This is a genomic window from Pseudomonas sp. GW456-L12, assembly GCF_059424045.1.
On record NZ_JBWKZA010000012.1, the window covers coordinates 1 to 57,086 of the forward strand.

At 63.5% G+C, this 57,086-nt stretch carries 48 protein-coding genes (1 of these 48 running past the window's edge); 20 read left to right on the top strand and 28 right to left on the bottom strand.

The annotated features are described in order from the left end of the window. Nucleotides 1-192: 192 nt before the first annotated feature. Both metK and AC07Y9_RS16640 read right to left on the bottom strand, forming a co-directional pair. Nucleotides 193-1,383, bottom strand: coding sequence for a methionine adenosyltransferase (gene metK, locus AC07Y9_RS16635; RefSeq protein ID WP_053262952.1), 1,191 nt, complete (start codon nt 1,381-1,383; stop codon nt 193-195). A 19-nt stretch (nt 1,384-1,402) separates the two neighbouring features. Next, entirely contained in the window at nt 1,403-2,398 is a 996-nt protein-coding gene (locus AC07Y9_RS16640) for an ArsR/SmtB family transcription factor (protein ID WP_102679123.1), read from the bottom strand. Nucleotides 2,399-2,670: 272 nt separating this feature from the next. Between AC07Y9_RS16640 and tkt the strand changes: the two genes are divergently transcribed. The 6 genes from tkt to fba all read left to right on the top strand — a co-directional run bounded on the left by tkt (nt 2,671) and on the right by fba (nt 9,037). Continuing rightward, the gene (tkt, locus tag AC07Y9_RS16645; protein WP_102679124.1) at nt 2,671-4,668 is read left to right on the top strand and encodes a transketolase; all 1,998 of its coding nucleotides are present in this window, start codon (nt 2,671-2,673) and stop codon (nt 4,666-4,668) included. 184 nt (nt 4,669-4,852) lie between these two features. Continuing rightward, a complete protein-coding gene (gene epd / locus AC07Y9_RS16650) occupies nt 4,853-5,908 on the top strand; it encodes an erythrose-4-phosphate dehydrogenase (RefSeq protein WP_009045982.1) in 1,056 nt (351 codons plus the stop codon). Between the two features lie 42 nt (nt 5,909-5,950). Further along, entirely contained in the window at nt 5,951-7,114 is a 1,164-nt protein-coding gene (locus AC07Y9_RS16655; protein WP_062824365.1) for a phosphoglycerate kinase, read from the top strand. A 31-nt stretch (nt 7,115-7,145) separates the two neighbouring features. Beyond that, the gene (locus AC07Y9_RS16660) at nt 7,146-7,364 is read left to right on the top strand and encodes a hypothetical protein (protein WP_009045980.1); all 219 of its coding nucleotides are present in this window, start codon (nt 7,146-7,148) and stop codon (nt 7,362-7,364) included. A gap of 60 nt (nt 7,365-7,424) precedes the next feature. Beyond that, nucleotides 7,425-7,754: an MliC family protein gene (locus tag AC07Y9_RS16665; RefSeq protein ID WP_007922315.1), complete on the top strand. Its 330-nt coding sequence runs from the start codon at nt 7,425-7,427 to the stop codon at nt 7,752-7,754. A 218-nt stretch (nt 7,755-7,972) separates the two neighbouring features. Further along, entirely contained in the window at nt 7,973-9,037 is a 1,065-nt protein-coding gene (gene fba / locus AC07Y9_RS16670; protein WP_003229012.1) for a class II fructose-bisphosphate aldolase, read from the top strand. Nucleotides 9,038-9,203: 166 nt separating this feature from the next. Here fba and AC07Y9_RS16675 read toward each other — a convergent pair whose 3' ends face one another. After that, entirely contained in the window at nt 9,204-9,875 is a 672-nt protein-coding gene (locus tag AC07Y9_RS16675) for a polysaccharide lyase family 7 protein (RefSeq protein ID WP_087089514.1), read from the bottom strand. Nucleotides 9,876-10,195: 320 nt separating this feature from the next. Between AC07Y9_RS16675 and AC07Y9_RS16680 the strand changes: the two genes are divergently transcribed. From AC07Y9_RS16680 to AC07Y9_RS16690, 3 genes are read left to right on the top strand one after another with little or no spacing between them, the layout of a single operon-like run. Further along, entirely contained in the window at nt 10,196-12,319 is a 2,124-nt protein-coding gene (locus AC07Y9_RS16680; protein ID WP_102679125.1) for a putative bifunctional diguanylate cyclase/phosphodiesterase, read from the top strand. 42 nt (nt 12,320-12,361) lie between these two features. Continuing rightward, entirely contained in the window at nt 12,362-12,874 is a 513-nt protein-coding gene (locus tag AC07Y9_RS16685; protein ID WP_007922309.1) for a M48 metallopeptidase family protein, read from the top strand. Between the two features lie 20 nt (nt 12,875-12,894). Beyond that, the gene (locus AC07Y9_RS16690; protein ID WP_007922307.1) at nt 12,895-13,191 is read left to right on the top strand and encodes a winged helix-turn-helix domain-containing protein; all 297 of its coding nucleotides are present in this window, start codon (nt 12,895-12,897) and stop codon (nt 13,189-13,191) included. Between the two features lie 96 nt (nt 13,192-13,287). On the opposite strand, the gene AC07Y9_RS16695 is transcribed toward AC07Y9_RS16690, so the two are convergent. Next, nucleotides 13,288-13,740 (bottom strand): GNAT family N-acetyltransferase, encoded by a 453-nt coding sequence (locus tag AC07Y9_RS16695; RefSeq protein WP_102679126.1) that lies wholly within the window; start codon nt 13,738-13,740, stop codon nt 13,288-13,290. A 275-nt stretch (nt 13,741-14,015) separates the two neighbouring features. Between AC07Y9_RS16695 and AC07Y9_RS16700 the strand changes: the two genes are divergently transcribed. Continuing rightward, a complete protein-coding gene (locus AC07Y9_RS16700) occupies nt 14,016-14,753 on the top strand; it encodes a substrate-binding periplasmic protein (protein ID WP_007922297.1) in 738 nt (245 codons plus the stop codon). A 111-nt stretch (nt 14,754-14,864) separates the two neighbouring features. Here the strand turns inward: AC07Y9_RS16700 and yccS are convergent, their stop codons facing one another. From yccS to betI, 9 genes are all read right to left on the bottom strand, one after another. Next, entirely contained in the window at nt 14,865-17,039 is a 2,175-nt protein-coding gene (gene yccS, locus AC07Y9_RS16705; protein ID WP_102679127.1) for a YccS family putative transporter, read from the bottom strand. A gap of 373 nt (nt 17,040-17,412) precedes the next feature. Then, nucleotides 17,413-18,591 carry a BaiN/RdsA family NAD(P)/FAD-dependent oxidoreductase gene (locus AC07Y9_RS16710; protein ID WP_087089506.1) on the bottom strand — a complete coding sequence of 393 codons (1,179 nt, stop codon included), beginning with the start codon at nt 18,589-18,591 and terminating at the stop codon, nt 17,413-17,415. Between the two features lie 157 nt (nt 18,592-18,748). Next, the gene (gene dbpA, locus AC07Y9_RS16715) at nt 18,749-20,086 is read right to left on the bottom strand and encodes an ATP-dependent RNA helicase DbpA (protein ID WP_238437657.1); all 1,338 of its coding nucleotides are present in this window, start codon (nt 20,084-20,086) and stop codon (nt 18,749-18,751) included. A gap of 213 nt (nt 20,087-20,299) precedes the next feature. Further along, a complete protein-coding gene (gene mdtD, locus AC07Y9_RS16720; RefSeq protein ID WP_371858187.1) occupies nt 20,300-21,820 on the bottom strand; it encodes a multidrug transporter subunit MdtD in 1,521 nt (506 codons plus the stop codon). 16 nt (nt 21,821-21,836) lie between these two features. Further along, the gene (locus AC07Y9_RS16725; protein WP_102679129.1) at nt 21,837-23,174 is read right to left on the bottom strand and encodes a TldD/PmbA family protein; all 1,338 of its coding nucleotides are present in this window, start codon (nt 23,172-23,174) and stop codon (nt 21,837-21,839) included. Further along, nucleotides 23,174-24,616, bottom strand: coding sequence for a TldD/PmbA family protein (locus tag AC07Y9_RS16730; RefSeq protein WP_102679130.1), 1,443 nt, complete (start codon nt 24,614-24,616; stop codon nt 23,174-23,176). The genes AC07Y9_RS16725 and AC07Y9_RS16730 overlap by 1 nt, the downstream gene beginning before the upstream one ends. A gap of 410 nt (nt 24,617-25,026) precedes the next feature. Then, nucleotides 25,027-26,730, bottom strand: a complete 1,704-nt coding sequence (betA, locus tag AC07Y9_RS16735) for a choline dehydrogenase (RefSeq protein WP_053262939.1) — start codon at nt 26,728-26,730, stop codon at nt 25,027-25,029. A gap of 154 nt (nt 26,731-26,884) precedes the next feature. After that, on the bottom strand, nt 26,885-28,357 hold the full coding sequence (gene betB / locus AC07Y9_RS16740) for a betaine-aldehyde dehydrogenase (RefSeq protein WP_007925976.1): 1,473 nt from the start codon (nt 28,355-28,357) through the stop codon (nt 26,885-26,887). A 113-nt stretch (nt 28,358-28,470) separates the two neighbouring features. Beyond that, nucleotides 28,471-29,064 (bottom strand): transcriptional regulator BetI, encoded by a 594-nt coding sequence (betI, locus tag AC07Y9_RS16745; protein ID WP_007925978.1) that lies wholly within the window; start codon nt 29,062-29,064, stop codon nt 28,471-28,473. A gap of 424 nt (nt 29,065-29,488) precedes the next feature. On the opposite strand from betI, the gene betT reads away from it, so the two are divergent. Continuing rightward, a complete protein-coding gene (gene betT / locus AC07Y9_RS16750) occupies nt 29,489-31,486 on the top strand; it encodes a choline BCCT transporter BetT (RefSeq protein ID WP_007925980.1) in 1,998 nt (665 codons plus the stop codon). 230 nt (nt 31,487-31,716) lie between these two features. On the opposite strand, the gene choV is transcribed toward betT, so the two are convergent. The 3 genes from choV to AC07Y9_RS16765 form a co-directional block, all read right to left on the bottom strand. Further along, on the bottom strand, nt 31,717-32,895 hold the full coding sequence (gene choV / locus AC07Y9_RS16755) for a choline ABC transporter ATP-binding protein (protein WP_102679131.1): 1,179 nt from the start codon (nt 32,893-32,895) through the stop codon (nt 31,717-31,719). After that, on the bottom strand, nt 32,892-33,737 hold the full coding sequence (choW, locus tag AC07Y9_RS16760; RefSeq protein ID WP_007925985.1) for a choline ABC transporter permease subunit: 846 nt from the start codon (nt 33,735-33,737) through the stop codon (nt 32,892-32,894). Before choW ends, choV begins: the two co-directional genes overlap by 4 nt. 66 nt (nt 33,738-33,803) lie before the next feature. Further along, on the bottom strand, nt 33,804-34,751 hold the full coding sequence (locus tag AC07Y9_RS16765; RefSeq protein WP_053262938.1) for a choline ABC transporter substrate-binding protein: 948 nt from the start codon (nt 34,749-34,751) through the stop codon (nt 33,804-33,806). Nucleotides 34,752-35,177: 426 nt separating this feature from the next. Here AC07Y9_RS16765 and AC07Y9_RS16770 point away from each other — a divergent pair, with 426 nt between their 5' ends. Both AC07Y9_RS16770 and gbdR read left to right on the top strand, forming a co-directional pair. Further along, nucleotides 35,178-36,554, top strand: a complete 1,377-nt coding sequence (locus tag AC07Y9_RS16770; RefSeq protein ID WP_102679132.1) for an L-serine ammonia-lyase — start codon at nt 35,178-35,180, stop codon at nt 36,552-36,554. Between the two features lie 546 nt (nt 36,555-37,100). Continuing rightward, nucleotides 37,101-38,195, top strand: a complete 1,095-nt coding sequence (gene gbdR / locus AC07Y9_RS16775; protein ID WP_007925992.1) for a choline metabolism transcriptional regulator GbdR — start codon at nt 37,101-37,103, stop codon at nt 38,193-38,195. Here gbdR and aac(6') read toward each other — a convergent pair whose 3' ends face one another. The 7 genes from aac(6') to AC07Y9_RS16810 all read right to left on the bottom strand — a co-directional run bounded on the left by aac(6') (nt 38,196) and on the right by AC07Y9_RS16810 (nt 44,169). Continuing rightward, nucleotides 38,196-38,642 (bottom strand): aminoglycoside 6'-N-acetyltransferase, encoded by a 447-nt coding sequence (gene aac(6') / locus AC07Y9_RS16780; protein ID WP_102679133.1) that lies wholly within the window; start codon nt 38,640-38,642, stop codon nt 38,196-38,198. A gap of 62 nt (nt 38,643-38,704) precedes the next feature. Next, nucleotides 38,705-38,965, bottom strand: a complete 261-nt coding sequence (locus AC07Y9_RS16785) for a hypothetical protein (RefSeq protein WP_007925996.1) — start codon at nt 38,963-38,965, stop codon at nt 38,705-38,707. A gap of 381 nt (nt 38,966-39,346) precedes the next feature. Then, entirely contained in the window at nt 39,347-40,510 is a 1,164-nt protein-coding gene (locus AC07Y9_RS16790) for a gamma-butyrobetaine dioxygenase (protein WP_102679134.1), read from the bottom strand. 23 nt (nt 40,511-40,533) lie between these two features. Continuing rightward, nucleotides 40,534-41,010: a thioesterase family protein gene (locus AC07Y9_RS16795; RefSeq protein WP_102679135.1), complete on the bottom strand. Its 477-nt coding sequence runs from the start codon at nt 41,008-41,010 to the stop codon at nt 40,534-40,536. Between the two features lie 147 nt (nt 41,011-41,157). After that, entirely contained in the window at nt 41,158-42,123 is a 966-nt protein-coding gene (locus AC07Y9_RS16800) for an L-carnitine dehydrogenase (RefSeq protein ID WP_102679136.1), read from the bottom strand. A gap of 140 nt (nt 42,124-42,263) precedes the next feature. Further along, nucleotides 42,264-43,151 carry a 3-dehydrocarnitine:acetyl-CoA trimethylamine transferase CdhC gene (gene cdhC, locus AC07Y9_RS16805; protein WP_102679137.1) on the bottom strand — a complete coding sequence of 296 codons (888 nt, stop codon included), beginning with the start codon at nt 43,149-43,151 and terminating at the stop codon, nt 42,264-42,266. 73 nt (nt 43,152-43,224) lie between these two features. After that, entirely contained in the window at nt 43,225-44,169 is a 945-nt protein-coding gene (locus AC07Y9_RS16810; RefSeq protein ID WP_102679138.1) for a choline ABC transporter substrate-binding protein, read from the bottom strand. A gap of 193 nt (nt 44,170-44,362) precedes the next feature. Between AC07Y9_RS16810 and AC07Y9_RS16815 the strand changes: the two genes are divergently transcribed. Next, nucleotides 44,363-45,310 carry a GlxA family transcriptional regulator gene (locus tag AC07Y9_RS16815; protein ID WP_102679139.1) on the top strand — a complete coding sequence of 316 codons (948 nt, stop codon included), beginning with the start codon at nt 44,363-44,365 and terminating at the stop codon, nt 45,308-45,310. A gap of 100 nt (nt 45,311-45,410) precedes the next feature. Here the strand turns inward: AC07Y9_RS16815 and AC07Y9_RS16820 are convergent, their stop codons facing one another. From AC07Y9_RS16820 to AC07Y9_RS16835, 4 genes are all read right to left on the bottom strand, one after another. Then, nucleotides 45,411-45,827, bottom strand: coding sequence for a DUF3010 family protein (locus tag AC07Y9_RS16820; RefSeq protein WP_102679140.1), 417 nt, complete (start codon nt 45,825-45,827; stop codon nt 45,411-45,413). Between the two features lie 33 nt (nt 45,828-45,860). Then, nucleotides 45,861-46,229 (bottom strand): helix-turn-helix domain-containing protein, encoded by a 369-nt coding sequence (locus AC07Y9_RS16825; RefSeq protein ID WP_087089476.1) that lies wholly within the window; start codon nt 46,227-46,229, stop codon nt 45,861-45,863. Beyond that, complete coding sequence (locus tag AC07Y9_RS16830; protein ID WP_053262929.1) at nt 46,168-46,422, bottom strand: type II toxin-antitoxin system RelE family toxin; 255 nt, start codon at nt 46,420-46,422, stop codon at nt 46,168-46,170. Before AC07Y9_RS16830 ends, AC07Y9_RS16825 begins: the two co-directional genes overlap by 62 nt. Nucleotides 46,423-46,610: 188 nt before the next feature. After that, complete coding sequence (locus AC07Y9_RS16835; RefSeq protein WP_102679141.1) at nt 46,611-47,012, bottom strand: lysozyme inhibitor LprI family protein; 402 nt, start codon at nt 47,010-47,012, stop codon at nt 46,611-46,613. A 227-nt stretch (nt 47,013-47,239) separates the two neighbouring features. Here AC07Y9_RS16835 and AC07Y9_RS16840 point away from each other — a divergent pair, with 227 nt between their 5' ends. The 6 genes from AC07Y9_RS16840 to etfB all read left to right on the top strand — a co-directional run bounded on the left by AC07Y9_RS16840 (nt 47,240) and on the right by etfB (nt 55,106). Next, nucleotides 47,240-48,217 carry a dipeptidase gene (locus AC07Y9_RS16840; RefSeq protein WP_007926352.1) on the top strand — a complete coding sequence of 326 codons (978 nt, stop codon included), beginning with the start codon at nt 47,240-47,242 and terminating at the stop codon, nt 48,215-48,217. Nucleotides 48,218-48,379: 162 nt separating this feature from the next. Continuing rightward, complete coding sequence (locus AC07Y9_RS16845) at nt 48,380-48,910, top strand: DUF5943 domain-containing protein (protein WP_007926354.1); 531 nt, start codon at nt 48,380-48,382, stop codon at nt 48,908-48,910. Between the two features lie 15 nt (nt 48,911-48,925). Then, nucleotides 48,926-50,986 carry a dimethylglycine demethylation protein DgcA gene (gene dgcA / locus AC07Y9_RS16850; protein ID WP_007926356.1) on the top strand — a complete coding sequence of 687 codons (2,061 nt, stop codon included), beginning with the start codon at nt 48,926-48,928 and terminating at the stop codon, nt 50,984-50,986. A 163-nt stretch (nt 50,987-51,149) separates the two neighbouring features. Next, on the top strand, nt 51,150-53,099 hold the full coding sequence (gene dgcB / locus AC07Y9_RS16855) for a dimethylglycine demethylation protein DgcB (RefSeq protein ID WP_102679142.1): 1,950 nt from the start codon (nt 51,150-51,152) through the stop codon (nt 53,097-53,099). After that, entirely contained in the window at nt 53,099-54,319 is a 1,221-nt protein-coding gene (etfA, locus tag AC07Y9_RS16860) for an electron transfer flavoprotein subunit alpha (RefSeq protein ID WP_102679143.1), read from the top strand. The genes dgcB and etfA overlap by 1 nt, the downstream gene beginning before the upstream one ends. Nucleotides 54,320-54,335: 16 nt before the next feature. Further along, nucleotides 54,336-55,106 (top strand): electron transfer flavoprotein subunit beta, encoded by a 771-nt coding sequence (gene etfB, locus AC07Y9_RS16865; protein WP_007926363.1) that lies wholly within the window; start codon nt 54,336-54,338, stop codon nt 55,104-55,106. An 887-nt stretch (nt 55,107-55,993) separates the two neighbouring features. Here etfB and gbca read toward each other — a convergent pair. Beyond that, nucleotides 55,994-57,086, bottom strand: the 3' portion of a protein-coding gene (gene gbca, locus AC07Y9_RS16870; protein ID WP_102679144.1) for a glycine betaine monooxygenase oxygenase subunit. 203 nt of this gene lie beyond the right edge of the window; only the last 1,093 of its 1,296 coding nucleotides appear in the window; its start codon lies off the right edge, out of view; it ends in the stop codon at nt 55,994-55,996.

Consider the following 57,086-nt stretch of genomic DNA (forward strand, 5'->3'; position numbering starts at 1 on the left):
GGGAGAAAGGGCGTATGGATTGCCGGGTATTTCGCGGGCTGGTTGGACGATGCGCCAGTTTTTTCGCGAGCCGCCTTATACCCCTAGAAATCAGGCTGACCCCGTAGGAGCGCCCTGCAAATCATGAAACCTTCAGCCACAAAAAAGCCCCGCAAGGCGAGCCGTGCGGGGCTTGGGTAAGCGCTGCCGGGATTACAGGTTGGCAGCGGCGCGCAGGGTTTCGGCGCGGTCGGTCTTTTCCCAGGTGAAGGTGGTGAAGGTGTCATCACCCACGGTCTTGGTTTGCGGGGTACGGCCGAAGTGGCCGTAGGCCGCGGTTTCGCGGTACATCGGGTGCAGCAGGTCGAGCATGGTGGTGATCGCGTACGGACGCAGGTCGAACACTTCGCGCACCAGCTTGATGATCTTGTCGTCGCTGATCTTGCCGGTGCCGAAGGTGTTCAGCGAGATCGAAGTCGGTTGCGCCACGCCGATGGCGTAGGACACCTGGATCTCGCAGCGCTCGGCCAGGCCGGCGGCGACGATGTTCTTGGCCACGTAACGACCGGCATAGGCGGCCGAACGGTCGACCTTCGATGGGTCCTTGCCGGAGAACGCGCCGCCGCCGTGACGGGCCATGCCGCCGTAGCTGTCGACGATGATCTTGCGACCGGTCAGGCCGCAGTCGCCGACCGGGCCGCCGATGATGAACTGGCCAGTCGGGTTGATGTGGAACTGGGTGTCCTTGGACAGCAGCTCGGCCGGCAGCACGTGCTTGACGATCAGTTCCATCACGCCTTCGCGCAGGTCTTTGTACGACACGTCAGGGTTGTGCTGGGTCGACAGGACCACGGCGTCGATGCCGACCACCTTGCCGCCTTCGTAGCGGCAGGTGACCTGGGACTTGGCATCCGGACGCAGCCACGGCAGCAGGCCGGACTTGCGGGCTTCGGCCTGGCGCTGCACCAGTTGGTGCGAGAAGGTGATCGGGGCCGGCATCAGCACATCGGTTTCGTTGCTGGCGTAGCCGAACATCAGGCCCTGGTCGCCGGCGCCCTGGTCTTCAGGCTTGGCGCGGTCGACACCCTGGTTGATGTCGGGGGACTGCTTGCCGATGATGTTCAGCACGCCGCAGGTCGCACCGTCGAAACCGACGTCGGAGCTGGTGTAGCCGATGTCGGTGATCACGTCACGAACGATCTGCTCCAGGTCAACCCAGGCCGAGGTGGTGACTTCGCCGGCGACGATGGCCACACCGGTCTTGACCAGGGTTTCCACCGCTACGCGGGCGTGCTTGTCCTGGGCAATGATGGCGTCCAGCACCGCATCGGAAATCTGGTCGGCGATTTTGTCCGGATGCCCTTCAGACACGGACTCGGAGGTGAAAAGGGAGTATTCGCTCATCTCGACGGTTTCCTAAAATTTACCGATGGTGAGTGTCGCCAGCCGGTCGCTGAAAGTGGCGGACCTGGATCTGGAAACCATTACGTAAACCTACATACAGACTTTCTCCGGGAACCAGTCCCGCAGCGGTGGCCCAGCGGGCCAGATCATCCTGGTCAAACCCCAGCCAGAGATCACCGCAGGCCTCCCTGGCCCAACTCTGGTTGTGGCTGCACAGCTCTGTCACTAACAGGCTGCCGCCCGGTTGCAGCAAGCCGGCCAGGCGTTTTAGCGCATCGGCTGGCGCGGCGAAATGGTGCAGGACCATGTTCAGCACCACGCAGTCGGCCGCCAGGCTCACGCCATTCAGTGCATCGGCCAATTGCAGGCTGACGTTAGCCAGCGTTTCGCGTTCACAGACCTGGCGTGCCAGTTCGAGCATGGCCGGGCTGTTGTCCAGCGCGGTCACCCGGGCGAAACGACGGGCCAGTTCCGGCAGGAAACTGCCATCCCCGGGGCCGACTTCGATCGCCGTGGCGGTGTCCGTGAAGTGCAGCTTGTCGAGCAGTGCCAGCACGCTTTCGCGGTACTGGGGCAGTCCTGCGATCAGGTCCTGCTGGGCGCGAAATTTCTCCGCGACCCGTGAGAAAAAGTCCTGGCTGGCGGCCGCCCGCTGGCGGTGCACCAGGCCGATACGCGATTGCACTTCGCCAGGCAGCGTCAGGTTGTCCACTTCATCCAGCAGGGCGGCGTGCAGCCTGCCGCCCAGCAGTTCGGTGTGGGGCAGGGCGCGCCGGTAGAAGATCGCGTTGCCTTCGCGGCGGGTTGCCACCAGGTCGGCCTGGGCCAGGACCTTCAGGTGGTGGCTCATTCCGGATTGGCCGATGGCGAAGATCTGTGCCAGTTCCAGTACGCCGAACGAGTCGTTGGCCAGCGCGCGCAATACATTCAACCGCAGCGGATCGCCGCCGGCCTTGCACAGGGCCGCCAGCTCGTCGCAGTCGTCATGCTTCATGGAAGGCGCGCGTAAATTCATAAGGCCAGCAGTCTAGTGACGCACCCCCAACCTCGCAAGACCAATATCAAAAAGTTTTGATATTGGTCGATAGGTGGCACTTAACGCAGGTCCCTGTGTTCTACAAACGAACCGCGGAATGGTTTCATCAGGCGATTGCCCCTTTATCGACCGGAAAAACGCGCCAGAGTCACTATCTGTCATTGCCCCCGGCCTACCGCTGAGGGAAAATGCACGCCTTTTTCCGATTCGTTTTATCCAACTCGACTTAGATAACCCCCAGGAGATCAGCGATGCCAAGCCGTCGTGAGCGTGCCAACGCCATTCGTGCCCTCAGCATGGATGCCGTGCAAAAAGCCAACAGCGGCCATCCCGGCGCCCCCATGGGGATGGCGGATATCGCCGAGGTACTTTGGCGTGACTACCTGAAGCACAACCCGAGCAATCCATCTTTCGCCGACCGTGACCGCTTCGTGCTGTCCAACGGCCACGGCTCGATGCTGATCTACTCGCTGCTGCACCTGACCGGCTACGACGTCACCATCGACGACCTGAAGAGCTTCCGCCAGCTGCACAGCCGCACTCCGGGCCACCCGGAATTCGGCTACACCCCGGGCGTCGAGACCACCACCGGCCCGCTGGGCCAAGGTCTGGCCAATGCCGTGGGCTTCGCCCTGGCGGAAAAGGTCCTGGCGGCGCAGTTCAACCGTCCCGGCCACAACGTCGTCGACCACCACACCTACGTGTTCCTGGGTGATGGCTGCATGATGGAAGGCATTTCCCATGAAGTCGCTTCCCTGGCCGGCACCCTGGGCCTGGGCAAGCTGATTGCCTTCTACGATGACAACGGCATCTCCATCGACGGCGAAGTCGAAGGCTGGTTCACCGACGACACGCCAAAGCGTTTCGAAGCCTACAACTGGCAGGTGATCCGCAACGTCGACGGTCACGACCCGGAAGAGATCAAGACCGCAATCGACACCGCGCGCAAAAGCGAGCAGCCAACCCTGATCTGCTGCAAGACCACCATCGGCTTCGGTTCGCCGAACAAGCAAGGCAAGGAAGACTGCCACGGTGCGCCACTGGGCGCCGAGGAAATCGCCCTGACCCGCGCCGCGCTGAAGTGGAACCACGGTCCGTTCGAAATCCCGGCCGACATCTATGCCGAATGGGATGCCAAGGAAGCCGGTCGCGCCGTCGAATCCGAGTGGGACCAGCGTTTCTCCGCCTACTCCGCCGAATTCCCTGAGCTGGCCAACGAACTGGTGCGTCGCCTGAGCGGCGACCTGCCGGCCGATTTCTCCGAGAAGGCCGATGCCTACATCGCCGAAGTCGCGGCCAAGGGCGAAACCATCGCCAGCCGTAAGGCCAGCCAGAACGCCCTGAACGCGTTTGGCCCGCTGCTGCCGGAATTCCTCGGCGGTTCGGCTGACCTGGCCGGTTCCAACCTGACCCTGTGGAAAGGCTGCAAGGGCGTCAGCGCCGAAGATGCCAGCGGCAACTACATGTACTACGGCGTTCGTGAGTTCGGCATGACCGCCATCATGAACGGCGTGGCCCTGCACGGCGGCCTGGTGCCTTACGGCGCGACCTTCCTGATGTTCATGGAATACGCGCGCAACGCGGTACGCATGTCGGCCCTGATGAAGCAGCGCGTGATCCATGTCTACACCCACGACTCCATCGGTCTGGGCGAAGACGGCCCGACGCACCAGCCGATCGAGCAGATCGCCAGCCTGCGCTGCACCCCGAACCTCGACACCTGGCGTCCAGCCGATGCCGTGGAATCGGCGGTGGCCTGGAAAAACGCGATCGAGCGCAAGGACGGTCCTTCGGCGCTGATCTTCTCCCGCCAGAACCTGCAGCATCAGACCCGCAATGCCGTGCAGATCGCTGAAATCAGCCGCGGCGGCTACGTGCTCAAGGACTGCGCAGGCGAGCCTGAGCTGATCCTGATCGCCACCGGTTCCGAAGTCGGCCTGGCGGTGCAGGCTTTCGACAAGCTGACCGAGCAGGGCCGCAAGGTGCGCGTGGTGTCCATGCCATGCACCAGCGTGTTCGATGCCCAGGACGCCGGCTACAAGCAGTCGGTCCTGCCGCTGCAGGTCAGCGCGCGTATCGCCATCGAGGCCGCTCACGCGGACTACTGGTACAAGTACGTCGGCCTGGAAGGTCGCGTCATCGGCATGACCACCTACGGCGAGTCGGCGCCTGCGCCGGCCTTGTTCGAAGAGTTCGGTTTCACCCTGGAAAACATCCTGGGTCAGGCCGAAGAGCTGCTGGAAGACTAAAAAAGCGCGAATGCGGCGGCCTCTGGTCGCCGCATCACTTTGTAGGAGCGAGCTTGCTCGCGATAGTCGTCAACGATAATGCTGGCTATCTGGATAACCGCGTCGTCCTGAAGCCCATCGCGAGCAAGCTCGCTCCTACAATGGTTTTGTATCGCTCATGAAGTTGTCGGCTAACGAGAACCCCATGCCTCAACCGCGTCCCTACAAAGTTGCACTCAACGGCTACGGCCGGATCGGTCGTTGTGTCTTGCGTGCCCTGTTCGAACGGGGGGCTGCGGCCGGGTTCGAGATTGTCGCGATCAACGATCTGGCCGACATGGCCAGCGTGGAATACCTGACGCGCTTCGACTCCACCCACGGCCGGTTTCCCGGCGAAGTGAAGGTCGACGGCGACTGTCTGCATATCAATGGCAACTGTGTGAAGGTCCTGCGCAGTGCCACCCCCGAAGGCATCGATTGGGCGTCCCTGGGCGTCGATCTGGTGCTCGAATGCTCCGGCGCCTATCACACCCGTGAAGACGGCCAGCGTTTCCTCGACGCCGGTGCGCCGCGGGTGCTGTTTTCCCAGCCGATGGCCAGCGAGGCGGATGTCGACGCCACCATCGTCTACGGCGTCAACCAGGACTGCCTGACCGGCGACGAGCTGCTGGTGTCCAACGCGTCCTGCACCACCAACTGCGGCGTGCCGCTGTTGCGCCTGCTGGACCAGGCCATTGGCCTGGAATACGTGTCGATCACCACCATCCACTCGGCGATGAACGACCAGCCGGTGATCGACGCCTATCACCATGAAGACCTGCGCCGCACCCGTTCGGCGTTCCAGTCGGTGATCCCGGTGTCCACTGGTCTGGCGCGCGGTATCGAACGGCTGCTGCCGGAACTTGCCGGGCGAATTCAGGCCAAAGCTGTGCGCGTGCCGACCGTCAACGTGTCCTGCCTCGACATCACGATGCAGACCGTGAGCGATACCGACACCGGCGAAGTCAACCGGATCCTGCGCGAGGCCGCCACCAGCGGTCCGCTCAAGGGCCTGTTGGCCTATACCGAGTTGCCGCACGCCAGTTGTGATTTCAACCATGATCCGCATTCGGCGATCGTCGATGCCAGCCAGACCCGTGTTTCCGGCCCGCGGCTGGTGAACATCCTGGCCTGGTTCGACAACGAATGGGGTTTTGCCAACCGAATGCTGGACGTTGCAGGACACTATCTGCAAACAGCCGCACCCAAAGCTGTCTCTTAACTTCCCGTTTCCAAAAAAACAGTAACCCAGGAATTGCGACCCATGACCGTGTTGAAGATGTCCGACCTCGATCTGCAAGGTAAGCGCGTACTGATCCGCGAAGACCTCAACGTCCCAGTCAAGGACGGTGTTGTCACCAGCGATGCGCGTATCCTGGCTTCGCTGCCGACCATCAAGCTGGCCCTGGAAAAAGGCGCGGCCGTGATGGTCTGCTCGCACCTCGGCCGTCCGACCGAAGGCGAGTTCTCCGCCGAGAACAGCCTCAAGCCAGTGGCCGACTACCTGAGCCGTGCCCTGGGTCGTGAAGTGCCGCTGGTGGCCGACTACCTGGGCGGCGTCGACGTCAAGGCCGGCGACATCGTGCTGTTCGAGAACGTGCGCTTCAACAAGGGCGAGAAAAAGAACGCCGACGAACTGGCCCGGCAATACGCCGCCCTGTGCGACGTGTTCGTGATGGACGCCTTCGGCACCGCGCACCGCGCCGAGGGTTCGACCCACGGCGTGGCCAAGTTCGCCAAGGTCGCCGCTGCCGGCCCGCTGCTGGCCGCCGAGCTGGACGCGCTGGGCAAGGCCCTGGGCGCCCCGGCCAAGCCGATGGCGGCCATCGTCGCCGGCTCCAAGGTGTCGACCAAGCTCGACGTGCTCAATAGCCTGAGCCAGATCTGCGACCAACTGATCGTCGGCGGCGGCATCGCCAACACCTTCCTCGCCGCTGCCGGTCACCCGGTCGGCAAGTCGCTGTACGAGCCGGACCTGCTGGATACCGCGCGCGCCATCGCCGCCAAGGTCAGCGTGCCGCTGCCGGTGGACGTGGTGGTGGCCAAGGAATTCGCCGAAAGCGCGACCGCTACCGTCAAGCTGATTGCCGAGGTGGCGGCCGACGACATGATCCTGGACATCGGCCCGCAAACCGCGGCGAACTTCGCCGAGCTGCTGAAGTCGTCGAAGACCATCCTGTGGAACGGTCCGGTCGGCGTGTTCGAGTTCGACCAGTTCGGTAACGGCACCAAGGTGCTGGCCCAGGCCATCGCGGAGAGCGCGGCGTTCTCCATCGCCGGCGGCGGCGACACCCTGGCGGCCATCGATAAATATGGCGTGGCCGAGCAAATCTCCTACATTTCTACCGGCGGTGGCGCTTTCCTCGAATTCGTCGAGGGCAAGGTGCTGCCGGCGGTCGAAGTCCTGGAAAGCCGGGCCAAAGCCTGAAGTCCCGATGGCCAGGCAAAGGAGTGTTCATATGGTCAAGACGTTACCGCTGTTGATCGTCGCGGGCTTGCTGGCCGGTTGCGGCAGCCAGCCTGCCCAGCCGGAGCCCGAGTCGGGAGAGCCTGAGAGAGGTTGCTATCAGGCCGACTGGCAGGCCGAGACCGCGCCTGTGATCAACAAGCGCATGGGACCCGATGGTCTGGACAAGTACGAGACTCCAGCCAAGGCCAAGGAACATGGTTGCCCTTGACGGGTCTGATTCGATAACGCGTTGTGCTGGCGGCCGTGGGCCGTCAGCCGAGGAACACCGATGAAAGGCTTTATCGCCGTGGCTGCGCTGGGATTGCTGGCAGGTTGCGCCAACTTCGACCTGTTCAAGCCGGCCGAGACGGACAACTGGACGACCTGGGTGTGCGACAGCCAGGCGCAAGTGGTCTGGCGCTACACCGACAGCAGCCGCAAGGAAGTCGATGTGCGGTTGGGCGGGGCCGATCAGGTCTATCGCCTGAAGCTGGAGCCGAGCGGTTCCGGTTCGCTGTACAGCAACGACATGCTGGCGTTTCACGAAAAAGGTGACGAAGGCCTGGTTTACTGGGTCGCCACCAACGATTTGATCGGCCGTGGCTGTAAAGCACCGTAGGCCTGTAGGAGCGAGCTTGCTCGCGATGATCGTCAACGATAACGCCATCCGTCTGGATGATCGCGTTGTCCCGAAGCCCATCGCGAGCAAGCTCGCTCCTACAGTAGTAATAATGCCGGCAGGCCGGGCTGACCCCCGATCTGCAATCACTTGAATAGCAGCCGCCGCTACGGCAGGCTTGCACGATTAACGACCCTCGACCGGGAGAGATACACACAATGGCACTCATCAGCATGCGCCAGATGCTGGACCACGCAGCCGAATTCGGCTACGGCGTTCCAGCCTTCAACGTCAACAACCTTGAACAGATGCGCGCCATCATGGAAGCAGCTGACAAGACTGACTCTCCGGTGATCGTCCAGGCTTCGGCCGGTGCCCGCAAATACGCCGGCGCGCCTTTCCTGCGTCACCTGATCCTGGCGGCGATCGAAGAATTCCCGCATATCCCGGTGTGCATGCACCAGGACCACGGTACCAGCCCTGACGTCTGCCAGCGTTCGATCCAGCTGGGCTTCTCCTCGGTCATGATGGACGGCTCCCTCGGCGAAGACGGCAAGACCCCGACCGACTACGAGTACAACGTTCGCGTGACCCAGCAGACCGTGGCCATGGCTCACGCCTGCGGCGTTTCGGTGGAAGGCGAGCTGGGCTGCCTGGGTTCCCTGGAAACCGGCATGGCCGGTGAAGAAGACGGCATCGGCGCCGAAGGCGTGCTGGACCACAGCCAGATGCTGACCGACCCGGAAGAAGCCGCGGACTTCGTCAAGAAGACCCAGGTCGACGCCCTGGCCATCGCCATCGGTACCAGCCACGGTGCCTACAAGTTCACCAAGCCGCCTACCGGCGACGTACTGGCCATCGACCGCATCAAAGAGATCCACAAGCGCATCCCCAACACCCACCTGGTGATGCACGGTTCGTCTTCGGTTCCGCAAGAGTGGCTGGCGATCATCAACCAGTACGGCGGCGACATCAAAGAAACCTACGGCGTGCCGGTTGAAGAAATCGTCGAAGGCATCAAGTACGGCGTGCGCAAGGTCAATATCGACACCGACCTGCGCCTGGCGTCCACCGGTGCGATGCGTCGCCTGATGGCCACCAACCCGAGCGAGTTCGACCCGCGCAAGTTCTTCGGCGCCACCGTGACCGCCATGCGCGACGTGTGCATTGCCCGTTACGAAGCCTTCGGCACCGCTGGCAACGCCTCGAAGATCAAGCCGATCTCCCTGGAAGCGATGTTCCAGCGTTACCTCAAAGGTGAGCTGAACGCCAAGGTCAACTAAGCCTTTGTGTTGAACGAAAAAGCCCGCAGCGATGCGGGCTTTTTTGTGCCTGTGGCAAACACCTCATCGTGCAGGAGCGAGGCTTGCCCGCGACGAGGGCCTGACATTCGCCATGGATGTCGCCAGGCAGACCGCTATCGCGGGCAAGCCTCGCTCCTACAGAAGATCAGGTTTCGTTGTGATCGATATCCAGCTTGTAGAAGGTCACCTTGCCGCCTTCGGTGGTGTAGCCGGTGTTGTCCTGCACGTACACCCCGGCCTTGAAGTACAGCGGCTTGTCGCGCCAGGTGCTGCTGAGCTGGGTGTCCCATTGATAGCCTGCGGCGCTGACGCCCAGGGCACCGCCCGGGCTCAGGTGGATCAGGTAGGAGAACTCGCGGTCCAGCGGCACGTTTTCGGCGACGATGATCACCCGGCTATCGGTATCGTCCGGATGCATGCGGACCTTGGCGACTATGTTGCCGCTCTGGGTGGTGGTCTTGTACTGGTACTCGACCTTCACCAGGGGCTTGGTGCTGTTGTAGGCGTGGATCTGGCCGATGACGATCTTGCCCGAGGATGGCACCTGGTTCACCGCCAGGGTGGCGTAGAGCAGGTTGTCGGCTTCCGGGTAGGTCCAGTTCTTCAGGGTGCCGTTGGAGTAGGTTTCACGCAGTTCGCTGCGTGGGTAGATGGCGTTGGCGGTGCGGGAGCCGGTGACGGGCGACCAGAAGAACAGGGTGCCGGTGTCGGAATGGAAATATTGATCCTTGAAGCCATCCACCAGTCGGGGGGTGTCGATAGTCGCCGGTGGACTGCCTTCGGGAATGCTCAGATTCCAGGTTGCGAGGTCGATCATAGTCAAAGCTTCCCGATTTGATGCCGGATAAAAAACCGACAAAGGCTTTAGCCTGCGCTTTTGAAGGCGATCTTTATAAGCGTAGAAGGGACTTTTGTTAATGCCCGTCCGGCGGATAATTGGCGTCAACCATCTGTCGAAAAAAACGCCTCCACCGGTTTCAGCAGCTATGGGGCTGACCGTTAGTCGGGTGCCTCGGGCTTTGGCTAAATGATGGCGCTGTGACAGCTTCTGCTTTATTGGATCCAGGTCTAGAGTGAAGTCTCAGTATTTGTCCGGTCTTGTTCGCAGGCCGACCCTACACAGACAAGAGAAGCAGCATGGAATGCGCGCAAACTCGGCCAGGTGAAGCCCGCTCGGTCTTACTGATTGTTGATGATTACCCCGAAAATCTGCTCAGCATGCGTGCACTCCTGCAGCGCCACGACTGGCAGGTCATGACCGCCGCCTCGGGTGTCGAGGCCCTGGGTCTGTTACTGGAACACGAGATCGATCTGGTGTTGCTGGATGTACAGATGCCGGAAATGGACGGTTTCGAAGTCGCCCGCCTGATGCGCGGCAGCCAGCGAACCCGGCTGACCCCGATCATTTTCCTCACCGCCAACGAGCAGTCCAAGGACGCGGTGATCAAGGGCTACGCCAGCGGCGCGGTGGATTATCTGTTCAAGCCGTTCGATCCGCAGATCCTCAAGCCCAAGGTGCAGGCGCTACTGGAGCAGCAGCGCAATCGCCGCGCGCTGCAGCGCCTGAGCCATGACCTGGAGAGTGCCAGGGCCTTCAATGCCTCGGTGCTGGACAACGCCGCGGAGGGGATTCTGGTGGTGGATGAGGGCGGGGTCATCCGCTTTGCCAATCCGGCGATTTCCCGCTTGCTCAACGCTCCGGTGAATGAGCTGGAGGGGGCGTGGCTGCTCGACTATCTGCAAAAGCCCCATGTGCCGCAGTGGGCCGAATCCGAGCTGTATGCCAGCTATCGCAAGGGCGAGACCTACCGCCTGCACGACGCCACGTTGCGTACGGCTCCGGGCCAGCAGGTGTCGGTGGCGTTGTCCTGCGCGCCACTGCCGAGCGAGCAGAAGGCGATGGTGGTGACCTTGCTCGACATGTCGGAAGTCCGTCATCTGCACCAGCAACTGGAATACCAGGCAGTGACCGACCCGCTGACCGGCCTGCTCAACCGTCGTGGCTTCTACCAGACCGTGGAAAGCCTGTTGTTGCGCAGCGAGCGCTCCGACAAGTCGCTGGTGCTGCTGTACCTGGACCTGGACGGTTTCAAGCGGGTCAACGATTCCCTGGGGCATGACGCCGGGGACCGGGTGCTGCGCTGGGTGTCCGAACAGATAAAGGCCTGCCTGCGTTCCTTCGACATCCTGGCGCGCATAGGCGGCGATGAGTTCACTGCTTTACTGGAGTTGGAGTTTCCGGAACAGGCGGCGAAGATTTCCGAGAAGCTCATCGAGCGCATATCGATCTGTCAGCAGTTCGACGGCCTGGAGGTCGCGCTGGGGGCCAGTATCGGTATCGCCACCTACCCCGATTGCGGTTCCAACCTGGATGGCCTGATGCGCGCGGCGGACATCGCCATGTACGAGTCCAAGCGTGCCGGGCGCCAGCAATATCGTTATTACGACCACGAAATGAACGGCCGTGCCCGCTCGCGGCTGATGCTCGAGGAAAGCGTGCGCAGCGCGGTCGAGCACAAGGAGTTCAACCTGGTGTACCAGCCCCAGGTGGCGATTGCCGATGGGCGCCTGCGCGGTTTTGAAGCCCTGTTGCGCTGGCGGCATCCGAGCGTCGGCGATGTGCCGCCGGGGTTGTTTCTGCCGCTGCTGGAGGAGGCGCGGCTGATCAGCCGCCTGGGGAGCTGGATCTATCAGCAGAGTGCGAGCCAGCGGGCGTCCTGGAAAACGCTGTTCGCCGAGCAGACCGTGCTGGGCGTGAGTTTGAGCGGCACCCAGTTCGCCATGCCGAACCTCGCCACCGAACTGCGCCAGGTCCTGGAACGCCATGGCCTGGAACCTCGGCAGTTGGAGGTCGAGATCACCGAAGACGCCCTGACCCAGAACCTCGACGAGTCGCGCAAGCAGCTGCGCCTGTTGCGCAGTCTCGGGGTGCGGGTGGCGCTGGATGACTTCGGTTCGGGCGCCTGTTCGCTGGCCCACCTGCGGGATCTGCAGCTCGATACCCTCAAGCTCGACCGTCACCTGATCGCCAGGTTGCCGGATTCGGCACGGGATGCGGCGCTGGCGCGTTGCGTGATCGACCTGTGCAAGGCGTTCGGCGTGCTGGTGATCGCCGAGGGCGTGGAGACCCTGGAGCAGTACCGCTGGCTGCAGGCCAACGGCTGCGAGTACGTGCAGGGCTTCCTGGTGGCCCGGCCGTTGATCGCCACGGATGCCGAGCGCTTTGCCGAGCCTTTCGACTGGAGCGCGTTGCCGGGTTGAATTCGCTACACTGGCGGCCTTTCGTGATTGCGTTGGCGCCCCATGACCGCGTTGAAATACCTCCAGGCCTATCCCGCCACCCTGCAAGAGCAAGTGCGCCAGCTGATTGCGCAAGGGCGGCTGGGCGATTACCTGAGCCAGCGGTACCCCGGCAAGCACGGGGTGCAGAGCGACAAGGCGCTGTACGGCTATGCCCTGGAGTTGAAGCAGGAGTACCTGCGCAACGCCCCGGCCATCGACAAGGTGCTGTTCGACAACCGCCTGGACCTGACGCACCGCGCCCTGGGCCTGCACACCACGATCTCGCGGGTCCAGGGCGGCAAACTCAAGGCCAAGAAGGAAATCCGCATCGCTTCGCTGTTCAAGGAGGCGGCGCCGGAGTTCCTGCGCATGATCGTTGTCCACGAGTTGGCGCACTTCAAGGAAAGCGAGCACAACAAGGCGTTCTACAAGCTCTGCGAGCACATGCTGCCGGGCTATCACCAACTGGAATTCGACTTGCGGGTCTACCTGACCTGGCGCGACCTGCAAGCCAGGGCGGGTGGTTCCGAGTAACCCTGTACAAGGAACGGGCGATGGACGTGAGCAAGACCAAGAGCAGCTTTTACCGCCGGCTGTATGTGGCGTACCTGATCGACAGCGGCCTGGCCAGCAATGTCCCGGCCCTGACCGAGGCCACCGGCATGCCGCGGCGCACGGCGCAGGACACCATCGCCGCCCTGGCGGATCTGGATATCGTCTGTGAGTTCGAGCAGCAGGACGGCGCGCGCAATCATGCCGGCAGCTATCGGATCAAAAGCTGGGGCGCGATCGACAAGGGCTGGATCGAAGCGAACCTGTCGCGGATCAAGACGGTGCTGGAGTATCCCTGAGGGAACTCGGCAGCCGGTCGATCCTATCGCGAGCAAGCTCGCTCCCACAGGATTTGTGCCGTCCCTGTAGGAGCGAGCTTGCTCGCGATAGCGTTCTCAGGCCCGGCGCATGCCGATATGGGGAATATCGTCTTCCAGGTACTCCTCGCCCACGACGTTGAAGCCGTAGCGCCCGTAATACCCCTGCAAATGCGCCTGGGCCGACAGATAGATCGGCATCTGCGGCCAGCGTTTCTGCGCCTGTTTCAGGGCGTGCTCCATCAGTTCATGGCCCAGTCTCTTGCCCCGCGCTTGCGGGGCGATCACCACGCGGCCGATGACCACGTCGCCGCCCTGGGAGGTCGGGTCGAGCAGGCGCAGATAAGCCACCAGCTGGTCATCATCCCAGGCCATCAGGTGGCAGGTGTCGCCTTCCAGGTCCTGGCCATCGACTTCCTGGTAGGCGCATTTCTGCTCGACCACGAAGACTTCGGTACGCAACTGCAGGATCGCGTACAACTGCTCCTTGCCCAGATCGGTGTGGTGTTTGCAGACCCATTCGATTGTCATCGTTTCATCCTTTGGAAAGCGGTGCCCGGATGTTAAGCGCCTGGCGGGTGGCTTGTCTTGTCTGGCGCGGGAGTGGCGTTTCTGTGAGGTAGGTCAAAATGCCATCATCGCATTGGTTCGTGGCGGTCTTCTTTGTGTAATCTGCGCTGAAGCGCTGTGCAGTGGCACCCATAAGCTACTGTTAGGGGCTGGGTCGTGGCCGTCCGCCGGCCGGAGAACCTCGAGTCTGGGCAAAAAAACACGCAGGGCTGTCCGCCCGCTAAGGATCTTTTAGCATGCCGCGATTGCATCGAGCCTTTGCTTTGATCGGATTGCTGTTGCTGGGCCAGAGCGCTTATGCGGAAAAATTGCGATTGGTCGCCGACGTCTGGCCGCCCTTCACGGATGCGACGCTGGTCAACGGCGGGCTGGCCACCGACATCGTCAGCACCGCGCTGGCCCGGGCCGGTTATGCCAGCGAGTTCGAACAGGTGCCCTGGGCGCGGGCCTTGCTTGGCGTCGGCGAGGGGCGTTACGACGTGCTGGTGAATGCCTGGTTCAATGAGGCCCGCACCCAGCTGGGGCAATTCTCCTCGGAGTATCTGGTCAATCGGGTGCGCTTCATCCGGCGCAAGGATGCCCCCATCGAATACACCAACCTCAAGCAACTGCACCAGTACCCCATCGCGGTGGTGCGCGGTTATGCCTACTCCCCCGATTTCGACAGCGATCCAGAACTGCAGAAGGTCCTGGTGCACAACTTCGCGATGGCGGTGCGCATGCTGGCAGCCGACCGGGTCAAGCTGACCCTGGAGGACGAGTACGTTGCCCGCTATTACCTGGCGCGGGAGTCGCCGCGGGTGCGTAACGCGGTGGAGTTCCTGCCCAATTCCCTGAGCGAGAACGGCCTGCATATCCTGGTCAGCCTGAAGAACCCCGCACATGCGCAGATCGTGGCGGGGTTCGATCGAGAGATCGAGGCGATGAAAGCCGACGGCAGCTACGACCGCTTGCTGCGCCAGCATGGGATGTAAGGGGGGCAGCGGCAAGCTACAAGCTACAAGCTACAAGCTACAAGCTACAAGCTACAAGCTACAAGCAAGGCAGTCCGCACCCGTCTTGCAGCTTGAAGCTTGCAGCTGCTCTTAGGCCGCCTTGATCAGATGCGCCGCCAGGGTCCGCAAGGGGCCCAGTTGGCGGCAGATCAGCGCCAGTTGGGTCTGCACCAGCCGCTGGCCTTCATCGATCTCGTCCGGCATCTGCTCCAGCTCATTGGCCAGGGCCTCTTCGGCATCGCTCTGGATCGCCACCGGCTGCTTGCTCGCCAGGCCCTGGGCGATTTCATCGATGCTGCTGGCCAGGCTGATCCCGGCCCCGCCGATCAGGTGCTCGCGGACTTCCGCCGGCAGCTGGGTTTCCCGATGCGCGCCGAGGCCGGAGAGGTAACTGAGCAGGGTGTGCGAGAGCACCAGGAAGCGAAAGCCGACGTCCGCTTCCTTACGAAAGTGCCCAGGCTCCATCAGCATGTTGGCCAGGGTGGTGGACAGCGCCGCGTCGGCGTTGTGGGCGTTGCGCCGGGCCAGGCGGTAAGCCAGGTCATCGCTCTTGCCGGCCGCGTACTGCTGCATGATCTGCCGCAGGTAGATGCTGTTGCAGGTCAGGGTATTGGCCAGCACCTTATTCAGGCGTCGGCCCTGCCAGTCCGGCAGGAACAGGAACACCGCCAGGCCGGCGATCAGGCTGCCCAGCAGGGTATCGAACAGGCGTGGCAGCAACAGCCCGTAGCCGTCGCCCACCTGGTTGAAGCAGAACAGCACCATGATGGTGATGGCGCCGGTGGCCAGGGTGTAGCGGGTGGTGCGGTTGGTAAAGAACACCACCCCGGCGGCAATCGCGAACAGTGACTGCACCAGCGGGCTGGGGAACAGGTCGAACAGCGCCCAGGCGACCACCAGGCCGATGGCGGTGCCGATGATCCGCTGGCCCAGTTTGCGCCGCGTGGCGCCATAGTTCGGCTGGCAGACGAACAGGGTGGTGAGGATGATCCAGTAACCCTGGGAGGGGTGGATCAGGTGCACCATGCCGTAGCCGATGCTCAGGGCCAGGGGCAGGCGCAGGGCGTGGCGAAACAGCAGCGACGTCGGGGTCAGCTGGGTGCGCAGGCGGGTCCAGACGTCCTTGAGGTTGCGCGGCGAACGGTCCAGCAGGCTGCTGTCGGTGGCGTCGGCCAGGGCGTCGGGGTTGCTGGCGTCACTGAGCAGGCGGTCGAGGGTGCCGAGGTTGGCGGCCAGCGCCCGCAGCGAACGCAGCAGGCCGCGCCAGGCCGGGTTGCTCTGGATGCGCAGGTGTTCCAGGGAGGCGTGCAGGTCGCTCAGGGCTTCGGCGAAGCTGGCGTCGTAGACGAAGGGCTGGCGCAACTGGATGGATTCGCCCAGGGCCCGGCAAGCCTTGCCCTGCTGGCGCAGCAGGCGTTGGCAGCGGAACAGTACGTCGCTGTGGAAGAACGCATCGGCCAGGGCGTTGTAGGGGTAGTGGGACGAGCTGGCGCGTTCGTGGATGTCCTGGGCGAGGAAGTACAGCTTCAGGTAGCGGCTGACTTTGGAGCCCGGCCGGCCGTTGCCGACCCGGTGCAGGATGATTTCCTTGGCGGCGTTCAGGGCCGCCACTACCCGGCCGTTCTGCTGCGCCAGTTCCAGCCGGCGTGCTTCCACGTCCAGTTGGCGGATTGGCTCGAACAGCGACGACTTGAGCTTGAGGTAATAGCCCAGCTCGCGGAACAGGCGCGCCAGGCTCTGCTGCACCGGCTGGTTGGAAAACATCGCCTGCCAGAGTACCGACAGCAGGCCGTACCAGGCGGCACCGGCCACCAACAGCAGCGGTTCGTGCCAGAAGTCGGTGACGGCGCCGCCGCGCTGGTCCACGCCGATCATGGTGTAGACCGACAGGATCAGGGTCGCCGAGGCAATCGCCCCATAACGTTCGCCCAGGGCGCCGAGCATGGTCAGGCCGAAGCTGGCAAGCGCCAGGGCGATGACGAAGATCCAGGGGTAGGGGAACAACAGTTCGACGGAAAGGGCAGCGACGCTGAAACACACCAGGGTCACGGCCAGGGCATTGATCCGGCCTTGCCAGCTGTCGTCGGTCTCGGCCAGGGCGCTGGCGATAATCCCCAGGAACAAGGGAATCAGCAAGGCCATTTCGTCCTGGTACCAGCACAGCGCCATGCTCCCGGTCAGAGCGATGAACACCCGCACGCTGTAGCTGAATTTATCCAGCGCCCAAAGGCGCCGCAGTGACTGACGAAAGCTGGTCGATGACATGAAGTGAGAAAGCCTTCCGGGGCGATGCCGCTAAATTGAGCCAGTATTGACGACCGCGCAATGGGGTCGTCACATCCGACAGCAAATTCTGTTCCCGCTGATGTTCATCGGTACCTGTAGCCGCTGCCGAAGGCTGCGATCGACCCGAAGGGGCGCAGCGATCTGGCACCCCCGAGGTCCTGCGGATCTATCGCAGCCTGCGGCAGCGGCTACAGGATACGGGGAAGCCTTGTAGCCGCTGCCGAGCCCCGCGAGGCTGCGATCGGGCGCGCAGCGGCCGCATAACAGGCGACCGTGTTCGGCCTGTCCCACCGCAGTGGCCGGTTCTGCGGCTCCTGGGGCAGCGGCTACAGGCCAGGCGAATGCCGGCGGATCAGACGTACTGCGCGGCCGCGTAGCCGGAGGCCCAGGCCCACTGGAAGTTGAAGCCGCCCAGGTGGCCGGTGACGTCCAGCACCTCGCCGATGAAATACAGCCCCGGGCTCTTCAGCGACTCCATGGTCTTGGACGATACCTCGCGAGTGTCGACGCCGCCCAGGGTCACTTCGGCGGTGCGATAACCCTCGGTGCCGGCCGGGACCACTTTCCAGCACGCCAGTTGCTCGGCGATCTGCGCCAGTTCGGCGTGGGTGTACTGCTTCATCGGCTTGGAGACGAACCAGTTGTCCGCCAGCAGGCCGGCCATCTTCTTGGTGAAGATCTCGCCGAGCAGGGTCTTCAGCTCGCTGTTCGGGCGTTCGGCCTGTTGCTGTTGCAGCCAGCTTGCGGCGTCGTGGTCCGGCAGCAGGTTGATCTCCACCGTGTCGCCGGATTCCCAGAACGAGGAAATCTGCAGGATCGCCGGACCGCTCAGGCCTCGGTGGGTGAACAGGATGTTCTCGCGAAAGCTCATGTCGTTGCAGCTCACCAGGCAGTCCACCGAGGTACCGGATAGCTCGCCGCACAGCTCCTTGAGCTGGTCGGTGATGGTGAACGGCACCAGGCCCGCGCGGGTCGGTAGCAGCTCGTGGCCGAACTGCTTGGCCACCTGATAGCCGAAGCCGGTGGCGCCCAGGGTCGGAATCGACAGGCCGCCGGTGGCGATCACCAGGGATTGGCACTGGAGCTGGCCGAGGGTGGTTTCCAGCAGGTAGCCGCTGTCGAGCTTCTCGATCTGCTGGATCGAGGTGTCCAGGTGCAGCTGGACGCCGACCTGGTCGCACTCGTCGAGCAGCATGCCGAGGATGTCGCTGGACTTGTTGTCGCAGAACAGCTGGCCGAGTTTTTTCTCGTGGTACGGCACGCCGTGCTTGGCCACCAGGCCGATGAAATCCCACTGGGTGTAGCGGGCCAGGGCCGACTTGCAGAAATGCGGGTTGTGCGAGAGGAAATTGCCCGGCTCGGTGTACATATTGGTGAAGTTGCAGCGCCCGCCGCCGGACATGAGGATCTTCTTGCCGGCCTTGTTGGCGTGGTCCAGCAGCAGCACCTGGCGGCCACGGCCGGCCGCGGTCAGCGCGCACATCAACCCTGCGGCGCCAGCGCCAATGATCACGACTTCGGTAGAGCGCAAAACGGTGTCCTCACACAAGTGTCGAGGCAACCCCGTTCCCGTAGGAGCGAGGCTTGCCCGCGATGAACGATGATGCGGTTGTACCTGGCAGACCGCGGTGCCTTGATCGCGGGCAAGCCTCGCTCCTACAGGAGAGCAGGCATTGGCCGCGGTGGTATTACAGGATGCGCACGCGCAGCGAACGGCCCTTGATCTTGCCGCTGTTCAGGCGTTGCAGGGCCTGCTTGGCGATGCCGCGGTCCACGGCGACATAGGCCTGGAAGTCGAAGATCGCGATCTTGCCGACCTGGGTGCCGGGGATGCCGGCTTCACCGGTCAGGGCGCCGAGGATGTCGCCCGGACGCACTTTGTCCTTGCGCCCGGCGCCGATGCACAGGGTGCTCATGGCCGGCAGCAGCGGGCCGCCGCCCTGGGACTTCAGGCTGTCGATCTGTTCCCAGTTCAAGGGCGACTTCTGCAATTGCTCGATGGCCTGGGCGCGGTGCGCCTCGGACGGCGCCACCAGGCTGACCGCGAGGCCCTTCTCGCCGGCGCGGCCGGTGCGCCCGACGCGGTGGATGTGGATTTCCGAATCCCGCGCCAGCTCGACGTTGATCACCATGTCCAGGGCATCGATGTCCAGGCCGCGGGCGGCCACATCGGTGGCCACCAGCACCGAGGTGCTGCGGTTGGCGAACATCGCCAATACCTGGTCGCGGTCGCGCTGTTCCAGGTCGCCGTGCAGGCCCACCGCGGACATGCCCTTGGCGGTCAGGTGGTCGACGGTTTCCTGGACCTGCTGCTTGGTGAAGCAGAAGGCCACGCAGGACTCTGGACGGAAGTGGTTCAGCACCTTGACCACCGCGTCGATGCGTTCTTCCGGCGAGATCTCGTAGAAACGCTGTTCGATCTGGCTGTCGGCGTGCAGGGCTTCGGCCTTCACCTGCTGCGGGTCGCGCATGAACTTCGAGGCCAGCTGCTTGATGCCCACCGGGTAGGTGGCGGAGAACAGCAGGGTCTGCCGGCGCTCGGGGGTGTAGGCGATGATTTCTTCGATCGGGTCGTAGAAGCCCATGTCCAGCATGCGGTCGGCTTCGTCGAGGACCAGGGTGTTGAGGCCGTCGAGTTTCAGCGAGCCCTTGCGCAGGTGCTGGGACAGGCGGCCCGGGGTGCCGACGATGATGTGCGCGCCGTGTTCCAGCGAGGCGATCTGCGGGCCGAAGGACACGCCGCCGCACAGGGTCAGGACCTTGATGTTGTCTTCGGCGCGGGCCAGGCGGCGGATTTCCTTGGCCACCTGGTCGGCCAGCTCGCGGGTCGGGCAGATCACCAGGGCCTGGCAACCGAAGTAGCGCGGATTGATCGGGTTCAGCAGGCCGATGCCGAACGCGGCGGTCTTGCCGCTGCCGGTCTTGGCCTGGGCGATCAGGTCCATCCCCTTGAGGATCACCGGCAAGCTTTGCGCCTGGACCGGCGTCATCTGGGCATAACCGAGTGAGTCGAGGTTAGCCAGCATGGCGGCGGACAGCGGCAAAGTATTAAAAGCGGTGGCAATGGTGGTCACGGGACGGGCCTGCAAAACAAAATGTCGCGCAGTGTATCAGTCCCGCTCCCTTTACCTGCAATTTCTGGACGAGCGAGCGATCGCTCGCTCCTGTTGCCGCTGCCGAAGGCTGCGATCGGCGGCGCAGCCGACGTCAATCGAGCTGCATGTTTTATCCGATGCGGCTCAGTGCTCGATATGCTCCTGGACCTTCTTCGCCCGTCGGCCGTCCTTGGGCGACAGCTGCAGGAAGATCGCCGCCGCCAGCATTGCCATGATCCCCACCGTGAGGAAGGTCAGCTGGAAGGCGCCGAGCACGGTGTTCACGCCATCGTTGCCGACTTCGGCGGTGAAGCCGCCGAGCAGCGCGCCGGCGCAGGCTACCCCCAGGCTCAGGGACAGTTGCGCCACCACCGACAGCAGGCTGTTGCCGCTGCTGGCGGAAGCGTCGTCGAGGTCGATCAGGGTCACGGTGTTCATCGCCGTGAACTGCAGCGAGTTGATCGCCCCCAGCACCGCCAGCATGCCCAGTAGCAGCGGGTAGGGCGTCTGTTCCGTCACTAGACCCATGCTGGCGAGCATGATCCCCAGCGCCAGGGTGTTGCCGGTGAGGACGATGCGGTAGCCCAGGCGTTCGATCAGCGGGCGGGCGATGGACTTGGCGAGCATCGCCGCGGCGGCCAGCGGCAGCATGCTCATCCCGGCCTGGGACGGTGAATAACCGAGGGCCACTTGCAGCAGCAAGGGCACCAGGAACGGCAGGGCGCCGCTGCCGAGGCGGGCGAACAGGTTGCCGAGGATGCCTACGGCAAAGGTCCGCACCTTGAACAGCGAAGGCGCGAACAGCGGGTTGTCGATATGCCCGGCCCGCAGCCAGTAGGCCGCGAGGCAGGCCAGGCCGCCGAACAGCAGCAACATCACCCGCAGGTGCGGCAGGTGCAGTTCGCCCAGGCCTTCCATGGCGATGGTGATCAGCACCATCGCCGCGCCGAACAGCAAAAAGCCCAGGCCGTCGAAACGCGTGCGCTCGCTGCCGCGCAGGTCGGGAATGAACTTCCAAACGGCATAACAGCCGATCGCGCCCACCGGCAGGTTGATCAGGAAGATCCAGTGCCAGGTCAGGTACTGCACCATCCAGCCGCCCATGGTCGGGCCGATCAGCGGGCCGAGCAGCCCGGGAATGGTGATGAAACCCATGATCCGCACCAGTTCCGAGCGCGGGTAGGCGCGCAGCACCACCAGCCGGCCGACGGGCAGCATCAGGGCGCCGCCCAGGCCCTGGATCACCCGGGCGCCGACCAGCATGCTCAGGGAGTTGGACAGGGCACAGAGCAACGAGCCGATGCTGAACAGCAGGATGGCGCCGAAGAAGATCTTCTTGGTGCCGAAACGGTCGGCGATCCAGCCGGAAGCCGGGATCAGCAGCGCCACGGTGAGCATGTAGGCGATGACCACGCCCTGCATGCGCAACGGATCTTCCGCCAGGTCGCGGGCCATGGCCGGCAGGGCGGTATTGAGGATGGTCCCGTCGAGGGATTGCATGAAAAAGGCGATGGCCACCACCCACGGCAGCCAGCGGGCGGTGGTGGCGTCAAGTTCGGCACGGTTGGGCATGGGACCTCTTTCTTGTTGTGAACACCTATCCCCCCTGCAACCGCATCGCGGGCAAGCCTCGCTCCTACAGACGCCATCCCGTAGGAGCGAGATTTGCGTGCGACAGCGGTTACAAGGTCAACGTCAGCCGGCTCACCAGTGCGCCCGGCAGTTGCGCCGAGGCGGTCTGGCGCTGGCTGTAGGTACTGGCCGACAGCAGCAGCTCGCGCTCCCGGGTCAGGCCTTCCAGGTGCGAACCCAGCAGGCTGTAGACGCTGTCATCGAAACGCATGGTGCTGACCGGAGCCTGGATCTCGCCGTTCTCCACCCAGAAGGTAGCGAAGCGGGTCATGCCGGTCAGGCGCGCCGCCGGCTGGTCCGAGTAGTTCAGGTACCACAGGTTGCTGATGTACAGGCCGGTGCCCAGTTGCTTGAGAATCTCCTGCTGCGACAACTGCCCGGGCGCCATGTTCAACGCGCTGGGGTATTCGCCGCTGCCGGCACCATTGGTGGCCAGGCTGTATTCGGCGGCGCTGCGCGAGTTGATCAGTTGCCCTTGGGCGACGCCGCCGGCGATCAGCGACAGGTCGCTGCGCGGGTAGCCTTCATCGGAAAATGCCGGGCTCAACGAGCCGCTGACCTGCTCGTCCAGCGACACCAGGGGACTCAGGCTGGCATCGCCGGCATAGAGCTTTTGCAGCGGGCTGTGCTTGCTGGCGATGGACTGTGCGGAAAACCCGCCCCAGCTCAGCATGCCCATGATTTCTTCCAGGGCCGCCGGCGCCAGGTAGGCGCGATACTGCCCGGGCGCCAGGGTGCGCAACGGTCGTCCGAGAAACGCCAGCTGTTCCCGGGCCTGCTGGAAGCGCTGGGCGAAGCCTTGGCTGCTCCATTCGTGCCCGGCGTAGCTGGCTTTGACGGCCTGGCCATTTTCGTGGAACAGGCTGAAATCGAAGTTGAAGCTGTTGGCCTGGTGCCAGCCAAAGGCTCCCAAGGAACTGGCAAAACCACGGCTGATGGGACCTGCCGCATAGAACCCCACCAGGTCCAGCCCGGCGGCGGCCTGGCCGATTTCGGCCACCACCTGCTCGCTGCTGGGCAGCGGGTGCTCCTGCACATTGTGGGTGTTCCAGGCATCGGGGTTGAGCAGCAGGTACGGGTCCCGGGGCAGCAGCGGCAGGGTCTCGCGCAACTGTTGCAGGCCTTCGGCCAGGCGCTGGATATCGACCTGCGGGTCGCCGGCGAGGGTGATCTCGAGGTCGGCATGGCGCCCGTCGTCGATCAGCTTGAAGCCGAGGCTGGCCTGCTGCACTTGCCCGGCCTGGCGCACCTTGGCGTGGTTGAAACGGATGAACTGCGAAGACTCGGCGGCGTAGCTCAGGGTGAACTGTTCGGGCTCGCGCACGGCATCGCGCAGCCAGTCCACCAAAGCCTTGAACTGCTCGGCCTGATTCAGGGACGTACTCATCAGGCATCTCCTCCAAATACATCGACATGGCTGAACACACAGGCCGGCGAGGCATGGCCGACGCGGATCACCTGGTTCGGTTCGCCCTTGCCGCAGTTCGGCGTGCCCAGGACCTTGAAGGTGCTGGCGTCGCCGACGGCGCTGAGGTTTTTCCAGAAGTGCGCGGAAATCGCCCGGTAGTTGGGGTTTTTCACCACGCCCTTGAGTTCGCCGTTCTCGATCAACTGGCCCCATTCACAGCCGAACTGGAACTTGTTGCGCGCATCGTCGATGGACCAGGAACGGTTGGTGGACATCAGGATGCCGTTCTCGATACCGCCGATCAGTTGCGCCAGCGGCTGGTCGCCGGGCTCGATATTGAGGTTGGCCATGCGGTCGATGGGCGGGCGGTTCCAGCTGCAGGCGCGGCTGTTGGCCACGCCGTCGAGGCTGGCGCGAAATTGCGAGAGCGCGCCGCCCAGCGGGCGCAGCAGCAGGCCCTGCTTGATCAGGAACTGCTTGCTGGCGGGCGTGCCGTCGTCGTCATGGCCGTAGCTGGCCAACTGCTCGGGAATGTCCGGGTCGAAGGTCACGTTGAGCAGGCTGGAGCCATATTGCAGGCTGCCGAAGTCGCTGCTTTTCACGAAGCTGGTGCCGGCGTAGTTGCGCTCGTCGCCGAGGATACGGTCCAGCTCCAGCGGGTGGCCGATGGATTCGTGGATCTGCAGCATCATCTGGTCCGGCATCAGCAACAGGTCGCGCGGGCCCTGGGGCGTATTGGGCGCCAGCAGCAATTGCAGCGCCTGGTCGGCGACCTGGGCTCCGGCGCCGATCAGCCCGCAGCGGCTGATCACGTCGGCGCCGCCCTGCTGGCCGAAGTTCTCGCGACCCAGGCTGCGGGTCTGGCTGTCGCTGCCGTCGTAGGCGGTGACGTCCATGCCCGGGTAGACGAAGCGCTGGGCCTGGCGCAGTTCGGCGCCGGCGCTGTTGAGGTAGATCTGCTCGACGTGGGTGAGGCCGAGGCTGACCTGCCAGTTCACCAGGCGCTCATCCTTGGGCACGGACGCGGACTCGTCGCCGAGCAACTGGTAGCAGTCGCTCAGGGAGGGAAAGGGTTGGTCGAGGTTGGGCGAGAAGTAGTCGCCGCGGTCGCTGGACACCGCCTGTTCGCGCAGGTCGAGCAGGGCATGGGCGGCGATCAGCCGGGCCTGTTGCTCGGCGCGTTGCAGCGCGGCCTGCAGACCGCTTTGCGACAGGTCGTTGGTGGCGGCGTAAGCCTCGACGCCATTGACCCGCACGGTGAGCATCGCGCCTTCGTCGCGGCTCAGGCTCGGCGGCTCCGCGACGTTCTTGCGCACCGACAGGTACTGGCCGGATTCGCGCACGTAGCGCAGGGAAAAGAATTCGGCGCCCGTGCGCAAGGCAGCGAAGCGCTGCTTGAGCTGGGGGTGGAAATCGAACATCTGAGGAACCTCCATGTGAACAGTCTGGCTGTTGCAGGCCTTATCGAGAGCAAGCGGGCGTCGGGCCAGGGGTTTTCTGTAGGAGCAGCCGGTCGACGCTCGATTGCTCGCGATAAAGCCCGAAGGGCTTGGAAGCCAGGTCGGAAAAGGTGCTGGGGAATGCTGCGAGCGCCTAGATTAGGCCCGTGCGGTGGGCGGTATCAAGCAGGGAGGCGCAGGGAAATGTTGGAGAACTGTAGTCGTGGCCAAGGGCTGTGATTCGGCAATCGGGTTCTTGCCTGGTGAATCGTGGTGGCTGGTTTACGTCGGCTGCGCCGCCGATCGTCCGAACGCGGCCCGAACCTGCGGCAGCGGCTACAGGCCGGATACAGCAAAAAGGCGCCGATCGTTGCGATCGGCGCCGTTCGAAGTTACTGCGCGGTAGCGCTCACTTCACGTACCGGCTTGCCACGTACCGGGGCATCGCCCGCCACGTAGTAGGCGGCCTTGCTGCGCGGCAGTGGCTGGCGGCCACGGATCTTGTCGGCGATTTTCTCGGCCATCATGATCGTCGGCGCGTTCAGGTTGCCGGTGGTGATGATCGGCATGATCGAGGCATCGACCACGCGCAGACCCTGCATGCCATGTACGCGACCCTGGCCATCGACCACGGCCATTTCATCGGTGCCCATCTTGCACGAGCAGGATGGGTGGAACGCGGTTTCGGCGTGCTCGCGGATGAATTTATCCAGCTGCTCGTCGGTCTGCACCTCGATGCCCGGGCTGATTTCGCGGCCGCGGAAGGCGTCCAGCGCCGGCTGTTGCATGATTTCCCGGGTCAGGCGGATGCCGTCGCGGAATTCCTGCCAGTCCTGCTCGGTGGCCATGTAGTTGAAGAGGATGCTCGGGTAGTCGCGCGGGTTCTTCGACTTGAGCTGGATCCGGCCGCGGCTTGGCGAACGCATGGAACCCATGTGCGCCTGGAAACCGTGCTCCTGCACACCGTTGCTGCCGTTGTAGTTAATCGCCACCGGCAGGAAGTGGTACTGGATGTTCGGCCATTCGAACTCTTCGCGAGTGCGGATGAAGCCGCCGGCTTCGAACTGGTTGCTGGCGCCGATACCGGTGCCGTTGAACAGCCATTCGGCACCGATGGCCGGCTGGTTGTACCAGAGCAGCGACGGGTACAGCGAGACCGGCTGGGTGCAGGCGTACTGCAGGTACAGTTCCAGGTGGTCTTGCAGGTTTTCACCAACGCCCGGCAGGTCGTGGACCACCGGGATGTCCAGGCTTTCCAGGAGCTTGGCCGGGCCGACGCCGGAACGTTGCAGGATCTGTGGCGAGGCGATGGCGCCGGAGCACAGCAGCACTTCCTTGCGGGCACGGGCTTCGACGCGCTCTTCGGCGGAGCCGACCAGGTAACGCACGCCAACGGCACGCTTGCCTTCGAACAGGATCTTGTCGGTCAGGGCGTGGGTGACGATGCTCAGGGTCGAACGTTTTTTCGCCACGTCGAGGTAACCGCGGGCGGTACTGGCGCGACGGCCTTTAGGCGTCACGGTACGGTCCATCGGGCCGAAACCTTCCTGCTGGTAGCCGTTGAGGTCTTCGGTGCGCGGGTAACCGGCCTGCACGCCGGCTTCGACCATGGCGTGGAACAGCGGGTTGTTGCCGGCTTTCGGCGTGGTCACGCTGACCGGGCCTTCGCCGCCGTGGTAGTCGTTCGGGCCGATGTCGCGGGTTTCGGCTTTACGGAAGTACGGCAGGCAGTCCAGGTAGGTCCAGTCTTCCAGGCCTGGCAGTTTTGCCCAGCCGTCGTAGTCCATGGCGTTGCCGCGGATGTAGCACATGCCGTTGATCAGCGAGGAGCCGCCCAGGCCCTTGCCGCGGCCGCATTCCATCCGGCGACCGTTCATGTGTGGCTCTGGATCGGTCTCGTAGGCCCAGTTGTAGCGACGGCCTTGCAGCGGGAATGCCAGGGCGGCCGGCATCTGCGTGCGGAAGTCGAAACGGTAGTCCGGGCCGCCGGCTTCGAGCAGCAGCACGGTGACGCCTTCGTCTTCAGTCAGACGGGTCGCCAGGGTGTTACCGGCGGAGCCGGCACCGATGATGATGTAATCGTATTCTTGGGACATTGAATGCACCCTCTTTGGAGTTGGTCAGGTCTGGCCATGGCGAGTGCTGAGCACTCGATCGCGGGCAAGCTCCGCTCCTACAGGAGATTTGCGTGCTTCTGTAGGAGCGAGGCTTGCCCGCGAAGGCGGCCTCGCAGGCGAAGCGAATTTCGCCTTAGAACACCGAGGCGTAGTCGCCCAGCTCGACCTGTACCGATTTGATGCGGGTGAAGTTGTTCAGCGAGCTGATCCCGTTCTCACGGCCAACACCCGACTGCTTGTAGCCGCCGACCGGCATCTTGGCGTCGGATTCGCCCCAGGCGTTGATCCAGCAGATACCGGCTTCGAGCTGATGAATCACGCGGTGCGCGCGGTTCAGGTCACGGGTTACCACACCGGCGGCCAGGCCGAAGTCGGTGTCGTTGGCGCGACGGATCACTTCTTCTTCGGTTTCGTAGGTCAGGATGCTCATCACCGGGCCGAAGATTTCTTCGCGAACGATGGTCATCTCGTCGGTGCAGTCGGTGAACACGGTCGGCGCCACGAAAGCGCCTTTGGCGAATGCGCCGTCGGTCAGGCGTTCGCCGCCGCACAGCAGGCGGGCGCCTTCTTCCTTGCCCTTGGCGATGTAGCCCAGCACGCTTTCCATGTGGGCGAAGCTGACCAGCGGGCCGAAGTTGGTGTTTTCGTCTTCCGGGTTGCCAACGCGAATGCGTGCGACGCGCTCGACGATCTTGGCTTCGAAAGCGGCTTTCAGGTGGCTCGGTACGAAGACGCGGGTACCGTTGGTGCATACCTGGCCGGAGCTGTAGAAGTTGGCCATCATCGCGGTGTCGGCGGCGCGATCCAGGTCGGCGTCGTCGAAGATGATCAGCGGCGACTTGCCGCCCAGTTCCATGGTCACGTCTTTCAGCGAGGAGCTGGAAGCGCTGGCCATGACCTTCTTGCCGGTGTCGGTGCCGCCGGTGAAGGAGACTTTCTCGATGCGCGGGTGTTCGGTCAGCCAGGTGCCGACTTCGCGGCCGCTACCGGTCAGGACGTTGAACACGCCAGCCGGAACGCCGGCTTCGGTGTAGATCTCGGCCAGTTTCAGGGTGGTCAGCGAAGTGACTTCGCTTGGCTTGAAGATCATCGCGTTACCGGCCGCCAGGGCTGGCGCGGATTTCCACAGGGCGATCTGGATCGGGTAGTTCCACGCGCCGATACCGGCCACGACGCCCAGCGGCTCGCGACGGGTGTAGACGAACGAAGTGGTGCGCAGCGGGATCTGCTCGCCTTCGATGGCCGGTACCAGGCCCGCGTAGTATTCCAGCACGTCGGCGCCGGTGACGATGTCGACATACTTGGTTTCGGAGTAGGCCTTGCCGGTGTCCAGGGTTTCCAGGGCAGCCAGTTCATCGTTGCGCTCGCGCAGGATGTCCACGGCGCGACGCAGGATGCGCGAACGCTCCATGGCGGTCATCGCGGCCCAGATCTTCTGGCCTTTTTCGGCGCTGACGACAGCGCGCTCGACGTCTTCTTTAGTCGCACGTTGCACTTGAGCGAGGACTTCACCGTTGGCCGGGTTGATGGCATCGAAGGTGGCGTCGCTGCCGGCGTCGGTGTAGCCGCCGTCAATGTAGAGTTTTTGCAGTTCGAAACGGGCCATGTTGATAGTCCTCGCAAGTGCATGAGTAGTTGGCGTTCACCACTGGGCGTGCCGTGTAGCCTGGGCGCGCTGGTCAGTGGCAGTTCAGGGGGCCGAGCGTCTTGTAATGTGCTCTAGCGCTCCTGCTTAGCCAGTTGGAAATCCATGTATTCGTAAGCGATCCGGTGCGCCTGCTCGGTGTCGAAAGCGTCTCCCGACAGCGCGCCGCGCAACCACAAACCGTCGATCAGGGCTGCCAGGCCTCGCGCCGCGCTGCGTGCATCATCCAGCGGCAGGACGCGGCGGAACTGACAGCACAGGTTGGAATACAGGCGGTGATCGTTGATCCGCTGCAACCTGTGCAAAGACGGGTGGTGCATGCTGGTGGCCCAGAAGGCCAGCCAGGTTTTCATTGCCGGGCCATTGACCTGGCTGGCGTCGAAGTTGCCTTCGATGATCACCTGGAGGTGCGCCCGCGGGCTGCTGTCCTCCAGCGCCTGACGGCGCGCGGTGACGTTCTCGCTGAGGACACTCATCAGATACTGCGCCGTGGCGGCGATCAGGCCGTTCTTGTCCTGAAAGTAGTGACTGATGATGCCGTTCGAGACACCGGCCAAACGGGCGATCAGCGCAATGCTGGCGTCCCCCATCCCGACCTGATCGACCGCCAGCAACGTGGCTTCGATCAACTGCTGGCGGCGTATGGGTTGCATACCGACCTTGGGCATCTTGCACATCTCCTTAGGCCTGCTGGCAGTCGTGAAACGGCTACCGGCGTGAGGGCCAGTCTATTTTGTTTTGATTGAACGTTCAATCAACAAAGAATAAGATCTGCGACAAATCGTCGCTGCCTCCAGGTCCTTCCTGCGTGTAGATGGCGGAAAAGCGACCTCCGAAAAAGTCTGAAACCCAAGCAGGGCATAGCGTGAGCCAGCGAGGACGGATGTGTTGAATGGGCAAGACGCTTAAGGCCAGGTGACGAACTGCACGTTTGCACAAGGCCTTCGACGCTGGTTCTCAACGCAACCCCTGCGGGTTCGGCTTTTTTCGGGGTGTCTTTATATCACCCGTCGGTCGGCTGCCAACTAACCGATTGGTCGGGTGCCGTGTTGCCTTGTGTTCTTCTCTCGCACTGCCTGGAGCATCTGTGCCATGAGTTCTGCCTCTCTTATAAAGACCCCACCGGAAAAGGTGCGGGTCAACGGTTGGGTGTTCTACACCTCCACCGCGCTGATCCTGCTGCTGACCGCCATTCTGATCATCGCCCCGCAAGAGGCCGGCAGACTGCTCGGCATTGCCCAGGCCTGGTTGTCCCGCAGCTTCGGCTGGTACTACATGGTGGTGATCGCCGCCTACCTGGTCTTCGTCGTCGGCCTGGCGTTTTCCTCCTACGGCAAGCTCAAGCTGGGGACCAAGCAAGACACTCCGGATTTCAGCTATGGCGCCTGGGCCGGCATGCTGTTCTCGTCCGGTATCGGCATTTCGCTGCTGTACTTCGGCGCTTCCGAACCGCTGGACCACTACTTCAATCCGCCTGAAGGCGTACCGGGCAGCAACCAGGCCGCGCGTTCGGCGCTGCAACTGACGTTCCTGCACTGGGGCCTGCACGGCTGGGCGATCTACGCCCTGGTCGGCCTGGCCGTGGCCTACTTTGCCTACCGCCACAACCAGCCGCTGGCGCTGCGATCGGCGCTTTACCCACTGGTGGGCGAGCGCTGGGTCAAAGGCGCGGCCGGCCACGCGGTGGACGGTTTCGGCATGTTCGTGACCCTGCTGGGCCTGGTGACCAACCTGGGCATCGGCTCGATGCAGGTGTCTTCCGGCCTGGAAAACCTGTTCGGCATGGAACACAGCAACACCAACCTGCTGATCGTGATCATCGTCATGAGCACCGTGGCCACCATCGCCGCGGTATCCGGTGTGGAAAACGGCATTCGCCGCCTGTCCAACCTGAACATCGTGCTGTTCAGCGGCCTACTGATCTTCGTGCTGCTGTTTGGTCCGACCCTGCACCTGCTCAACGGTTTCGTGCAAAACGTCGGCGATTACCTCAACGGTGTGGTGCTCAAGACCTTCGACCTCTATGTGTACGAAGGCGACAGCGCCAAGTCCGACCGCTGGCTGGGCCTGTGGACCTTGTTCTACTGGGCCTGGTGGATTTCCTGGGCGCCATTCGTCGGCATGTTCATCGCGCGTATTTCCCGTGGCCGTACCGTGCGCGAACTGGTGGCGGGCGTGCTGCTGATTCCGCTGGGCTTCACCCTGGCCTGGCTGTCGGTGTTCGGTAACTCGGCCCTGGACCTGGTGATGAACCATGGCGCGGTGGAGCTTGGCAAGACGGCGCTGGAACAGCCGTCCATGGCGATCTACCAGCTGCTGGATCATTACCCGGCGTCGAAGATTGTCATCGGTGTGTCGATTTTCGTCGGCTTCGTGCTGTTCCTGACCCCGGCCGACTCCGGCGCGGTGATGATGGCCAACTTGTCCTGCAAGGGCGGCAATGTCGATGAAGACGCCCCGCACTGGCTGCGGATCTTCTGGTCGGTGGTGATCACCCTGGTGACCGTCGGCCTGCTGTTCGCCGGTAACTTCGAAGCCATGCAGACCATGGTGGTGCTGGCCGGCCTGCCGTTCTCGGTGGTGCTGGTGTGCTTTATGTTCGGCCTGCACAAGGCCATGCGCCAGGACACGCAGATCGAACAGGAACAGGCGGAATTGGCGGCCCGTGGTCGTCGTGGTTTCAGCGAGCGCCTGACCCAGCTGGACCTGCAGCCGACCCAGGCGGTGGTCCAGCGTTTCATGGACAAGCATGTGACGCCGGCGCTGGAAGAAGCCGCTACCCAGCTGCGCAACCAGGGCCTGGATGTACAAACCCTGCTGGGCAAGTCCAAGCGTTGCATGGGCGTGCGGATCGAGATGGAAGAGGGCAACCCTTTCGTTTATGAAGTGAGCCTGGACGGCTACCTGGCGGCGCCGAGCGAATCGGCCGATGCGCCCGAAGAGCGTGCACGCTACTACCGCGCCGAGGTCTACCTGCACAACGGCAGCCAGGAATACGACTTGATGGGCTTCACGCAGGAGCAGATCACCCGTGACGTGCTCGATCAGTTCGAAAGCCATCGGCAGCTCCTTGGCCGGGTCTACAGCTAAGACGTGAGGGGCGCGGTGTAGCCCTGTTACACCGCGTCGCCTGTATCGCGAGCAAGCTCGCTCCTACAAGGATTGCATTTGACCTGTAGGAGCGAGCTTGCTCGCGAAGCGCCATCCCTGACCCAGCGCAACACCCGCTCCCGCAACAGGGAGCAAAACTGCACCCCTTACTCCCGATAAAACAAAAACGCCGCGATCGATGTCGCGGCGTTTTTGTTTGCGTGTCGCTATTACCCCAGGTTCTTGCCGAGCAGCGCGTGGTAGAGCTCGCTGTCGCCGAGGATCCCCACCACCTTGTTGTTGTCATGCAGCACCAGCTTGTTGCCGGTCTGGTAGCGGATCTGCAGCGCGTCGCGCATGCCGATGTTGGAGTCGACCAGGGTCGGCTTGCGGCCCAGGCCTTCCACCGCCTGGCCCGGGATCCAGTTCTGCAGGTCGAGGCTGGCGCCGTTCTGGCGTGCGCCCTTGATGGTGTTGCCCTCGGCCAGGTCGAGCCAGGAGTCGCCACCCGGGTCCAGGCACACCGAGCCGTTGATGCGCTTGCAGTTGTCCAGGGTGCGCATCAGGCTGCGGCCGCAGAGCACGTTGAGCGGGTTGGTATGGGCGACGAAGGTGCGCACATAGTCGTCCGCCGGGTTCAGCACGATTTCTTCCGGCTTGCTGTACTGGATGATCCGGCCGTCTTTCATGATGGCGATGCGGCTGCCCAGCTTCAGGGCCTCGTCGAGGTCATGGCTGACGAACACGATGGTCTTGCTCAGCTTGCGTTGCAGCTCCAGCAGTTCGTCCTGCAGGCCCTGGCGGATCAGCGGGTCGAGGGCGGAGAAGGGTTCGTCCATCAGCAGGATGTCGGCGTCCATCGCCAGGGCGCGGGCCAGGCCGACACGCTGCTGCATGCCGCCGGACAGTTCGTCGGGCTTCTTGTTGCGCCACTGGGTCAGGCCCACCAGCTCGAGTTTCTCGTCCACCAGCTTGCGCCGTTCCTTTTCCGGCCGGCCCTGCATTTCCAGACCGAAGCTGATGTTCTCGCGAACGGTCAGCCAGGGCATCAGGGCGAACTTCTGGAACACCATGGCGATGCGCTTGGTGCGCATCATCTTCAGTTCCGCCGGGGTGCAGGAGGCGATGTCGATCTGCTTGCCGTCATGCTCGACGAACAGCTTGCCGCGGCTCACGGTGTTGAGGCCGTTGATGCAGCGCAGCAGGCTCGACTTGCCGGAACCGGAGAGGCCCATCAGCACGCAGATTTCGCCTTTCTCGATGTCCAGGCTGGCCTTTTCCACACCGACGATCAGGCCGGTCTTTTTCAGGATCTCGTTGCGGGTCATGCCCTGATCCAGCAGCTTGAGCGCCTCGCGTGGATCCTTGGAGAAGATAACGTCGACGTTATCGAAGCGGATTATGCTCATGCGTCACCCCCTACTTTGGCTTCGGGTTGTTTGCAGATACGGTCGAGCATGATCGCCAGCAGTACGATTGCCAGGCCCGCTTCGAAGCCCAGGGCGATATCGGCGGTGTTCAGTGCGTTGACCACGGGTTTGCCCAGGCCGTCGGCGCCCACCAGGGCCGCGATCACCACCATCGACAACGACAGCATGATGCACTGGGTGATGCCGGCGGCGATGCTCGGCATGGCATGGGGCAGCTCGATACGCGACAACAGTTGACGGCGGGAGCAGCCAAAGGCCTTGCCGGCGTCCATCAACTCTTGTGGTACATCGCGGATGCCCAGGTAGGTCAGGCGGATCGGCGCGGCAATGGCGAACACCACCGTGGAAATCAGGCCTGGTACCACGCCCAGACCGAACAGGGTCAGGGTAGGAATGAGGTAAACGAAGGTCGGTACGGTCTGCATCAGATCGAGCACCGGACGCATCATGGTGTAGAACATCGGCTTATGCGCGGCGACGATGCCCAACGGCACGCCAATGAGCACGCAGACCAGGGTGGCGAACAGCACCTGGGCCAGGGTTTCCATGGTTTCCTGCCAGTAACCCAGATTGAGGATCAGCAGGAAGGACAGCACGACGAAGGCGGTCAGGCCCCATTTGCGTTGAATGATATGCGCCAGCAAGGCAATCAGGCCGATCAAGGCCAGTGGGTTGAACCAGGTCAGCGCAAACGTCACGCCGTGGATCATCGTTTCCAGGGTCGATGCGATCGCATCGAATGTGTTGGCGCCGTGTTGCGTCAACCATTCGACGAAGGCAGCGATGTACTGGCCTAAAGGGATTTTCTGATCAATGAGCATGGTATTGAACGTCCGCATGCAAGGAATAAACAGCCCGGGCGGGCGACCCCGCCCGGCATAAGCGACTTACTGTGCAAGCTTGGCTTTCACGGCCTCCAGGCCAGGTTTTCCGTCAATGGTGGTCACGCCAGCGAGCCAGGTATCGAGTACCTCGGGGTTTTTCTTCAGCCAGGCCTTGGCGGCCGCCTCGGGCTTCATCTTGTCGTCCAGGACGTTACCCATCAGGGTGCTTTCCATGTTCAGGGTGAACGACAGATTCTTCAGCAACTGACCGACGTTGCTGCATTCCTCGGCGTAGCCCTTGCGGGTGTTGGTGTAGATGGTCGCCTGGCCGTAGTTGGGGCCGAAGAAATCGTCGCCGCCGGTCAGGTACTTCATCTTGAAACGGGTGTTCATCGGATGCGGTTCCCAGCCCAGGAACACCACCGCGGTGCTGCGCCGTTGCGCGCGCTCGACCTGGGACAGCATGCCCGCCTCGCTGGACTCGACCACCTTGAAGCCGGCGTCCTTGAGGCCGAAGGCGTTCTTGTCGATCATGCTCTGGATCATGCGGTTGCCGTCGTTGCCCGGCTCGATGCCGTAGATCTTGCCGTCCAGTTCTTTCTTGAACTTGGCGATGTCGGCGAAATCCTTCAGGCCCTTGTTGTACAGCTCTTCCGGGACCGCCAGGGTGTACTTGGCGTTCTCCAGGTTGGCGCGGATGGTTTCCACGGTGCCGGCATCGCGGTAGGGCTTGATGTCGTTTTCCATGGTCGGCATCCAGTTGCCGAGGAACACATCCATGTTCTTGCCATCGGCCAGGGACTTGTAGGTCACCGGCACGGAAATCATCGTGGTCTTGGTCTTGTAGCCAAGGGCATCGAGCACGACGCTGGTGGTCGCGGTGGTGACGGTGATGTCGGTCCAGCCGACATCGGAGAAGTTTACGGTGCTGCATTGCGCCGGTTCTGCGGCGTGCGCCAGAAGCGGCAGACTCAGCATGGCGGCCAACAACAACGACGGGGAACCTTTCATGGGGTGGACTCCTGGGTGTTTTCTGGCGGTGTGTCTGACCGCACTTATAAGTGTTGCGGTTGGGGCGAGTGGGACAGCTCTACCACAGTGCCTTGCAATCGAGTCGAGACTGATCATGTACCAGTGAAAATCTGACGCCTACAGGGTGCGTCGTATCCAGTACAGGGAGGGTCGCATCCAGTGTCGGTGAGGTCGCTTACAGCTTTTTTCAGCACTTTTTGCCCATCTGAACCGCAAAAAAACGGCCAGAACCGCAGGTCGGCGGGCCACGGCGTTGGTGGGCATGAGTGAGTCGGTGTGAGACGTCGAACGACACTGCAAAAGCCTGATGATGCGCGTATCTCGGCGGATTACTGCTTGAGCGTAGCAGCTTCGCCACCGGGCGTTTTGGCGCCCGGCGTGTGCTCATCGAGGAGTTTCGCAGTCATGGCTATCAGTGTTTTCGATCTGTTCAAAATCGGCATCGGCCCCTCCAGTTCCCACACCGTCGGACCCATGCGCGCCGCGGCGCTGTTCGTCCAGGCCCTGCACGAGAAAGACCTGCTGAGCCAGGTGCGCCGCATTGAGGTACGGCTCTACGGTTCGCTGTCGGCCACCGGCATCGGCCACGGCAGCGACAACGCGGTGATCATGGGGCTGATGGGCGAATGGCCGGATGCGATCGATCCGTCGCAGATCGGCTGTCGCATCGAGACCCTGCGCGAAACCAATACCCTGCTGCTCGACAACCGCCTGCCGATTCCCTTCGTCTGGGCGCGCGACATGCTGCTGGTCGACGAAAACCTGCCGTTCCATCCCAACGCCATGACCCTGGTGGCCGAAGGCGACTCCGGGGAGTTGCACCGCGATACCTATTATTCCGTGGGCGGCGGTTTTGTCGTCGACCAGGCCCAGGCCAGCAGCGGCGTGGTGGACCTGGATCGCACCGAATTGCCTTATGACTTCTCCAGCGCCGTGGAGCTGCTGAGCCTGTGCCAGAAGCACAACCTGCGGGTGGCCGAACTGATGATGGCCAACGAGAAGGTCTGGCGTTCGGAGGAGGAGATCCGCGCCGGCCTGATGAAGCTCTGGCAGGCCATGCAGGATTGCGTCGAGCAGGGCCTGAAGCACGAAGGCATCCTGCCCGGCGGGCTCAATGTGCGGCGCCGCGCGGCCAAGCTGCATCGCAGCCTGCAGGAACTGAACAAACCCAATGTGATCGGCTCGACCCTGAGCGCCATGGAGTGGGTCAACCTGTTCGCCCTGGCGGTGAACGAGGAAAACGCCGCCGGCGGACGCATGGTGACGGCGCCGACCAACGGCGCGGCGGGGATCATCCCGGCGGTGCTGCATTACTTCATGCGCTTCAGCGAGGACGTCACCGACGCCAACGTGGTGGACTTTTTCCTCGGTGCGGCGGCGGTGGGCATCCTCTGCAAGAAAAACGCCTCGATCTCCGGCGCCGAAGTCGGCTGCCAGGGCGAGGTGGGCTCGGCATGCGCCATGGCCGCCGCCGGCCTGGCGGAGATTCTCGGGGCGTCGCCGGAGCAGCTGTGCAACGCCGCGGAAATCGGCTTGGAGCATAACCTCGGCCTGACCTGCGACCCGGTCGGCGGCCTGGTACAGGTGCCGTGCATCGAGCGCAACGCGATTGCCGCGGTGAAGGCCATCAACGCCGCGCAAATGGCCCTGCGCGGCGACGGCCAGCACTTCATTTCCCTGGACCGGGTGATCCGCACCATGCGCGATACCGGCGCCGACATGCACGACAAATACAAGGAGACATCCCGCGGCGGCTTGGCGGTCAGCGCTGTGGAGTGTTGATGCTTTAACAGCGGGACTGCTGCGCAGTCCACCGCGAGCAAGCTCGCTCCTATAGAGACATGCGATCACCTGTAGGAGCGAGCTTGCTCGCGATAAGGCCAGAAGATTCACCCCCATTTTCCAAACGTACTGCGCATAAATCGACCACCCGCTAACGCCCTCGCCACCTTTTGGAGCGTCGCAAACAGGTAAGTCCCAAGGCTCATCGGTCAGGTTTTTCGCTGACCTCGGCTGAGCGCCCACCTGTGCTTGCGGTGACACTCTTTTCCCGGGACGTTTCTCGCCGTTCCCACAAGTGCTACCGATTTGCTCACAGCCACCGGGCCAGGGCCCTTCCAGGCCGATTCGACACTGATAACCCGCACATTGCGCACGGCTTATATAGACGCATCGCGACGTCGTTTTCAGGAGTTATTGAATGGCCATTCAATTTTAGGCATGGCAATTGCTCTGTCATCACAAAGCCCGTCTCCCGCGTGAGAACGATGGCAATAACAAGAGCCTCCGCCTGAGGCCATCACCTGCTTTGTGTGAGGAGATACCGCGATGACGTCGTTCAACTCCGGGGCTCAACCCCAGAACCGTGCGCCTCAATCCATCGGCTTTTTGCTGCTGGACAATTTCACGCTGATTTCCCTGGCGTCCGCGGTCGAGCCGCTGCGCATGGCCAACCAGTTGTCCGGTCGCGAGCTGTATCGCTGGACCACCCTCAGCGTCGACGGTGGCCAGGTCTGGGCCAGTGATGGCCTGCAGATCACCCCCGACGCCTCCATGCACAAAGCCCCCGCCCTGGACACCGTGATCGTCTGCGGCGGCATCGGCATCCAGCGCACCGTGACCCGCGAACATGTGTCGTGGCTACAAAGCCAGGCGCGCCAGTCCCGCCGCCTCGGCGCGGTCTGCACCGGCAGCTGGGCCCTGGCCTGCGCCGGCCTGCTCGACGGCTTCGATTGCAGCGTGCACTGGGAATGCCTGGCCTCGATGCAGGAAGCCTTCCCGCGGGTGGCCATGAGCACCCGCCTGTTCACCCTCGACCGCAACCGCTTCACCAGTTCCGGCGGCACCGCGCCGCTGGACATGATGCTGCACCTGATCAGCCGCGATCACGGCCGTGAACTGTCGGCGGCGATCTCGGAAATGTTCGTCTACGAACGTATCCGCAACGAGCAGGATCACCAGCGCGTGCCGCTCAAGCACATGCTCGGCACCAACCAGCCGAAACTGCAGGAAATCGTTGCGCTGATGGAAGCCAACCTGGAAGAGCCAATCGACCTCGACGAGCTGGCGGTCTACGTTTCGGTATCCCGTCGCCAGCTGGAGCGGCTGTTCCAGAAATACCTGCACTGCTCGCCATCGCGCTACTACCTGAAGCTGCGGCTGATCCGCGCCCGCCAGTTGCTCAAGCAGACGCCGATGTCGATCATCGAAGTGGCTTCGGTCTGCGGTTTTGTCTCCACGCCGCACTTCTCCAAGTGCTACCGCGAGTACTTCGGCATTCCACCGCGTGACGAACGCGTGGGCTCCAACACCGCCCAACAGGTGGCGATGATGCCAATTCCGCAGGCGCTGGTGCTGGCTGGCCCGATGTCCTCGCTGAGCCAGGCGCGCAACGAATCGACCTTCGCCAGCGTCAGGCTGTAATCACAGGCTTTTCCTGAAGTACACGACGCGCTCGGTTTCCTCGAAACCGAGCGCCTTGTGTACGGTCTGGCTCACCAGGTTTTCCAGGCCGGTATCCGAAGCCATTTCCACGCAGCCCTGATCCCGCCCCCATTGGGCGACGGCATCGATCAGTCGTTCGGCAATGCCCTGGCGCCGCTGTTCGGCGCTGACGTACAAACCCTCCAGAAACACCACCGGCGAATGCTCGGTGCCGTTCACGTAGTCGTGGCGCAACGAAGCCTCGGCCAACCCTGCTGGCTGCCCATCGGCGGTATAAGCGAGCAGGTTGATATAGCGCCGCGGGTCGTCCAGCAAACTGGCGATTTCGTCCCGGTGTTCCTCGGCCGGACAGTCGGGCCACAGCGCCTGGCGCAACGGCAGCCAGTCCGCTCGATGGGCTGGCTGGCAGGGTTCGATTCGAATCATGGGGGCGGCTCCTTGGTGTGCAGGCACCGCACTCTACTCCGCGATCCGCTCCCGGCGAAGGCTCAGGCGCGGCTGTTCTGGAATTGGGCCAGGGCCGGCAACAGTTGTTTGTCGATGGCCTGGCGCACGGCCGGCAGGATGGTGGCATTGCCGGTCAGCATTTGCTCGACCATGCCCTTGAGGGCCTTGGCCCGGGCATCGCTCAAGCCGCGCACCGCACACTCGCAGGCCTGGTCGGCCGTGGCGCCGGCCGGCATTTCAAAACCCAGGGCCCTCAGTTGGCCGAGCAGGTCGTCCTGGTCAATCAGATCCGCGTGCATCATGACTCTTATCCTTGTTCAGGGAGCGTGGTCGTGAGCCGATTCTGGTAGCCACCCGGACAGTCGGCAAGGGCGAATTGTCGCAATGGCCGGGATGCCTATGAACAGGTCGTTTTCGGCTAACTTGGCTTGAAGGCGACTGGGCACACTGGATTCCGGCTCGGTCATCGAAGGTTTGGTCACCCTCGTGTCGGCTCCTCAGAAAACCTCCTCTGCCCCGATCCTGTCACGGCTTGATCGGGGATTTTTTTGCCTGGAGAAAGGTGGTGTCTGGGCCATTTTTTCGCGAGCAAGCTCGCTCCTACAGGTTCGCGTCGTAGCACGATGCTGGGTACGACATCGCCTCTGTAGGAGCGAGCTTGCTCGCGATTGACGCGACGCGGTCTAGCGCTGCAACACCAGGATCCGCGACAGCAACTCGTCGCGGTCGATGTAGCAGCCCTGGAAATGCCGCGCGCCGGTGGCGGGGTCGAAGGCGTTGCGCGCGTGCAGGGTGCGGCGGTTGTCGAAGCACCACAGTTCGCCGGGGTTGAGGCGCCGGGTCAGGCGAAAGCGCGGCTCGCGGGTCATGGCGATAAAACGTCGATAAGCGCGGTAGAGCCGGGGCATGTCATCCACCGAGGCCTCGAACGGCCCGCGCAGGAAGTTGGCCATGCGGATCTCCGTGACCTCGCCCAGCGCATCCAGGGCGATCACCGGCGCCAGGCAGCGGTAGTCGCTGTGGCGGTCCTTGTTGCGAAATTCCACGGGGATCTCGCACAACGCGCGAAACGCCTCGGGGTCTTCGCGGCGCAAGGCGTCGGCGATGGCAAAACCGTCGACAAAAATGCTTTCGCCGCCTTCGGCATCGTTCACCAGGCAATGCAGGAACTGCAAACCCGGTTGCAACTCGCGGGTCGGCAGGTCGGTGTGCAGCGGCAGGTTGAAGGCGGTGTAGGCGTTGCTGTCGGCGTCGGCCTTGGATTGCACGTTGAACAGCACGCCGAAATTGCTCTCGCGGATAAAGGCAATGCGCTTGGCGACCTGGGCCAGCGACCCCGGTTCGGTGGGCACCCCACGGACTTGCGTCAGGCCGATATCGCGCACCGCCAGCAGCCATTGCAACAGCGCCTGGGAATCCTCCATCAGCGCCTGGTACTCGAACACCGGCAGTTGCAGCCGGCTGTCCCACAGCTGGCTGTGCGGGTGACGCGCGCGGCGCTCGGCGCGGCTTTCATCGTCGTAGGCGTGGGCCCGCAGCCAGCCCGGGTCGAAGCGGCTGAGGTGGCCGTCCTGCCAGTCGATGCTCAGGCAGCCCTGGGCGTCGATCCGGCTGGCGGTCGGGGCCAGGTCTTCGGCGACGTCGACGATCTCCAGCACCTGCTCGCGGGTCACGCTGTACACGCAGTGCGCGCAGGGGCAGTTGTCGCGCAGCCACTGATGATGAAAGGGGCTCGAGCGACCGTCGGCCCACTGCACCTGAACACGGTCCGTCTGGGCTTGTACGGCGGTCAACGCGCTGATCAACGGGTAACTGCGGAAGTCGGCAAAAGCGGTGGCGGTATTCACGGTGCGCTCCTGTTTATGGGCGGTTATTTTTCCGGCGGCAGGGCAATCACCCGACCGATCCAGGCGGGGGCGGGGAGGTCGGCCTGCTCGGCGGCGATGTCTCGCAGTCTGTTCAGCACCGGCTCGCTGAACGGCGCCGAACGCGGGCCGGCGAGGTCGACGTGGAGCAGCATCTGCTCGTTGCCGGCCAGTTCCAGGTCGTCACCGACCTTGTGCAGGCTGTGGTACAGGTGTAGGCGCTTGCGGTCGTGGCCGATGATTTGGGTGTGCACTTCGACCTCGGTATCGAGCTTCACTTCATGCAGGTAATTGAGGTGCAGTTCCAGGGTGAACAGCGAGTTGCCGCTGGCTTCGCGGTGGTTGCTGTCCATGCCCAGCTGGTCCATCAGGGCGTCGGTGGCGTAGCTGAAAATCAGCAGGTAGAAAGCGTCCCGCAGGTGGCCGTTGTAATCGACCCAGTCGGGGCTGATGCGGGTGGTGTAGGTGGTGAGTGCGGGCATGTCATGGGCTCACGAAAATGGCGGGCTGAACCTGTAGCCGCTGCCGAAGGCTGCGATCGGCTCCGCAGGAGACGCGCTCTTGCGGCCCCTGGAAGGCTCTTCGAGCCTTATCGCAGCCTGCGGCAGCGGCTACAGGGGACGTCAGGGTTACTCGCTGAAGCTCATGCCGTGTTTGGCCTTGGTGGTTTTAACCGCTTCGAGCACGGCGAGCAGGCAGTCATCACGATAGTGCTCCAACGCCGAAATGCTGTGGGTGCCGAGCTGCTCGGCGGTGCCTTCGACCACGTCGTCGATCAGCTTGTCGGTCAGCTCCGGGGCCGGCAGGTAGGTCCACGGCAGCTGCAGGGCCGGGCCGAACTGGGCCATGAAGTGGCGCATGCCGGCATCGCCCCCGGCCAGGGTGTAGGTCAGGAAAGTGCCCATGAACGACCAGCGCAGGCCGGCGCCGAAGCGGATCGCGTCGTCGATTTCGCCGGTGGTGGCGACGCCGTCGTTGACCAGGTGCAAGGCCTCGCGCCACAGCGCCTCCAAAAGACGGTCGGCGATAAAGCCCGGGACTTCCTTGCGCACATGCAGCGGGCGCATGCCGAGGGATTCATAGACCTTGATCGCGGCCTGCACGGCTTCTGGCGCGGTGTTCTTGCCGCCGACCACTTCCACCAGCGGCAGCAGGTACACCGGGTTGAACGGGTGGCCGACCACGCAGCGCTCCGGGTGGGTGGAACTCTCGTAGAACTCGCTCGGCAGCAGGCCGGAGGTGCTGGAGCCGATCAGCGCATTGGGCTTGGCCGCGGCGCTGATCTTGGCGTGCAGCTCGAGCTTCAGCTCCAGGCGTTCCGGGGCGCTTTCCTGGATGAAGTCGGCGTCTTTCACGCACTCCTCGATGGTCGCGACAAAGCGCAGGCGATCCTGGGACGCGCCCGCTGCCAGGCCCTGTTTCTCCAGGGCGCCCCAGGCATTGGCCACGCGCTTGCGCAGGGCCGCCTCGGCGCCGGGCGCCGGGTCCCAGGCCACCACGTCCAGGCCGTGGGCGAGGGCGCGCGATACCCAGCCGCTGCCGATGACACCGCTGCCCAGGGCGGCGAAGGTTTTGATCTCGGTGATAAAGCTCATGGTCATTTCCTGAAAGAGTTCACGGTCTTCCTGTAGGAGCGAGCTTGCTCGCGATGGCAATCTTCCAGACGCAGAAATTGCATCGGATGCAGCCATTTTTCGCGAGCAAGCTCGCTCCTACAGAAGAAGGGATATCGGGGTCAGCCGCGCTTGCGCAGGCCCATCTTGGCCCGGCCCTCGGCCGGGGTCAGGACGCGGGCGCCGAGGCGGCTGAGGATCTCGCCGGCGCGCTCCACCAACTGGCCGTTGGTCGCCAGTACGCCCTTGTCCAGCCACAGGTTGTCTTCCAGGCCGACCCGCACGTTGCCGCCCAGCAGCACCGCCTGCGCGGCCATCGGCATCTGCATGCGGCCGATACCGAAGCCGGCCCAGACCGCGCCGGCCGGCAGGTTGTCGACCATGGCCTTCATGGTGGTGGTGTCGGCCGGCGCACCCCAGGGAATGCCCAGGCACAGCTGGAACAGCGGGTCGTCCAGCAGGCCTTCCTTGATCATCTGCTTGGCGAACCACAGGTGGCCGGTGTCGAAGATTTCCAGCTCGGCCTTCACCCCCAGCTCCTGGATGCGCTTGGCGCCGGCGCGCAGTTGCGCCGGGGTGGACACGTAAATGGTGTCGCCGTCGCCGAAGTTCAGGGTGCCGCAGTCCAGGGTGCAGATTTCCGGCAGCAGTTCCTCGACGTGGGCCAGGCGGGTCAACGGGCCGACCAGGTCGGTATTGGGGCCGAACTCCATCGGGTTTTCGCCGGCGCCGATCTCCAGGTCGCCGCCCATCCCGGCGGTGAGGTTGACGATGATGTCGACGTCCGCCTCGCGGATACGCTCCATCACTTCGCGGTACAGCGCGACATCGCGGCTGAACTTGCCGGTGTCCGGGTTGCGCACGTGGCAGTGGACCACGGTGGCGCCGGCCTTGGCCGCTTCCACCGCGGCGGCGGCAATCTGTTTCGGGGTGACCGGCACGTGGGGGCTCTTGGCGGTCGTGTCGCCAGCACCGGTGAGTGCGCAGGTGATGATGACGTCGTGGTTCATGGTGCGGGTTCCTTACAGGCGTGGTGGGTCGCTGCGCAGCCGTTTGGCGCTGCGCAGAGGGAGTTCGGGGTGGTTATTGGCTGGTCAGTTTCAGGTTGTCGGCGGCCGGCTTGCCGTCGAAGGTGGTGACCCCTTGGAGCCAGCGCGCCTTGTCCTGCGGATGCTCGGCCAGCCATTGCCTGGCCGATTCCAGGGCGTCCTTGTGGTCGAGCAGCGGTTGCATCATGCGGCTCTCGTCCTCGGCGCTGAAGGTCAGGTTGCTCAGCAGCCGGCTGACATTCGGGCACTGCTCGGCGTAGGTCGGCGCGGTGACGGTCCACACCGTGGCCATGCCTTCGTTCGGGCCCAGGGCGTCGTCGCTGCCGGTGAGGTAGGTCATCTGCACATTGACGTTCATCGGGTGCGGCGCCCAGCCGAAGAACACCACGGCTTCCTTGCGTCGCACGGCGCGATCCACCGCCGCGAGCATGCCGGCCTCGCTGGATTCGACCAGCTGGAATTTGCCCAGGCCGAACTGGTTCTTGGTGATCATCGCCTTGATCTGGGTATTGGCGCCCGAGCCGGGCTCGATGCCGTAGATCTTGCCGCCCAGTTCCTTCTCGAACTTGGCGATGTCGGCGAAGGTTTTCAGGCCCTTGTCCGCCAGGTAGGTAGGCACGGCGAGGGTCGCGCGGGCATCCTTGAGGCTGGGCTCGGCCAGCACCTTGACCTGCTTGGCGTCGACGAAGGGGGTGATGGTCTGGGTCATCAGCGGGTTCCAGTAGCCGAGGAACAGGTCCAGGCGCTGGTCGCGGATGCCGGCGAAAATGATCTGCTGCGAGGCGCTGGTCTGCTTGGTCTTGTAGCCGAGGCCGTCGAGCAGTACCTGGGCCATGGCGCTGGTGGCGATCACGTCGGTCCAGTTGACCACGCCGAGGCGCACGTTCTGGCAGCTGGCGGCGTCGGCGGCCATGGCGCCGGAGCTGAGAAAGACGGTACCGCTGAGTGCAAGGACGCAACTGCTGATCAGTCGTTTCATGAAGGTTTCCTCGGCAGGTCGTTATTGTCGGTTCCCGCGTCTATGTGCGCCGGTGATGCCACGTTACGCAGCCGGCGGGCGCTGAAAACGCACAGCGGCGACCGGCTCTTGCACTGCAGCGACCTTCGTCTTGAACCCGGCGTGGAAACGGCGTATCACAGTGGCCACGCTGCCCGTCATCCGAGTGCGTTCCATGTCCCAGGATTTCTATTTCTTGCTGATGCCGGGCTTCTCGGCCATCGGGTTCATCTCGGCCATCGAGCCGCTGCGCGTGGCCAATCGCTTTCGCGGCGAGCTGTATCGCTGGCATGTGCTGAGCGCCGATGGCGGCGCGGTATTGGCGAGCAATGGCATGTCGGTCAACGCCGACGCGGCGCTGGAGCCGTTGAAGAAGGGCGCGACCCTGCTGGTGGTGGCCGGCTTCGAACCGTTGAAGTTCGTCACTCCGGCGCTGGTGCACTGGTTGCGCCGACTGGATGTGGAAGGCGTGACCCTGGGCGGCATCGACACTGGCAGCGTGGTCCTGGCGCAAGCCGGGCTGCTCGAAGGCCACCGCGTGACCCTGCACTGGGAAGCGATCGAGGCGTTCAAGGAGTCCTATCCGCAGATCAGCGTGACCCAGGAGCTGTTCGAGATCGACCGACGGCGCATCACCTCGGCCGGCGGCACCGCGTCCATCGACATGATGCTCGACCTGATCGGCCAGGCCCACGGCCCGGAGCTGGCGATCCAGGTCAGCGAACAGTTCGTGCTCGGGCGCATCCGTCCGCGCAAGGACCACCAGCGCATGGAAGTCGCCACCCGCTACGGCATCCGCAACAAGAAGCTGGTGCAGGTGATCGGCGAGATGGAACAGCACAGCGAGCCGCCCCTGAGCACCCTGCAGCTGGCCGAGTCGATCAAGGTCACCCGGCGTCAGCTCGAGCGCCTGTTCCGCCTGCACCTGAACGACACCCCGAGCAACTTCTACCTGGGGCTGCGCCTGGAAAAGGCCCGGCAACTGCTGCGCCAGACCGATATGAGCGTGCTGGAAGTCAGCATCGCCTGCGGCTTCGAATCACCCTCGTATTTCACCCGCAGCTATCGCGCCCGGTTTGCCCAGTGCCCGCGGGAAGACCGGCGCCAAAGCCAAAAGGCCTGAGCTGCCCGATTCTGTAGGAGCGCAGCTTGCTCGCGATGCAGGCAACACGTTGGGTCAGGCGGGCCGCCATCGCGGGCAAGCCTCGCTCCAGAGTCAGGGTTTATTTCTTCAGCAGGGCCGCACAGGCAGTTTTGTAGGCTTCATGCTGATACTTGTTCAGCGTCGCCGGCAGGTCGAAGTTGTGCTTTTTGTTCTGCGCATTGATGGTCTGCGGCGACAGCAGGGTCACCTCGCAGTTGTCCAGCAGTTGGAACACGCCTTCGATCTTGAAGGTGGTCGGGCCGCCGGCGAATTCGCCTTTTTTGCTGCGCTTCTTGATGGCGATGCGGCTGATGCCGTTGTCGCGGACGAAGGCGGCCACCTGGGCCGCGAAGGCTTTGACGTTGGCGGCTTCGTCATCGTCGTCCAGGGCGATTTTCTTGCAGGTGTTGGCCAGGTGTTGCGCCGTGCCGTCTTGCAGGGTGACCAGGGCGAAGATGGCTTCGCTGCCTTTGATTTCGATGCCGCAGATGCTCATGGGAAAACCTTTTCTCGATGAATGGCGTGCAGCTTACAGTTCCAGCTGGTCGGCGCGAATGCCGAAGGCCGCGGCGATCTTCTCGCGGGTGGCGCGGCGGGGCTTGGCGACGCTTTCCTGCTGGGCGAAGGCCGGCTGGGAAATGCCCAGGCGCCTGGCGACCTCGTCCTGGGTCAGGTGCAGGTGCTCGCGCCAGGCGCGGATCGGCGTGGCGCCGTCAACGATGCGGCTGACCACGTCATGGGGGATCAGGTCCGGCTCTTGGCGTTGCGCCACATAGTCCGCATAAGGGATCACCACGAACGCCGGCTTGCCGTCCGTGCCGTTGATGATCTGGATGTCAGTAGGTGCGTTCGTCACGTTTCTTGACCTCTTGAATACTGACCACTCTGATAGCGCCATCCCAGTCGAACAGGATTCGATAGCTGCCTACTCGCAGGCGGTAGGCATAGGCGTGACCGCTCAGCGCCTTGACGTTGCCGGTGTCGGGCATGTCGCCGAGCAAGGTCACCGCGTCGCGGATCTGTACCTGATGGGCGCTGTGCAATCGCAGCAGTTGTTTGACGGCCTTACGGGTCCACAGGATGCTGTTCATGAACGAATATAAGCCTTTTATAAGATTAATCAATATTTGCTTATATTCGCTCGCGGGCCAAGGCGAGAACCTTGTCCGGGTATTGCTCATGGCTTGTTACAGCCATGCTTCTGTAGGAGCAGGGGGGACGCCCAGTCCTTGCCCGCGATTGCGGTATTTCTGTTGTAGAAAAACTTGAGGGCGACTCGTTACTCCTGCCCGATCGACTCAAGAAATTCCGACCGTTCATCGCTCATGCGCGCCAGGCAATCGGCCTGGGCAATGGCGTAGGCCTTGCTGCCGGGTTTGGCGGGGAAGGTATCGACGGCGCAGTCGGCGTCGCGCTGTTTCTGCCACAGCTGCTGGGCGTTCTGCACCTTGGCGGTGACGTCGACCAACTGCGCCTTGTCGCTGCCGTATTGTGTGCCCAGGCGTTCGAGCAGGCCCTGCAGGTTGTCGCTCAGCAGTTGCTCGGCGGTGGTTTTGTTGAAGGTGGCGCATTCCAGAGTCTGTTGATCCTGTTCGACGCTGTCGCACGGGGAGTTGTCGGCCTCTTCAGCCGCCTGTGCGCCCGTCGCCAGCAGTGCCAAAGCCAGGAAGATCGATTTCATTGCGTCGCAGCCCCCTCTAATCCAGTGATGCGGCGGATTCTGGCCCATGCGCATGACAAAGAACAGATGGGGCAAGGGACGCCCGGCAGACCCTTTGTCGCGGATTGACGCTTTCGGCAATTCCCCTGTCGTTTTTGCACCCGGCTGCCCGGGCACCGAGGCATATGCTGACCCCAAAGCGCCGGCAGACGATTCGGCGCATGAATTGCCAATAAGGGGACTGCCTGATGAGCCCAGCCGAATTGCACGCCGACAGCATCGTTATCGACGGGCTGATCATTGCCAAGTGGAACCGTGAGCTGTTCGAAGACATGCGCAAGGGCGGCCTGACCGCAGCCAACTGCACCGTGTCGGTGTGGGAGGGCTTCCAGGCCACGGTCAACAACATCGCCTCCAGCCAGAAGCTGATCCGCGAGAACAGCGACTTGGTGATGCCAGTGCGCACCACCGCCGACATCCGCAAGGCCAAGGAACTGGGCAAGACCGGCATCCTGTTCGGCTTCCAGAATGCCCACGCCTACGAGGACCAGATCGGCTACGTCGAGGTGTTCAAGCAGCTGGGCGTGGGGATCGTGCAGATGTGCTACAACACCCAAAACCTGGTGGGTACCGGCTGCTACGAGCGCGATGGCGGCCTGTCGGGCTTCGGTCGCGAGATCGTCGCCGAGATGAACCGCGTCGGCGTCATGTGCGACCTGTCCCACGTCGGCTCCAAGACCTCCGAGGAAGTCATCCTCGAATCGAAAAAGCCGGTCTGCTACTCCCACTGCCTGCCGTCGGGCCTCAAGGAACACCCGCGCAACAAGTCCGATGAAGAGCTGAAGTTCATCGCCGACCACGGCGGTTTCGTCGGCGTGACCATGTTCGCGCCGTTCCTGGCCAAGGGCATCGACTCGACCATCGACGACTACGCCGAGGCCATCGAATACACCATGAACATCGTCGGCGAAGACGCCATCGGCATCGGCACCGACTTCACCCAGGGCCATGGCCAGGACTTCTTCGAATACCTGACCCACGACAAGGGCTACGCCCGTCGCCTGACCAACTTCGGCAAGATCATCAACCCGCTGGGCATCCGCACCGTGGGCGAGTTCCCCAACCTCACCGAGACCCTGCTCAAGCGCGGTCACTCCGAGCGTGTGGTGCGCAAGATCATGGGCGAGAACTGGGTGAACGTCCTCAAGGACGTCTGGGGCGAATAACGCCAACCCTCCACAGCACACACCTGTAGCCGCTGCCGAAGACTGCGATCGGCTCCGAAGGAGACGCGCTCCTGCGGCCCTCGGAAGGCTCTTCGAGTCTTATCGCAGCCTTCGCAGCGGCTACGGATGCACCAATCCAAAAGAATTCCGGAGTTTTGAAACATGGCCAAGATCGCCCCGCAACTGCCCATCGAAGTCGACAGCGAAACCGGTGTCTGGACCTCCGACGCCCTGCCGATGCTGTACGTGCCGCGTCACTTCTTCGTCAACAACCACATGGGCATCGAGGAAGTACTGGGCGCCGACGCCTACGCCGAGATCCTCTACAAGGCCGGCTACAAGTCCGCCTGGCACTGGTGTGAAAAAGAAGCCGAATGCCATGGTCTGGAAGGCGTCGCGGTGTTCGAGCACTACATGAAGCGCCTGTCGCAGCGCGGCTGGGGTCTGTTCAAGATCCAGGACATCGACCTCGACAAGGGCACCGCCAGCGTCAAGCTCGAACACTCGGCCTTCGTCTATGTGTACGGCAAGGTCGGGCGCAAGGTCGACTACATGTTCACCGGCTGGTTCGCCGGCGCCATGGACCAGATCCTGGCGGCCCGCGGCAGCAAGATCCGCACCGTCGCCGAACAGGTCTACGGCGGTTCCGAAGAAGGCCACGACGATGGCCTGTTCACCGTCAAGCCGTTGTAAGCGGAGTTAAGAAAAATGGCTTTCGAAGCGATGTTCCAGCCGATCCAGATCGGCAAACTGACCATCCGCAACCGGGTGCTCAGCACCGCGCACGCCGAGGTCTACGCCACCGATGGCGGCATGACCACCGACCGCTACGTGAAGTATTACGAAGAGAAAGCCAAGGGCGGTATCGGCCTGGCGATCTGTGGCGGTTCGTCCGTGGTGGCCATCGACAGCCCGCAGGAATGGTGGAGCTCGGTGAACCTGTCCACCGACCGCATCATTCCGCACTTCCAGAACCTGGCCGACGCCATGCACAAGCATGGCGCCAAGATCATGATCCAGATTACCCACATGGGCCGCCGCTCGCGCTGGGACGGTTTCAACTGGCCGACCCTGATGTCGCCGTCGGGCATCCGCGAACCGGTGCACCGCGCCACCTGCAAGACCATCGAGCCGGAAGAGATCTGGCGGGTGATCGGCAACTACGCCCAGGCCGCGCGCCGGGCCAAAGCCGGCGGCCTGGACGGCGTCGAGCTGTCCGCCGTGCACCAGCACATGATCGACCAGTTCTGGAGCCCGCGGGTCAACAAGCGGACCGACGAATGGGGCGGCAGCTTCGAAGGCCGGATGAAGTTCGGCCTGGAAGTGCTCAAGGCGGTGCGCGCCGAAGTCGGCGACGATTTCTGCGTGGGCATGCGTATCTGCGGTGACGAGTTCCACCCGGACGGCCTGTCCCACGAGGACATGAAGCAGATCGCCAAGTATTACGACGACACCGGCATGCTCGATTTCATCGGCGTCGTGGGTTCGGGTTGCGACACCCACAACACCCTGGCCAACGTGATTCCGAACATGAGTTATCCACCGGAGCCGTTCCTGCACCTGGCTGCCGGGATCAAGGAAGTGGTCAAGGTTCCGGTACTGCATGCGCAGAACATCAAGGACCCGAACCAGGCCACCCGTATCCTGGAAGGCGGCTATGTCGACATGGTCGGCATGACCCGCGCGCACATCGCCGACCCGCACCTGATCGCCAAGATCAAGATGGGCCAGGTCGACCAGATCAAGCAGTGCGTGGGCGCCAACTACTGCATCGACCGCCAGTACCAGGGCCTGGATGTACTGTGCATCCAGAACGCCGCGACCTCCCGTGAATACATGGGCGTGCCGCACATCATCGAGAAGTCCACCGGGCCGAAACGCAAGGTGGTGGTGGTCGGTGCCGGCCCGGCCGGCATGGAATCGGCGCGGGTGGCGGCCGAACGTGGCCACGACGTGACCCTGTTCGAGAAGAAAGAGGCCATCGGCGGGCAGATCACCACTGCGTCGAAAGCGCCGCAGCGCGACCAGATCGCCGGCATCACCCGCTGGTATCAGCTGGAGCTGGCGCGCCTGAAGGTCGACCTGCGCCTGGGCACCGCGGCCGATGCCGAGACCATCCTCGACCTGCGTCCGGACATCGTGGTGCTGGCCGTCGGCGGGCATCCGTTCCTTGAGCAGAACGAGCACTGGGGCGCCGCCGAAGGGCTGGTGGTCAGCAGCTGGGACGTGCTCGACGGCAAGGTCGCGCCGGGCAAGAACGTGCTGGTCTACGACACCATCTGCGAGTTCACCGGCATGTCGGTGGCCGACTTCCTCGCCGACAAGGGCAGCCAGGTCGAGATCGTCACCGACGACATCAAGCCGGGTGTGGCCATCGGCGGTACGTCGTTCCCGACCTACTACCGCAGCATGTACCCCAAGGAAGTGATCATGACCGGCGACATGATGCTGGAAAAGGTCTACCGCGAAGGCGACAAGCTGGTGGCGGTGCTGGAGAACGAATACACCGGCGCCAAAGAGGAGCGGGTGGTCGACCAGGTGGTGGTGGAGAACGGCGTGCGGCCCGACGAAGCGATCTACTACGCGCTCAAGGAAGGCTCGCGCAACAAGGGCCAGGTCGACGTCGAAGCGCTGTTCGCGATCAAGCCGCAGCCTTCGTTGAGCCAGGCGGGCGACGGTTATCTGCTGTTCCGCATCGGTGACTGCGTGGCGCAGCGCAACACCCACGCGGCCATCTATGACGCCCTGCGGATCTGCAAGGATTTCTAAGCGCTTGTGGATAACCCTGTAGGAGCGAGGCTTGCCCGCGAAGACGTACTGACATTCACCATGGATGTCGGCAGATCCATTGCTTTCGCGGGCAAGCCTCGCTCCTACAGAGGACGAGCAAGTCATCCAGGTAGTTAAGCCCGAGGTCTTTGGGAGCTCCACCATGTTGAACACCCTTCTTCCCATCCTGCTGTTCGCAGCCATCGGCCTGGCTGTCCTGGGCGCGTTGCGGCGGGTGGCCATGTGGCGCCGGGGCCGTGCGTCCAAGGTCGACCTGATCGGCGGCCTGCTGGCCATGCCCAAGCGCTACATGGTCGACCTGCACCATGTGGTGGCGCGGGACAAATACATCGCCAACACCCACGTGGCCACGGCCGGCGGCGCGGTGGCGTCCATCGTGCTGGCGATCCTGGTGCATGGTTTCGGCCTGCATAACCGCATCCTCGGCTACGCCTTGCTGCTGATGTCGGCGGTGATGTTCGTCGGTGCGATCTTCGTTTACCTGCGCCGTCGCAACCCGCCGGCGCGCTTGTCGAAAGGCCCGTGGATGCGCCTGCCGAAAAGCCTGCTGGCATTCTCGGCGTCGTTCTTCCTGGTGACCCTGCCGGTGGCCGGGATCCTCCCGGAAAACTTCGGTGGCTGGGTATTGGCCGCGATCCTCGGCATCGGTGTGTTGTGGGGCGTGTCCGAGCTGTTCTTCGGCATGACCTGGGGCGGTCCGATGAAGCACGCCTTCGCCGGTGCCCTGCACCTGGCCTGGCACCGCCGCGCCGAACGCTTCGGTGGCGGCCGCTCCACCGGCCTCAAGCCGCTGGACCTGGAAGACCCGAACGCGCCGCTGGGGGTGGAAAAACCCAAGGATTTCACCTGGAACCAACTGTTGGGCTTCGACGCCTGCGTGCAGTGCGGTAAATGCGAAGCCGCGTGCCCGGCCTTTGCCGCCGGCCAGCCGCTGAACCCGAAAAAGCTGATCCAGGACTTGGTCGTTGGCCTGGCTGGCGGTACTGACGCCAAGTTCGCTGGCAGCCCGTATCCCGGCAAAGCCATTGGCGAACACAGCGGCAATCCGCACCAGCCAATCGTCAACGGCCTGGTGGACGCCGAGACCCTGTGGTCCTGCACCACCTGCCGCGCCTGCGTCGAGGAATGCCCGATGATGATCGAGCACGTCGATGCCATCGTCGACATGCGCCGTCACCTGACCCTGGAAAAGGGCGCCACCCCGAACAAGGGCGCCGAAGTCCTGGAAAACCTGATCGCCACCGACAACCCGGGCGGTTTCGCGCCGGGCGGGCGGATGAACTGGGCGGCGGACCTCAACCTGGCGCTGCTCGGCGAGAAGAAAACCACCGACGTGCTGTTCTGGGTCGGCGACGGCGCCTTCGACATGCGCAACCAGCGCACCCTGCGCGCCTTCGTCAAAGTGCTGAAAGCGGCCAAGGTCGACTTCGCGGTGCTGGGCCTGGAAGAACGCGACAGCGGCGACGTGGCCCGGCGCCTGGGCGACGAGGCGACCTTCCAGCTGCTGGCCAAGCGCAATATCCAGACCCTGGCCAAGTACAGCTTCAAGCGCATCGTCACCTGCGACCCCCACAGTTTCCATGTGCTGAAAAACGAATACGGCGCCCTCGGCGGCGAGTACGTGGTGCAGCACCACAGCACCTATATGGCCGAACTGATTAGCGCTGGCGCCCTGAACCTGGGCCAGCACAAAGGCAACAGCGTGACCTATCACGACCCGTGCTACCTGGGCCGCTACAACGGCGAGTACGAGGCGCCGCGCGAGGTCCTGCGCGCCCTGGGGATCGAGGTCAAGGAAATGCAACGCTCCGGTTTCCGCTCGCGCTGCTGCGGCGGTGGCGGCGGCGCGCCGATCACCGACATTCCGGGCAAGCAGCGGATCCCTGACATGCGCATGGACGACATCCGCGAAACCGGCGCCGAGCTGGTGGCCGTGGGTTGTCCACAGTGCACCGCGATGCTCGAAGGCGTGGTCGAACCACGACCTCTGATCAAGGACATCGCCGAACTGGTGGCCGACGCCTTGCTCGAAGACGCCGCGCCTGGCAAGCCGGTGACCCCGGCCAAACGTGAACCTGCGGAGGCCCACTGATGAGCGACATTATCCGCCGCGATCCGCGGGCCGAATGGATCGCCCGTAACCGCCTGCACCCGCTGCACGCGGCCATGCAGCCGGCGCAGCACAGCTGGATGGGGCCCAACGGCATCCTCCGCAAGAACCCCCACGGGATCGGTTTCATCGGCCCCAACGGTATCAAGCGCATCGACCGCAGCGGCGCCCAGCAGGGCGGGGCGGTCAAGCGCAGCGCCGCGGTCGAAGTCCAGCTGCCGCTGCATCAGGTGGCGCAGCCGGCGTTCTACATCAGCGTGGTGCCGGACATGGTTGGCGGCCGCCTGAGCAGCCACGACCGCGACCTGCTGGGCCTGGCCCATCAGCTGGCCGGCAAGGACGGCGCGGTGCTGGCGGTGGTGTTCGGCGAGCACAAGGAAAACGCCTTCGCCACGGCCGGCGTCGACCGCCTGCTGGTGCTCGAAGGCAACGAATTCAGCGGTTATGCACCGGAACAGCGAGTCCAGGGCCTGCGGGCTGTGGATAACCAGTTCAGCCCACGCCACTGGTTGCTGCCCGACAGCCGCACCGGTGGCGGCGAACTGGGCCGGCGTTTTGCCGCGGCCCTGGGCGAACGCCCGGCCACGCGGGTCTGGCAGGTCAAGGACGCGCAATGCATCGGCCGCGCCGGTGCCGGCCTGCAGGACCTGGCTCGACCGCTGGCGCGCTTGATCCTGGCCGCTGCCGAATGCGCGGAGCCGGTCAGTGAAACCCGCCACGAAGCCCTGCCGGTGGAGTTATCCACAACGGTGGCGCGCAGCCTGGCGCGAATCGAGGATCTGGGCGCGGTGGCGGTGGACCCGGCGGCGATTCCCATGGCCGAGGCCGAATTCATTTTCTCTGGCGGCAACGGGGTCAAGGACTGGGAGCTGTTCCACAAAACCGCCGCGGCCCTGGGCGCCACCGAAGGCGCGTCGCGGGTGGCGGTGGACGATGGCTTCATGGCCCGTGACCGTCAGGTCGGCGCCTCGGGCACCTGGGTCACAGCCCGGGTGTACGTGGCGGTGGGGATTTCCGGGGCGATCCAGCACCTGCAGGGCATCGGTGCCTGCGACAAGGTGGTGGCGATCAACCTCGATCCGGGCTGCGACATGATCAAACGCGCCGACCTGTCGGTGATTGGCGAAAGCGCCGAGCTGCTTCAAGCCTTGATCGCGGCGGTAGAGGCCTACCGCAACGGCGCCAAGCGCGATGCGGCTTAAGGGAAGGACAGAGCTTATGAGTACCAATGTGATCAGCCTGGTGTCCATCGGCGCCCACCCGACTTCCGGCCGGCCCCGGCGCGCCGAGCAGGATGCGCGGGCGGTCGAGCTGGGGCTGCAACTGGCCGGGGACAGGCTGCAGGTGCTGCACGCCGGCGATATTGCCGAGCCGGCCCTGCGCGCGTACCTGGGCATGGGCCTGGAACAGATGCACGTGCTGGAGCAGTCGGCCGGTGCCGATGCGCTGCCGGCGCTGACCGATTATCTGCGCGATGCCGGGGCGCAAGTGGTGCTCACCGGCAGCCAGGCGGAAACCGGCGAAGGTTCGGGCATGCTGCCGTTCCTGCTGGCGGAAAACCTCGGCTGGCCGCTGGTGGTGGGCCTGGCCCAGGTGGAATCCATCGACGGCGGCGTGGCCCTGGTGCTGCAAGCCCTGCCGCGCGGCCAGCGCCGTCGGCTGAAGGTGCGCCTGCCGTTCCTCGCCACTGTGGATAACGCCGCGCCCAAGCCACGGCAGAGCGCCTACGGCCCGGCCCGGCGTGGGCTGCTGCAGGCGCGGCAGGTGGAAGTGCTCGACGATGAGTTATTCACCAGCGCCACCCTGCAACCGGCCAAACCGCGGCCCAAGCGCCTGAAAGTGATCAAGGCCAAGAGCGGCGCCGACCGCATGAAAGCCGCGACCGCCAAAGCCAGCGGCGGTGGCGGCCAGGTGCTCAAGGGCGTCAGCGCCGAAGCCGGGGCCGAGGCCATCCTCAAGCTGCTGATCGAAGAAGGCGTGGTCCGCTAGGGTCGGGCCAGCCGTTGTACCGTTATCGCGAGCAAGCTCGCTCCTACAGGGATGTGTGAGTCCCATGTAGGAGCGAGCTTGCTCGCGATAAATCCTCCAAACGCCACATACCCCACGGTTACCCACAATCCCTGTGCGCGCCTCTGTGGATAAGATGTTCGTCCCTCTCTGCAAGCCTCGCCAATCAAGCGCTACAGCGCGTTGTACGAAAAACGATCAAGCTAAGTCGAGGTTTTTCTGAAGGTTTTTCTGTGGATAAGGAATTCCCTCGGTCCTCTGCCGCTGTCGAGTTGCCCCCAAAGTCTGTTGGCCTCTTTGTGGATAAGATGTTCGCTCTCCGCTGAGAGCCTTATAAACAATGGTCTGCAGAGGTCTGATCAAAAAACAGGCAAATCCGCAGTTTTGCCCCGCCGACGGCCCTGAAGCCTTGATATTTCGCGCTATTCGGCGGTTTTCCACAGCTCGCGACCCTTGGCCGCAAAGTTGCCCCCAAAGTCTGTTGGCGCTTCTGTGGATAAGGTGTTTGCCTTCATCTGCGGGCCTTTAAATACATGGCTTGCAGAGCGTTGTTCAAAAAATGATCAAAGCCTTGTGGAAAAGGCCTTTCCGGATAAGTCACGGATTTTCTTCAGGTTCTGCCAGTGGATCCGCCGGCTGAAAGCCGAGTTGCCCACATTTGCTGTGGGTGGAGGTGTGGATAACTTGTTCGCGGAAGGCTGGGAGCCTTGTCGGCCATGGCCGGGAGGGATTCCGATCAAAAAACGTACAGCAAGCTTGCCCCCGTAGGAGCGAAGCTTGCTCGCGATGAACGCTAACGCGGTGGTTCGGGTGCACCGTGTCGCGGCCTTCGCGGGCAAGCCTCGCTCCTACAGAAGCCCAGCCCGGGATCAGCCGTGAACCGGCACGCCCTTGAGGTACGGAGCCGGTTCGGCGCCGAGGTTGCTCAGCATGCGCTCGCTGTACCAGTCCACGAAGTTGACCACGCCGAACTCGTAGGTCTTGGAGTACGGGCCTGGCTGGTAGGCGGTGGAGTTGATGCCGCGCTGGTTTTCTTCGGCCAGGCGACGGTCCTGGTCGTTGGTGGCATCCCACACCTGGCGCATGCGCGCGACGTCGTAGTCCACGCCTTCGACCGCGTCCTTGTGCACCAGCCACTTGGTGGTGACCATGGTTTCCTGGGCGCTGATCGGCCACACGGTGAACACGATGATGTGGTCGCCCATGCAGTGGTTCCACGAGTGCGGCAGGTGCAGGATGCGCATCGAACCCAGGTCGGGGTTCTTGATCCGGCCCATCAGCTTGGCGCAGCCCTGCTTGCCGTCCATGGTCATGGACACGGTGCCCTTGAGCAGCGGCATGCGCACGATGCGGTTGCGCAGGCCGAAGCTGGCGTGGGCATAAGGGATCTTCTCGGCTTCCCAGGCGGCAGCCGAGGCGGCCACGTGGTCCTTGAACGCCTGGTCGGCGCGCGGGTCGGTGACGTCGTCCCACTCCAGCAGGGTCTTCAGCAGTTCCGGGTGCGAACCGCCGCAGTGGTAGCACTCGCGGTTGTTTTCCAGCACCAGTTTCCAGTTGGCCTTTTCCATCAAGGTGGTCTGCACCGCCACCTTGGTGTTCTCCATGTCGTAGGGTTCCATGTAGTGCGTCAGGGTCGCCAGGAAGTCATCGATGGCCGGCGGGTTCTCGGCCAGCGAGATGAAGATGTAGCCACCGGCGGTCTTCACGTTCACTGGCTTGAGGCCGTACTGCTTCATGTCGAAGTCGGCGCCCATCTCGGTGCCGGCGAACAGCAGGCGACCGTCCAGCTCGTAGGTCCACTGGTGGTAGTGGCAGACCAGCTTGGCGACCTTGCCCTTGTCGCTGGTGCACAGGCGCGAACCGCGGTGGCGGCAGACGTTATGGAAGGCGTGGACCACGCCGTCGGCGCCACGGATCACGATGATCGGGTTCTTGCCGACCTGCAGGGTCATGTAGTTGCCC

What these genes read in the sequence shown, in the direction of transcription:
- metK (WP_053262952.1), bottom strand. Translation starts at nt 1,383, where the DNA reads ATGAGCGAATACTCCCTTTTCACCTCCGAGTCCGTGTCTGAAGGGCAT.
- AC07Y9_RS16640 (WP_102679123.1), bottom strand. Translation starts at nt 2,398, where the DNA reads ATGAATTTACGCGCGCCTTCCATGAAGCATGACGACTGCGACGAGCTG.
- tkt (WP_102679124.1), top strand. Translation starts at nt 2,671, where the DNA reads ATGCCAAGCCGTCGTGAGCGTGCCAACGCCATTCGTGCCCTCAGCATG.
- epd (WP_009045982.1), top strand. Translation starts at nt 4,853, where the DNA reads ATGCCTCAACCGCGTCCCTACAAAGTTGCACTCAACGGCTACGGCCGG.
- AC07Y9_RS16655 (WP_062824365.1), top strand. Translation starts at nt 5,951, where the DNA reads ATGACCGTGTTGAAGATGTCCGACCTCGATCTGCAAGGTAAGCGCGTA.
- AC07Y9_RS16660 (WP_009045980.1), top strand. Translation starts at nt 7,146, where the DNA reads ATGGTCAAGACGTTACCGCTGTTGATCGTCGCGGGCTTGCTGGCCGGT.
- AC07Y9_RS16665 (WP_007922315.1), top strand. Translation starts at nt 7,425, where the DNA reads ATGAAAGGCTTTATCGCCGTGGCTGCGCTGGGATTGCTGGCAGGTTGC.
- fba (WP_003229012.1), top strand. Translation starts at nt 7,973, where the DNA reads ATGGCACTCATCAGCATGCGCCAGATGCTGGACCACGCAGCCGAATTC.
- AC07Y9_RS16675 (WP_087089514.1), bottom strand. Translation starts at nt 9,875, where the DNA reads ATGATCGACCTCGCAACCTGGAATCTGAGCATTCCCGAAGGCAGTCCA.
- AC07Y9_RS16680 (WP_102679125.1), top strand. Translation starts at nt 10,196, where the DNA reads ATGGAATGCGCGCAAACTCGGCCAGGTGAAGCCCGCTCGGTCTTACTG.
- AC07Y9_RS16685 (WP_007922309.1), top strand. Translation starts at nt 12,362, where the DNA reads ATGACCGCGTTGAAATACCTCCAGGCCTATCCCGCCACCCTGCAAGAG.
- AC07Y9_RS16690 (WP_007922307.1), top strand. Translation starts at nt 12,895, where the DNA reads ATGGACGTGAGCAAGACCAAGAGCAGCTTTTACCGCCGGCTGTATGTG.
- AC07Y9_RS16695 (WP_102679126.1), bottom strand. Translation starts at nt 13,740, where the DNA reads ATGACAATCGAATGGGTCTGCAAACACCACACCGATCTGGGCAAGGAG.
- AC07Y9_RS16700 (WP_007922297.1), top strand. Translation starts at nt 14,016, where the DNA reads ATGCCGCGATTGCATCGAGCCTTTGCTTTGATCGGATTGCTGTTGCTG.
- yccS (WP_102679127.1), bottom strand. Translation starts at nt 17,039, where the DNA reads ATGTCATCGACCAGCTTTCGTCAGTCACTGCGGCGCCTTTGGGCGCTG.
- dbpA (WP_238437657.1), bottom strand. Translation starts at nt 20,086, where the DNA reads ATGCTGGCTAACCTCGACTCACTCGGTTATGCCCAGATGACGCCGGTC.
- AC07Y9_RS16725 (WP_102679129.1), bottom strand. Translation starts at nt 23,174, where the DNA reads ATGAGTACGTCCCTGAATCAGGCCGAGCAGTTCAAGGCTTTGGTGGAC.
- AC07Y9_RS16730 (WP_102679130.1), bottom strand. Translation starts at nt 24,616, where the DNA reads ATGTTCGATTTCCACCCCCAGCTCAAGCAGCGCTTCGCTGCCTTGCGC.
- betA (WP_053262939.1), bottom strand. Translation starts at nt 26,730, where the DNA reads ATGTCCCAAGAATACGATTACATCATCATCGGTGCCGGCTCCGCCGGT.
- betB (WP_007925976.1), bottom strand. Translation starts at nt 28,357, where the DNA reads ATGGCCCGTTTCGAACTGCAAAAACTCTACATTGACGGCGGCTACACC.
- betI (WP_007925978.1), bottom strand. Translation starts at nt 29,064, where the DNA reads ATGCCCAAGGTCGGTATGCAACCCATACGCCGCCAGCAGTTGATCGAA.
- betT (WP_007925980.1), top strand. Translation starts at nt 29,489, where the DNA reads ATGAGTTCTGCCTCTCTTATAAAGACCCCACCGGAAAAGGTGCGGGTC.
- choV (WP_102679131.1), bottom strand. Translation starts at nt 32,895, where the DNA reads ATGAGCATAATCCGCTTCGATAACGTCGACGTTATCTTCTCCAAGGAT.
- choW (WP_007925985.1), bottom strand. Translation starts at nt 33,737, where the DNA reads ATGCTCATTGATCAGAAAATCCCTTTAGGCCAGTACATCGCTGCCTTC.
- AC07Y9_RS16765 (WP_053262938.1), bottom strand. Translation starts at nt 34,751, where the DNA reads ATGAAAGGTTCCCCGTCGTTGTTGTTGGCCGCCATGCTGAGTCTGCCG.
- AC07Y9_RS16770 (WP_102679132.1), top strand. Translation starts at nt 35,178, where the DNA reads ATGGCTATCAGTGTTTTCGATCTGTTCAAAATCGGCATCGGCCCCTCC.
- gbdR (WP_007925992.1), top strand. Translation starts at nt 37,101, where the DNA reads ATGACGTCGTTCAACTCCGGGGCTCAACCCCAGAACCGTGCGCCTCAA.
- AC07Y9_RS16785 (WP_007925996.1), bottom strand. Translation starts at nt 38,965, where the DNA reads ATGATGCACGCGGATCTGATTGACCAGGACGACCTGCTCGGCCAACTG.
- AC07Y9_RS16795 (WP_102679135.1), bottom strand. Translation starts at nt 41,010, where the DNA reads ATGCCCGCACTCACCACCTACACCACCCGCATCAGCCCCGACTGGGTC.
- AC07Y9_RS16800 (WP_102679136.1), bottom strand. Translation starts at nt 42,123, where the DNA reads ATGAGCTTTATCACCGAGATCAAAACCTTCGCCGCCCTGGGCAGCGGT.
- cdhC (WP_102679137.1), bottom strand. Translation starts at nt 43,151, where the DNA reads ATGAACCACGACGTCATCATCACCTGCGCACTCACCGGTGCTGGCGAC.
- AC07Y9_RS16810 (WP_102679138.1), bottom strand. Translation starts at nt 44,169, where the DNA reads ATGAAACGACTGATCAGCAGTTGCGTCCTTGCACTCAGCGGTACCGTC.
- AC07Y9_RS16815 (WP_102679139.1), top strand. Translation starts at nt 44,363, where the DNA reads ATGTCCCAGGATTTCTATTTCTTGCTGATGCCGGGCTTCTCGGCCATC.
- AC07Y9_RS16820 (WP_102679140.1), bottom strand. Translation starts at nt 45,827, where the DNA reads ATGAGCATCTGCGGCATCGAAATCAAAGGCAGCGAAGCCATCTTCGCC.
- AC07Y9_RS16825 (WP_087089476.1), bottom strand. Translation starts at nt 46,229, where the DNA reads ATGGCGCTATCAGAGTGGTCAGTATTCAAGAGGTCAAGAAACGTGACG.
- AC07Y9_RS16830 (WP_053262929.1), bottom strand. Translation starts at nt 46,422, where the DNA reads ATGAACAGCATCCTGTGGACCCGTAAGGCCGTCAAACAACTGCTGCGA.
- AC07Y9_RS16835 (WP_102679141.1), bottom strand. Translation starts at nt 47,012, where the DNA reads ATGAAATCGATCTTCCTGGCTTTGGCACTGCTGGCGACGGGCGCACAG.
- AC07Y9_RS16840 (WP_007926352.1), top strand. Translation starts at nt 47,240, where the DNA reads ATGAGCCCAGCCGAATTGCACGCCGACAGCATCGTTATCGACGGGCTG.
- AC07Y9_RS16845 (WP_007926354.1), top strand. Translation starts at nt 48,380, where the DNA reads ATGGCCAAGATCGCCCCGCAACTGCCCATCGAAGTCGACAGCGAAACC.
- dgcA (WP_007926356.1), top strand. Translation starts at nt 48,926, where the DNA reads ATGGCTTTCGAAGCGATGTTCCAGCCGATCCAGATCGGCAAACTGACC.
- dgcB (WP_102679142.1), top strand. Translation starts at nt 51,150, where the DNA reads ATGTTGAACACCCTTCTTCCCATCCTGCTGTTCGCAGCCATCGGCCTG.
- etfA (WP_102679143.1), top strand. Translation starts at nt 53,099, where the DNA reads ATGAGCGACATTATCCGCCGCGATCCGCGGGCCGAATGGATCGCCCGT.
- etfB (WP_007926363.1), top strand. Translation starts at nt 54,336, where the DNA reads ATGAGTACCAATGTGATCAGCCTGGTGTCCATCGGCGCCCACCCGACT.